Source organism: Pseudomonas sp. S2_C11 (assembly GCF_054668395.1).
The window spans coordinates 3,718,938-3,776,303 of record NZ_CP162765.1; the positions used below are offsets into that span (position 1 = coordinate 3,718,938).

A 57,366-nucleotide genomic window follows, 5' to 3' on the forward strand; every position below is an offset into this window, starting at 1 on the left:
GACGCAGCACGGTCATCTGGGAAAGGTTTTCCAGAAAGGACAGGCCGAACAGCGGCGGTTTGCCGTCGATCGGGGTGGCCTTGGCCGGAACGTTATCAGCGACTGCTTCTGCCATGACTTATTTCGCCCTTAAACCGGCATCTGCATGATGTCTTGGTAAGCCTGGACCAGCTTGTTGCGCACCTGGGTCAGAGCCTGGAACGACACGCTGGCTTTTTGCGACGCAATCATGACGTCAGTCAGGTCGACACCGCTCTTGCCGATCTCGAACGCGTTGGCCAGTTGAGTCGACGCCTGCTGGGTATCGCTGACTTTATTGATCGCCTGACCGAGCATGTCGGAAAAGCTGCTGCCCGCGATTTCAGGGACAGCGGCAGTCGATTTACGCGCAGACATGGCATCCACTTTCATGGCCTGCATGTCCATCATCAACCGATTAAATTCAATACCTTGGCTCATGGTCTACTCTCTTGGGCGGCCCGCAATTTTTTGACACTCACTCGGCGGGTACACAGGTATTAGCAACAAGGGTGCCAGCTAGTGGGCACCCTTCTGAGAAAAGCATCTGGAATGTTTTGCAGCATCGATCAGGTGGCGAACAGATAACCTTCGACATCCATCCCGGCATCGCGCATTTGCGCCAGTTTGTAGCGCAGGGTGCGCGGGCTGATGCCGAGCTTTTCGGCAGCTTCCTTACGGCGGCCACGCTCGGCGCGCAGGGTGTCGATGATCATCTGAAACTCCCGGCGGCGCAGGTCATCGCCCAGCGCGCCGGAAGAATCCGCCTCGATTTCCACCTCGCGGATCACTGGTGCCGCGACCGGCAACAGCGCAAATGTCACCGCACCGCTCAGGCAAAAATCCTGCGGCTGAATCAAACCGCCCTGCTGCAGAATCAACGCGCGCTGAATGGCGTTGTCCAACTCCCGCACGTTGCCCGGCCACGGGTACGCGGTCAGACAAGCTTGAGCTTCGGGGGACAGCTTCGCTGCTGCGTGCTTCATTTTATTGACGTGTTTGGCCAACAATTTTTCCGCCAGCGGCAGGATATCGGCAGTGCGCTCGCGAAGTGGACGCCAGGCCAAGGGAAAAACCGACAAGCGGTAAAACAGGTCTTCGCGAAAACGCCCCGCCGCCACTTCGCCGGCCAGATCACGGTTGGTCGTGGCGACCACGCGGATATCCAGACTGATCGGCTTGCGCGCGCCCACTCGCTCCACTTCACGCTCTTGCAGGACGCGCAGCAACTTGGCTTGCAGGGCCAGGGGCATTTCGGAAATTTCGTCGAGCAGAATGGTGCCGCCGTCCGCTTGCTCGAACTTGCCGGCCTGCGAGGCGATGGCGCCGGTGAACGAGCCCTTCTCATGGCCGAACAGTGTTGCTTCGAGCATGTTGTCGGGGATCGCCGCGCAGTTGATCGCAATAAACGGCTGGCTCGCCCGTCGCGATTGCTGGTGGATATAGCGCGCCAGCACTTCTTTACCGGTGCCGGACTCGCCGGAGATGAGGACAGTCGAATCACTGCGCGCAACCCGCGCCGCCAACTCAAGCAACTGCGCACTGGCCGGTTCAACGGCGACGGGGCCTTCCGCTTCGCCAGCATCAATGCAGCCCAGCGCATGTCGCGCCACCAGATCGAGCAATGCCTTGGGCTCAAACGGCTTGACCAGATAATCCGCCGCGCCTTGGCGCATCGCATCGACCGCACGCTCGACGGCGCCGTGGGCGGTCATCAATAGCACCGGCAATTGCGGCTGGCGTGCGCGCAGCAACGCAAGCAATTGATGACCGTCCATGCCCGGCATGTTGACGTCGCTGACCACCAGGCTGAAAGCTTGCTGCGCGACGGCCGTCAGCGCTTCTTCGGCGCTGCCGACGGCGTGATAGTCGTGGCCGGCGAGCAGCAGCGTATCGGCCAGCGCCTCGCGCAACGAACGGTCATCCTCGACCAGCAACACCTTGATGCCCATGACGTTTATTCAACTCCTTGTGCAGCGGAAAACAGCGGCAGACTGACCTGCGCGCAAGTGCCGCGCCCGACTCGCGAACGCAGGGTCAATTCTCCCTGATGCGCACGGGCCACCGCTTTGACCACGGTCAGGCCGAGGCCGGTGCCGGTGACCTTGGTAGTAAAAAAAGGCTCGCCGAGGCGCGCCAAAACTGTCGGCTCAATGCCGCTGCCACTGTCGCTGACACACAGACGCAGGGTGTTGCCTCTGGTGTAGCAATGCACTTTCAGGCGCGCTTCGCCAGCGCTGGCCTGAATGGCGTTTTCAATCAGATTCAGTAATGCGCCGACCAGTGTGTCGCGGTTGCACAGCAACTCACCGGCATGGCTGTCGCACTGCCAGCGGATCGGCAGGTCCTGCACATGGGTCAGCGCCGCAGCCTGCAGCGACTGCATCAAGGCACCGGGCGTGAGGCGGTCGGTCAGCGGCAATTCACCGCGAGCGAACACCAGCATGTCGCGCACTTGATGTTCGAGTTCGTGCAGACGCTCTTTCAAGCGGCCGGCAAAGCGTTGCTGGGTTTCCACTGGCAGTTGCTGTTCAGTCAAATGACCGGCGTAGAGCAAAGCGGCGGACAGCGGTGTTCGAATCTGGTGGGCCAGCGAGGCAACCATGCGCCCCAGCGATGACAAACGTTCGTGGCGCGCCAACTGGTCTTGCAGATGACGTGTTTCCGTCAAGTCGTTGAGCAGCACCAACTGCCCCGGCTCGGCATCCAGCGAGCGGGTGGAAATCGACAGGCGTCGACCGTTTTTCAAGGAGATTTCATGACCGTCGTCTTCACGGGGAGCGAAGCAGCGTGCAATCACATGGCGCCAGAGTTCGCCCTCGAGTGGCGAGCCGAGCAGATCGATCGCGGCCGGATTGGCTTCGCGCACCAGACCGTGGCCGTCGATGACGATCACACCGCCGGGCAACAGGTCGAGGAGGTTTTGCAGGCGATTGGCCAGGCGTTCTTTTTCCGCCAGTTCCTGCATGCGCTGGGCGCTGACCACGGCCAGCTCACCCTTGAGCTCGGTGACCCGCGCTTCGAGCAGGCTGTAGGAGTCGGTCAGCTGGCTCGACATCTGGTTGAACAGCTGAAAGGCCTGCTCAAGTCCCTGACGACTTGCCTGCTCTACGGACGAGGGTTGCCCCACGATATTGGAGGCAGAAGAGATCTGGGCGGCTTGGGGCATTGGGCTCTCTCGCTTGGCTGACCGTCAGTGAAACGGAACGTTGCGAGGGCTATAGCAATACCCGTGCCTAAAAAAAACCGCTTATAAATGAAGCGCTTGAAAAACAGGCGTCAATCATCCGCCTGTTCATCTCCTCCAGCACGGCTCATGCCGTACTTGCGCATCTTCTCGACCAGGGTGGTGCGACGAATACGCAGACGCTCAGCGGCACGGGCGACAATGCCATTGGCATCGTCCAGCGCTTGCTGAATCAGGCCCTGCTCCAGGCCCCCGAGGTAGTCCTTGAGGTCGAGACCTTCCGGCGGCAGCAGTGCATTGGCGCTGAAGTCCGGCGTATGGCCGTTGATGGCCACGCGTTCTTCCAGATCGCTGCGCAGGCTGTCGACCATCTGCTCGTCTTCGTCGTCGACGTAGCGGAATTTCTTCGGCAACTCGACCACGCCGATCACCCCGTACGGATGCATGATCGCCATGCGCTCGACCAGGTTGGCGAGTTCGCGGACGTTGCCCGGCCAGCCGTGACGGCACAGCGACATGATCGCCGCCGAGTTGAAACGGATCGAACCGCGCTTCTCGTGCTCCATGCGCGAGATCAGTTCGTTCATCAGCAGCGGGATGTCTTCGACGCGCTCACGCAGTGGCGCCATTTCGATCGGGAACACGTTCAGGCGATAGTAGAGGTCTTCGCGGAACGAGCCGATCTCGATCATGCTTTCGAGATTCTTGTGCGTTGCGGCAATGATGCGCACGTCGACGCTCTGGGTCTTGTTGCTGCCCACGCGTTCGAAGGTGCGCTCTTGCAATACGCGCAGCAGCTTGACCTGCATTGGCAGCGGCATGTCGCCGATTTCGTCGAGAAACAGCGTGCCGCCATTGGCCAGCTCAAAGCGCCCGGCACGGCTGGTGATCGCGCCAGTGAAGGCGCCCTTCTCGTGGCCGAACAGTTCGCTTTCCAGCAGTTCCGCCGGAATAGCGCCGCAGTTGACTGGTACGAATGGCGCGTCGCGGCGTTTGGAGTGATAGTGCAGGTTGCGCGCGACCACTTCCTTGCCGGTGCCGGACTCGCCGAGGATCAGCACGCTGGCGTCGGTGTCGGCCACTTGCTGCATCATCTGCCGGACGTGCTGAATCGCACGGCTGGTGCCGACAAGACTGCGGAAAAGATTGGGTTCGCGATGACGGCCGCGTTCGCGGGCCTGGTCGTACATTTCGCGATAGACCTGGGCGCGATGCAGCGAATCGAGCAATTTGCTGTAGCTGGGCGGCATTTCCAGGGTCGACAGCACGCGGCGACGCTGGTCTTCAGGCAGGTCAACGGAAGAATTATCGCCCATTAACAAAACCGGAAGGAACTCATCCCAGGTTGCGAGTGTCTTTAGCAAGCCCAAAAGCGCGCCAGGAGCATTAACGGTCCCGATCAGTACGCAAATGACTTCACGACTAGACGACAAAGAGCCGACTGCCTGCTGCCAGTCATGGCTGCCGCAGGGTAAATTTTCTTCGCCAAGAAAATTTAGAATCACCGCCAGGTCGCGGCGGCGGACGCTATCGTCATCGATCAGCAGAATTTTGGTTTCACGCCACATGCAATAGCAACTTCCCTAGTCAACTCAATGCCCGAAAAATGGGGCAAGCGAGACGCTTGCAGGACACCTTGTGCCTGTAGACGCCCTAAACCTGATAATAGCCACTAGTTAAGTCAAAAAACCGTGCACAGTCAAATTTATGGCGCACATCTCTGGTTCAACTGACGGTTAATCAACCAAACAGATGGTAAACCTTTGCAGCCTTTTGCGCTTGGGTGATCTGCGACATCTCGTTGGCTATCGCCTGCCGCTCGCCCATTGCCACCTCGAGAAGCTCTTTGTAGACGAATAGCAGCTCTTCAAGGTTATCGCGTAACGCAACTTCGTCCAGCGAAGCTTCCGCCATGACGTCTTCCATGCAGGAACGGCAAGCCAGATCCAGCTCGCCAATGGCTTCCCAGTTTCGCTCGGCCAATGCTCCGACCAACGCTTCACGGGTATCGGCAATTCGCTGCAATACAAGACTCATGGTGATCTCCTTCAGAACTGCGGAGCCGGCACGGGCGCGATGGCGTCCCAACCTTCTTTGACCGTGGTCAGCAGGCCGGCGACTTCGTCGAGTACACGGGGATCGCTGCTGATGTTCGCCTCGGCGAGGCGCTTCATCATGTAGATGTACAGGCCATCCAGATCGGCCAGTGCCTCTGCATTGTTTTCAAGGTCGAGACCTTCACGCAGGCCACTGACAATGCCGATGGCCTTGCTGATCGCCGTGCACTTGCCGGGAATATCCTTGCGCTCAATGGCGCCCTTGGCCTGCGCAATCCGGGCCAGGCCACCTTCCATCAACATTTGCACCAGGCGGTGCGGGCTCGCTTCGGACGTCTGCGCATGGGCGCCGACTTTCTGGTACTGCCGAAGGGCTAACATCGGGTTCATGTTCTACCTCATTGCCACGTTGACTCGTATAACCAGTGTATCGCCAACCGGCCCGAAAACTTTAGATCAAAAGACAAAAACCCGGCGCACGCCGATAAAGCGTAGCCGGGTTTTTGTCGTTACTGACTGTTACTTCGCGGACTGCTGAGCGTTCAGCGAGCTGAAGAACGACGTGATGTTGCTCGCCGTTGCCTTCATCTGCCCTACCAGCAAGTCCATGGCGTTGTACTTGGCCGTCAATGTCGACGTCAGGTTGGCAACCCGCAGATCCAGCGCCGCCTGCTGCTTCTGCAAGCCGCTCGTCAGACTCGCCAGGTTGGAGCTGCGCTGATCCAGCAGCCCACCGGTCTTGACGTACGGATCAACCGCCGCAGTCATACGCGCCAACAGACCATTCTTGGCATCGGTGCCGCTGAAGAGCTGCTGAACCTGGCCAGCCATGCCTGGGATTTCCATACGCTTGTTGAACACTGCAGTATCGAGCGTCAGCAAACCGGTTTTACTGTCAGTCAACACACCCATCTGTGAAAGCACGGACAATTGGCCTGCTCCGCCCGCCCCTGGATCTGTCAACTGAGCGCGCACGTCCGCCATCAACGAACGCGGCAGAGCGTCACCAGTGAACGCCGCCGAAACGGTCAGATTGCCATCGGCATCCGGCGTTGCCTTGGACAAGGTGTCGATGGTTTTCTTCAGGGTGTTATAGGAATCGATGAACGATTGCAGCGATGTCTGGATGCCGGCGGTATTGGTCGCAACCGATACAGTAGCCGGCGTTGGCACGCCGCCCACGACGGGACTCGCAGTGACCAGATTCAGCGTCATGCCGCTGATCGCACCGGTAACGGTGTTGGTCTTGCTGGTAACGGCCAGTCCGTCGATGGTCAGGCTCGCGTCCTTGGCCACATCACCGACCGCACCGGATGCCCCTGCCGCAGGACTGTCACCCATCTTCTGGGTGCCATCGATCTCGAGACCGGCGATACCGCTGACCTGCAGGTCCATGCCGGCGCCCGTCTTGTTGGAGCTCAGTACCAGACGCGAGGCGCCGGTACTGTCAGTCACGATGTTCGCGGAAATGCCATTGCTGGACTGCGCGGTGTTGATCGCATCGCGCGTGGACTGCAAGGTAGCATTAGCCGGAATCGCGACATTGTAATCAATGCCATTCTGACTGATTTTCAGAGTACCACTCGGAATGGCACTGGCGGCCCCGCCGGCAAAGGCGGCACTGGCAACTTTCGAGCCGGTGGCCAGGTTTTTCACGACTACGCTGTAAGTACCCGGCACGGCGGTTTTATCCGAAGTGGCACCGACGACAGTTGGCGCATCCGAGGTTGCAGTAAAACCGGCAAACGCCGGGCTTGTTGCCTTGTTCAGATCACCCATCGCTTTCTGATAGGCCGCCAATGCACTTTTCAGCGAACCAACGCCGGAAATCTTCAGGCTGTTGCTTTTGGTCGCGGTATCGATCTGCGTCTGCTTGGCAGACTTGTCGGCGTTGACCAGCGCGGTCACGATCGCGCCGATGTCCAGGCCGGAACCCAGTCCGGAACCCGGTAGAATTGGACTTGCCATGTGCATCTCCCTTCAGATTGCTGCCATTCTTTTGACCGTTACACGCGTCCTGAGAACGAACAAACACTATTCATGCCATTTATCAGACCTTGGCGTCGAACAATACATGACTTGCATTGGCGAGGCTGTCGGCCAGTTTGAGGGCTTCGGCGGAAGGAATCTGTCGAACGACTTCACCCGTCTCGCTCGCGATCACCTTGACGATGACCTTGCCGGAATGCTCGTCAATCGAGAACTCCAGATTACGCTTGATCGACTGGACGAACTTTTCGATCTCTTGCACCGCCAGCTTCAACTTGGCGCCGTCCGAATCCTGATCCTTGGCAGCGACCGGTGCTTCAGTCTTTTGGACTTTAGGCAGCTCTGACGGTTTGTCAGCAACCGGTGTCACTGGCTTGGGAGCCGGATAAGACACGTTAAGCTTTACGCTCATGTCCATGCCCATCACCTCTTAACGTAAAAAAGCGAGAGAGCACGACAAGCGCACTCCCCCGCCTAAACTTGTTCCGGATTACTGAAGCAGCTTCAGTACAGCGGAAGGCAGTTGGTTGGCTTGAGCCAGTACGGAGGTCGAAGCTTGCTGCAGAGTCTGCTGCTTGGTCAGGTTAGCAGTTTCTGCGGCGAAGTCGGTGTCCTGTACACGACCCTGAGCAGCGGTGGTGTTTTCAGTGATGTTCTGCAGGTTGGAGATGGTGCTGGTCAGACGGTTTTGCGAAGCACCCAGGCTGGCACGGGTTGCACCGATTGCAGCGATAGCGGCGTCGATTGCAGTGATCGCGTTGTCGATGTTCTGCGAAGCAGAACCAGCACCAGTACCCGAAGTACCGGTCAGAACTACAGTACCGCTACCTACCGACAGGCTGACGGCGTCGAACTTGGAGCTCAGTACCAGGTCGATGTGGTTAGCCGAACCGGTGTTTGCGCCAACTTGCAGGGTCACAGTACCAGCCGAACCGTCCAGCAGGTTTTTGCCGTTCAGGTTGGTAGCAGCCGAGATACGGGTGATTTCGTCAGACATCTGAGCGAATTCAGCGTTGGTAGCGGTCTGGTCAGCGGTGCCGTTGGTACCGTTACGAGCTTTAACAGCCAGTTCACGCATACGCTGCAGGATGTCGGTCGAAGCTTGCAGAGCGCCTTCAGCGGTCTGGGCAACGGAGATACCGTCGTTGGCGTTCTGGATGGCCTGGGTGTTACCGCGGATCTGCGAGGACATACGGTTGGAGATCTGCAGGCCAGCGGCGTCGTCTTTGGCGCTGTTGATTTTCAGGCCGGAAGACAGGCGCTGCATCGAGGTGGACAGAGCGTCGGAAGCGCGGTTCAGGTTTTTCTGAACGTTCAACGATGTGGTGTTGGTGTTTACTGTTAAAGCCATGACGAATTCCTCGTTGGTTGGGTACTGCGGCTTCCGGCCCTGGCAACCGCCGGGTATGGCCTAGAGAACCTTCGTAATAGTTATCGTCGGGTTTGCAGGTTGCTTGAGGGCTTTTTGAAAAAATTTTGCCATCACCACGCCACCCCCGAGAAAACAAAGACTTAGCAGCACATCCAGCGCGAAAAAATGACGTCATAAAACCGCCTGTAACGCAAAGCCGCGGGCCAGCGCTGCGCAGCGGTTCAGCGCCTGGCACTTTCCAGCAATTCAACCAGTTCGTATTCCATATAGTCGGCCAGTCCCAACCAGTCCTGGCGCTCCTGGCAATCGAGCATTTGCATGAGCACCTGTGCCCACGCCTGCTGGATATCCACTGAGGCAGACGACAGAGATTGATGGGCCTGTTCGAACACATCGACCATGGTCAACGCCGCCTCGACATCACGCCCCAAGCGAAACAAAGCCGCGCACTGGCGGCACTGATGCTGACTCTGGTTCAGCGCACTCATTGCACGAACTCCGGATTGAAAGCGGTCCCGGCAATCGATGCACCGGCGCGGCTGCTGTTGAGAAACTCGACCTGCGGATGCGCAGCGATATAACGCTCAAGCACACATAGATAGCCGCGAAAATTCAGCTGAGTGCTGACGCGCTGACCATGACCATCGCGCACCCAGTGCCGCGCCTGGGCCAGCGGCGGGCCTAAATCGCCGTCGTCCCAACCGGCGTGGGTCTTGTTCATCGGGAAGGCGAAGTCGGCGCCAAACAGAGTGATTCGGCTCGCGCCCATTTTTACCGCGAGATCCACCGCCGGATGGATCACGCTACCGCCCACGTGCAGCTCACCACGTGGATACTGTTCTCGCAGGTCGCTGTAGATCGGGCTGGCCGAATAGCCGCCATAACGCTTGCCCTTCCATGCCTTCAATACATGCGGATCGCTCATCGGCAAGTACACCAGCGCAATGTTCTCGGACGCCTCGCACGGCAGATGCCGAAAGCCGATGCGCTGATCGATGCTCACCACCAGATCAGGCTCGATGCCGTGCTCACGCAATGGCCGATAGGCCGTATCAACGCAGATGAACAACGGCCGCTCAGCAAGCTGACGGATCGCCGCCAGACGTTCGAAATGCTGCTCCAGTGTCGGCCCGGTGGCGATCACGTAGACTTCGCGCCCGGCGCAGCTACCGAACAACTGCGCCACATCAACATCGCCAAGCAACACCGGCAGACATTCCTGCAAGCGCTGCTGGATTTCCGGTGACCGCGGATCGAAATCGCGGTTGTTGAATGTCAGGTGTACTTCATTGATCAGCCGGTCGCGGATCTTCGCGTTGAAGTCATCGGCCAATAACATCTCGGCCGGCAGGGCAAAGAACGGGGTGAAAAAGTCCGGGTGATCACCCGCGTAAAACAGTTCGACCCGGGGATCCTGCAGCCACTGGCGCTGATCGAGCAGTTGCAGTACCAGCGCGAACAGCGCGCCGTTGAGAATGTGCACGTACAGACGCTCCAGCCCTGCGCGCTCAAGCAGCACACCGGGCAAATCGCCGAGGCCAGTGCCATAGACGTGAACATGCGGTTTTTCCGGCAGGCTCGCCGCCTGGATCTGCGCCTCATGCAGTCGATCATGGCGACTGGTGAGCTGAATGCCATCGACGCTCAGCGTCGAGCCCAGTCCTTGCACGAGTTCGGCCTGCACGGACGCGCTGTCTTCAGCCATCAATCGCTCAAACAGCGCCGGCCAGCGCCGTTGCAACACCTCGGCATTGGCTTGGAAAAACTCGCTCATGGCGCCTCGCGCTCCTTCTCGGGCAAAAAAATAGCGTTCAAGGTTAACCTTGAACGCTATTTTTGTATCAGAGGTTTTTGCTGCGGCTTACGGACGATAGATGATCGCCGAGCCCCACGACAGACCGACACCAAAACCGCTCAGCGCAACGCGCTGCCAGTCGGAATCGAGCACGTGTTTTTCCAGCAGTAGCGGAATGCTCGACGACACGGTGTTGCCGGTTTCGACCATGTCCTTGATGAACTTCTCCGGTTCGCCTTCAAAGCGTCGCGCCACGGCGTCGACAATCGCCGCGCTGCCCTGGTGAATGCAGAATGCGTCGATGTCATCGGCCTTGAGATTGGAATCGTCGAGCAACTCGTGCAAGTGCGCCGGCACTTTCAGCAGAGCGAAGTTGAACACCTGACGACCATTCATGAAGAACACGCCGTTGCTGACTTTCAGGTGCGGTGCGCCGGAACCGTCGGTGCCGAACTTGGCCTTGCCCAGCGCCCAGGTCGGGTTTTCGCCCATCCAGGTGGCGGTGGCGGCATCGCCAAACAACATGGTGGTGTTGCGGTCTTCCGGGTCAACGATTTTCGAGTACGGGTCAGCGGTGATCAGCAGGCCATTCTTCAGGCCGGCGGCTTCCATGAAGCCCTTGATCGCGTAGATGCCGTATACATAACCGGAGCAGCCCAACGAGATATCGAACGCTGCGACATTGGTCGGCAGGCCGAGCTTGTCCTGGACGATTGCCGCTGTGTGCGGCAGGCCTTCTTCATCACCGTTCTGGGTGACGACAATCAACGCGTCGATCGATTCACGCTTGAGTTCAGGATTGCTGGCAAACAGCGCATTGGCCGCTTCCACGCACAGGTCAGAAGTTTCCTGCTCAGCGTCTTTGCGCGGCAGGAACGCCGAACCGATCTTGCCCAGGATGAATTCTTCATCCTTCTCGAATTTTGCACCTTGTGCGTAATTGTCCACGCCGGCTACAGGAACGTAGCTCGCAATGCTTTTTATGCCAATCATTACGGCTTCCCAATAAAAAACAGCCCAAAACCACCGCTCGCAAGCATTCGAGGGGCGCCGACAAACAGAAAACGGCCGCCACAATGGGCAGCCACGGGAAGCGCAAAGGGCTATCACTGGAACCGCAAAACGGGCCAGGCGCCATCTCCCCGGTCAATACAATACAGTGAAGATGCGCGTTATGACTCGCAGGTCACGCTATTTTGCCGAATCGATGGCAGATTGGCCTATTCGACCAGCGACCAGTCCAGCGGCGTACCGCGCTTGATCGCGGTGCGCGCACGGCGTCCGAGGACGGCATCGGTGTGCTTGGGCGGCAGGCCGAGGCCGGGACGAATGGCACGCAGATTGTCGCCGGTAAAGGCTTCACCGGCGGCCATGTCAGCGGTGACATACAGCGAGCGGCGATAGACCAGCGACTTGCGCTCGGCCTCGGTCGGACCATACTGAACACGCCCCATGGCCTGCCAGGCACGTTCGGTTTCGACGACCAGACTGGCCAGCTCCGCAGGCTCAAGGGAAAAACTCGCGTCCACGCCACCGGCCGAACGATCAAGGGTGAAGTGTTTCTCCACCACCGTCGCGCCCAGCGCCACCGCCGCCACCGACACGCCAACGCCCATCGAATGATCTGACAGCCCCACCTCGCAACCAAACAGCTCGCGCAGATGCGGGATCGTGCGCACGTTGCTGTTGAGTGGCGTGGCCGGATAGGTGCTGGTGCACTTGAGCAACACCAGATCCTTGCAGCCGGCCTCGCGGGCGGCACGCACGGTTTCATCCAGTTCGGCGATGCTGGCCATGCCGGTGGAGATGATCAGTGGTTTGCCGGTCGCTGCCACTCGACGGATCAACGGCAGATCGGTGTTTTCAAAACTGGCAATCTTGTACGCCGGCACTTCAAGGCTTTCGAGAAAATCCACCGCGCTGTCATCGAACGGCGTCGAGAACGCGAGCATTCCCAACTCTTTGGCCCGAGCAAAAATCGGCGCGTGCCACTCCCACGGTGTGTGGGCTTTTTCGTAGAGATCGTAGAGCGACGTGCCGGCCCACAGACTGCCCGGATCCTTGATGAAGAATTCGCCTTCAGCCAAATCCAGGGTCATGGTTTCGGCGGTGTAGGTTTGCAGCTTCAAGGCATGCGCCCCGGCCTTGGCTGCCGCCTCGACGATTTGCAAAGCGACGTCGAGAGACTGGTTATGGTTGCCGCTCATCTCGGCAATGATGAACGGCGGCGCATCGGCACCGATGGTGTGGTGGCCAATCTTGAAACTAGACATGCGGGTGATCCTTCAAAACACGGCTGAACGCACAGGTTTCCTGGATGAATCCGGCGTCGCGGAAGACTTTCAATGAGGACTGATTGGCCGGCATGACCCGCGCAGTAATGCGCGTCAATTGCGGCCAGTGCGCAGCGACAAACGCTTCGCCACGGCTGAGCACTGCCCTGCCCCAACCGAGGCCGAAACGCCCCTCCAGCAGATAAATCGAGACTTCGGCTTCAAACCCGCGCAAGTCGTAACGCAGCACCCCGACCGGGCCGTCGTCCGCCTCGGCAATCAGTAGCAGTCGCTGCGGATTGCGCAGACTCGCCGTCAGCCAGTGCAGATGCTGCGCCCAATCGATAACGCCGGTTTCCAGCGACCAGCGCCGCACTGCTTCGGCATTGCGTCCATCGAACAGCAACTGCGCATCGTCCTGGGTCGCCGGGCGCAGTTTCAGCACCGCACCGGCCAGCGCCGCCGCCACACGCTCGGCACCGCGCCCGTCGACCAGTTGCCGCGAACGCTCGGCGAGGCTGCGGCGCAAAAAATGATTGTTCACGACGAAGCCGACCGCATCACGCAACTGCTCGACGCTGACCTGTTCCCGAGCACCCATGAACACATGCGCACCGGCAGCGGCCATGACTTCGCCGTTGGCCTGCTGATTGTTCGCCACGGCGATGCAGATCGTCGGCAAACCCAACGCCGCGCGCTCCCAACTGGTGCCACCGCCGGCGCCGATAAACAGATCGGCCTCAGTCATGCGCTGATGGAAATCGCTGACGAAACTGTGCAGGCGCCAGTTCGGTCGCGTCTCGGCCAACGCTTGCATCTGCGTCCACGCCGGGTTGTCGGCGCCAGCGACGAAGTCCACCTGCAACTCAGTGAAATCAGCCAGCGCCAGCATCGCATGATGAGTCTGCCTCGCCGCGTCGAAACCGCCGAAATTCACCAGCACGCGCCGGGCCTTCGGTTTGATCTCGATGGCATCGCAGTTGAATTCTTCGCGCAGCATGGCGTAGCGCGGGCCGAGCAAGGTGCGACAGCCTGGCGGCAGCAGCGCCGCGTAGTTTTCACTCAAGCCCGAGAGGTTCTGATTGAGCAGCAGATCGACGCTGTAACGCCGCGTGGCCAGATCATCCACGGCGGCGATTCGATGCGCCCAGCGCCGGGCAGCGGTTTGCCAGTGATGATCGAGGCCGTAATGGTCGACGATGATCCAGTCGAACGGTGCCTGTCCATCCAGCAGCAGGCCCAGTGCATCAATATCGAACTGCCACGGCAACATCGATTCGATGGCCTGCAGCGGGTCTTCGTCTCGATAGCGCTCGGGCAGTGCAAAGGTCTCGAAGCCTTCGGCATTCAAGGCTTCGAGTCGATGCCCCGGCAAACGCCGACAGGCAAACGCAACATGACTGCCCTGCCCGCGCAGCATCCGCGCCAGGGTCAGGCAGCGGGCAATGTGGCCGCTGCCGATGGTTGGCGAGGCGTCGGCGCGGATCAGCACTCTCATTGCAGTTCTCCGCCGGCTCTGAGTGCGGCGTACAGATATTCGGCGCGTTGCCAGTCTTCGGGCGTGTCGATGTCCTGGACCAAATGACGCGGCAGGATCACCGGCAGGCTCGCTGGCGAGAACAGCGTCTCGCCACGCAGCCACGCTTCGCTGCGCCCCCAGTAAAATTGCCCGGCATCCTGAAACGCTTCGGGCAGATCCTGCGAACGGGTGGTACGAAATTCGGGGTACATGGACATCAAAGCGCCCTCCTCGTCGAGGGTCAGTGCGCGCTGCACCGGGAAACCGAAACCGCACACCGAAAAGGCAAATGACTTGTGCGGATGCTGCTTGAGCAAATCCAGACCCTGACGCAGATAACGCGCCTGCAACAACGGCGCGGTCGCGTACACGCAGCAGGCGTAATCGAACGTCGGCAATTGCTGCAAGGCATGCACGATCACCGCAGCGGTACCGGTGAAATCATCGGCCAGATCGGCCGGTCGCATGAACGGCACTTCAGCGTCATGTGCTCGTGCGACGTCGGCGATTTCGTCATCGTCGGTGCTGACCACAACGCTCTCGAACAGCCCTGACTCCAGCGCCGTGCGAATCGAGCGGACGATCATCGGTACGCCGTCGAACGGTTTGAGATTCTTGCGCGGAATGCGCTTGCTGCCACCACGGGCGGGGATGATCGCGACGCAGCTCACGGTGCCTTACTCCTCAAGCAGCAGCCGACGCAGTTGCTCGACCACCTGATCCTGTTGTGCCTCACTGAGCAAAGGGAACAGCGGCAAGCTGAGCGCCTCGGCGTAATAGCGCTCGGCCTCGGGAAAATCGCCCTCGGCAAAGCCCAGCTCTCGATAGTAAGGCTGCAAGTGCACGGGAATGTAGTGCAGATTGACGCCGATGCCAGCGTTGCGCAAACCTTCGAACACTTGGCGATGACTGAGGTTGCAGCGCTCGGTCTGCAAGCGCACCACATACAGGTGCCACGCCGAATCGGCTTCTGGCTGCGCGCTCGGCAAGGTCAGCGGCAGGTAGGCGAGCAACTGATCGTAACGCGCGGCCAGTTCCCGGCGACGTGCGACAAACTCATCAAGTTTGCGTAGTTGCGACAGTCCCAGCGCCGCTTGCAGATCGGTGATCCGGTAATTGAAGCCCAGCTCGACTTGCTGGTAATACCACGCCCCGTGGCTCGGCTCGGTCATGTGCTCGGGATCGCGGGTCATGCCGTGGCTGCGCAGGCGTCGCAGACGTTCGGCCAGCACCGGGCGATTGGTCAGGACCATGCCGCCTTCGGCGCTGGTAATGATTTTCACCGGGTGAAAACTGAACACCGTCATCGCCGCGAAGTCGCCACAACCGACTGGACGCCCGGCGTAGCTGGCGCCCACGGCGTGCGAGGCGTCTTCGATCACGGTGAAGTTGTAGCGCACCGCCAGGTCGGCAATCTTGCGCATATCGCAGCTCTGCCCGGAGAACGCGACGGCGACGAGGACTTTGGGCAGCGTGCCGTCGCGTTCGGCCTGTTCGAGCTTTGCTTCAAGGGCAAAGGCATCGAGGTTCCAGGTCAGCGGATCGATGTCGACGAAATCAACCTCGGCGCCGCAATAGCGCCCGCAATTGGCCGAAGCCAGAAACGTATTCGGCGAGGTCCACAAGCGATCGCCCGGCCCCAGGTCAGCGGCCAGACAGGCGATGTGCAGCGCCGCCGTGGCATTGCACACCGCTACGGCGAAATCCGCCTGACAGCGCTCGGCCATCGCCTGCTCGAAACGTTCTATGGTCGGCCCCTGGGTCAGCCAGTCCGATTGCAGGACTTCGACCACCGCGTCGATGTCCGCCTGATCAAGGCTCTGCCGACAGTAAGGGATCATACCGACAGCTTCGCGTGCAGATCGGCGATCTGCCCCACTGAAAGGAAATGCGGGTTGGTGTCCGAGCGATACTCGAAATCCTCGCCCACCGCACGGCCACGTTCACCGAGTTTATCGACGGCGAAATCGACGTCGACGCTGGTAAAACGAATCGACGGCTGAATCGTGTAGTGATCCTCGAACTCCAGGGTCATGCGCGCATCGTCCAGCGGCACCATCAGTTCATGCAGCTTTTCGCCCGGACGAATGCCGACGTTTTTGTGCGGCAGATGTTCAGCCATGCCGCGCGCCAGATCGACGATGCGGATCGACGGGATCTTCGGCACGAACACTTCGCCGCCGTGCATCCGCGCAAAGCTGTCGAGGACGAACTGCACGCCGTGGTCGAGGGTGATCCAGAACCGCGTCATGCGCTCGTCGGTGATCGGCAATTCTTGCGCGCCGTCAGCGATCAGCTTGCTGAAAAACGGCACCACCGAGCCGCGCGAGCCAGCGACGTTGCCGTAGCGCACCACGGCGAAACGGGTCTGCTGCTCGCCGGCAATGTTGTTGGCGGCGACGAACAATTTGTCCGAAAGCAACTTGGTCGCGCCGTACAGATTGATCGGGCTGGCCGCCTTGTCGGTGGACAGCGCGACGACTTTCTTTACGCCGTTATCGATCGCAGCGGCGATGATGTTTTCCGCGCCGTTGACGTTGGTACGGATGCATTCGGTCGGGTTGTATTCCGCCGCCGGCACCTGCTTTAGCGCGGCGGCATGCACCACGTAATCGATACCGCGCATGGCCTGACGCAAGCGGTCGGCGTCACGCACGTCACCGATGAAATAACGCATGCACGGCGCATTGAAGGTCTGCTGCATCTCGTACTGTTTCAGCTCGTCGCGGGAGAACACCACCACACGCTTGGGCTGGTATTGCTCCAGCAAGCGACGGATGAAGTTGCGCCCGAACGAGCCGGTGCCGCCGGAGATGAAGATCGATTTACCGTTGAACATTTTTTCAATTCCGTCCCTGTCGCCAGGCTTAAGCGAGCAACTGTGCCCAGTCCAGTGAAGCATTGTCATCGAGCACGAAGCCTTTGCCCTTCAGGCTCAGGTTCGCGTTGTAGGCCTGATCCTGAACGAATGCCGCCGGCCATTTTTCGCGCAGGGCCAGCAGCGCTTGCGGGGCGTCAGGCATACCGCCCTGATGGATGACTTGCACCGCCGGAGTCCATACCGTCAGATAACCGGCCTGCCCGGCGCTCAGGCACAGATCGACATCGCTGAAGCCTTCGGCAAATGTGCTTTCGTCCAGACCGCCGAGCGCCTCGTACAACTCTTTGCGGACCATCAGGCACACGCTCGATACCGCCGAGTAGTTCTGTTCCACCGCCAAGCGGTGCAGGTAACCGTCGGCATCGTGATCTTCACCGACGAAGGGCGAATCGACCCCGCCATTCATGCCCAGGATCAATCCCGCCTGGCTGATCTTGCGATCACGGTCGATCAGTTTTGGCCCGACCACGCCGACCTCCGGACGCAGAGCATGGTTGAGCAAAGAGTCGAGCCAGTTCGGATTGACCACTTCCGCATCGGCGGCGAGCAGCACCAGGTACTCGCCACGCGCCTGACGACTGCCCGCGTTGAATAATCCTGCTGCGCTCAACGTCCGATCAGTACGCAGCACCTGCACTCTGGAGTGCTTGTAAGTCCCGAGCCAGTCATTGATCTCAGCCGTCTGATCCGCAGTGGCGGCGATCAGCACTTCATAGTGATGGTAACGGGTACGCAGCAACACACCTTCAAGGCAACGTTGCAGCACCGCCAGATCGCTGCCCGCCGGAATAATGATCGACACCAGCGGACGATCACTGTGGTGGTAGTCGATCTGGTAAACCCCCGGAACCGCTGACGTCACTTTGCCCTTGTAACCGCGATTGCCCAAATGGCGCAGCAGCGCCAGGCGCTCATCAGCATTCTCGACCAGCTCTGGTGCCTGGCTGATCAATAGCGGCTCGTCGAGGTGAGCCAGGCTGTTGAGGCCGTGTTCTTCGATAAGACGCAGCAGCACATCGAGCTCCAGTGCCTGACTGAAATCAGCGCGATAGCCGCCGATTTCGACCAGCGCATCGCGCCGTACCAGCCAGTGCCGCGCCATCAGCGTTGGCAGGCTCAGCAGCAGATCAAGGTTGAAGCCCGGCCGGAACACGTCGGTCAGGGCACCGTTTTCCTGACGCTGGATTTCGTCGGTGGATACCGCGCGGCAATCGCCGGCGTTCATCAACTCCAGGCTGGCGCGCAACAATCCGCTGGCAGTGAACTCATCACCGGCTTCAGCCAACAGCAGCCAGTCACACGGCGATTGACGAGCGCTTTGATTGAGCTTGTCGATCAGATTGCCCGCGGTCACTCGGACAAAATGCAGGGTGTTCTGTGCCGTGGTCGCGGCGGGCGCTTCGCCGGTGGTGAACACGACAATGCGGAAGGCCTTGCACTGCCCTTCCAGCAAGCTGTCGAGAGACACCTGAAGCTTGTCGATGTCGTCGTCCAGATCCAGCAGAAAAATGCCGAACTGCGGCCCGCCGCCATTCACCGCCAGATGTTGGCCGATTGCCTCGAGGTGAGCGCCGGGCGCACGTGCGGCCAGCCAGTTGAGCAGGCGACCGGACTGCATCTTGTCCATGACCGCATGATGGTCATCGACGGTCAACGCTTCGAGACGCTCGATCCAGGCCTGCATCGCTTGCGCCTCTTCGGCTTGGCCCATCGCAGTCAGCTGAGCCGCCAGCCGCTTGATCACGGTGCGATTGAACGCATTGAGATCGTGAGCCTGCCACAAACGGTCGAGAACGCTTTCCGGCGTGTCGTTGTTGCGTGCTTGCAGCAAGTGCGCCTGACGGGTCCAGACGCCCTCCAGGCCTTCAAGCTGGATGCGCCCCGCCGGCATGGCGTGCAGCATGAATTCGAACTGCGCCAGGCGGTCGAAAAATGCCTCGTTGTAGAACGGCATTTCCACGTACTGCAAAGGCCCGAAACGACGATCCGGGTACTTGAGCTCCTGATTCCAGGTGGACTGGATGATCAGCTCCGCAGTCAGCGCTCGATTCGATTGCAGGCTGTCGACCATTGCCTCGAAGCTTTGCAGGGCAAGCGCTTTGCCCTGCTCGGCGTTCAGCCCTTTGATCTGGGTTGGCAGCGCGGCAAGGAACTCGGCAAAGGCTTCACGCTCGGCGACCGATTTGGCATCGACGTAGGTCAGCGAGTGATACACCTCGGTGCTGTGCTCGGAGGCACCGTAGTTGATCTCCCGAACCACATAAGGGATCGGCAGAATCCGTGCTTTGGCACTGGCCAGCAGGAAATAGACATGGCCGATTTCCTGCCACTGGAAGCTGGTGCCGGGTGGCAATGCCGAGTGCCAGGTCTTCATCAGATCAGTACGGGTCACCGCATAGAACGGCGGGATGTACTGGCTCATGTAATCGATGACCCGCTCCTGAGCCTGTTCAGAGCAGTAGTCTTCCTGGACCTTTTTGTCGCGGCGGTAGTAGCTGACGCCACCGGCCAGCGTCAGGTACATCAGGCAGTAGCCGTGGCACATGCCGTAATCCGGATTGGCCTGCAGGAAACCCACGGATTCGGCCAATGAATCATGCAGGATGAAGTCGTCATCGGCCGCCAGCACCATGTACGGCGTGGTCAGTTGCTCGACACCATAGGCCAGTTTGGCCTGCATCCCCCAGTACGCGAATTGCGGCACATGATGGTAATCGACGGCGGAAAAATCGCCTTCCGGACGTTCCGGCGAGGAGTCGAGCACCATGATCTTGCAGGGCAAGTCGCTGTAATACTTCACAGCCCGACGCAGGAACGCCGGTCGGTTGTGGGTAATGAGCACCACCGTCAACAGCTCATCAAGCGGTAGCGTCAGTTCAGAACTGTACTTGCCTTGCATAACTTCTCTCCACAACCGGCGACTCGCCGAAACAACTCTGGGTAAATGTTGCGAATTAACGAACGCGACGCAGGTAGCCGTCCGGCGCCACGGTGATCAGCAGTTTGTTCTGCAATTGCTGGTCGATTTCGAAGTCCTGGTTCTCTTCCAGGTACTTCCACACGGCGGTTTTCGGGTTGTCGCCCGGGCCCCATGGACGATCCGGGAAGAAATCGGCCGGCATGTCTTCAACCACGGTGTCCATGACCACGCAATAGCTGTCGACCGACACCAGCGGCGCGTAGAGGCGCAGCTCTTCGAGCACGTGATCGTGGGTGTGATTGGAGTCGAGGACCAGAATGACTTTCTTGCCTTTGGCGGCGGCCTGCACCTGAGCGGCAATGGCCGGGTCGATGCTTGAGCCTTCGATCATCTTGATGCGCTTGGCCATCGGGTGGCTTTCGATGGCTTCACGGTTGTGCGGACGAATGTCGAGGTCGATGCCGAGCACTTCGCCGTGGCCTTGCAGCTCGAGCAGCGAGGCGTAGTAGATGATCGAACCGCCGTGGGCAATGCCGCACTCGATAACCAGGTCCGGCTTGACCTGCCAGATGATCTCCTGCATGGCCATCATGTCTTGCGGCAGCTGGATGATCGGGCGGCCCATCCACGAGAAGTGGTAGCTGTATTTGTGCTTGGCCGATTCGTTGAAGAAATCGCGGGCCAGGCCGGTCAGTTTGGGGTCGTCACCTTGCTGGGCGATCTGCTCGCGGCACTCGGCTTCGAAGGCTTGGTTGATGCTGTTGTCGGTCATGTTGGTCATCTCAAGGGTCACTGGAACGAAGCGCTGTCGACGGCGTGATAGACGTAGCGTCCACCGGTCATCCGCTTGATCTCTTCGAGGTAATTGGAATTCATCACAAACAGGTGCGCGCCTTCCGGCAGCGCATCCATGGCCTCTTGCGGCGAGGACACGCGCGCGCCGCTCAGCGGCAGATAACGCCCCTGCTTGGCCGGGTTGATATCGACTACGCGATCGACCGCAACGCCGGCGCGTTGCAGGTACAGCGAATAGATCACGCCTTTGGACGAGGCACCCCAGATCGCCGAACCCTGCGCAGGCGCCGAGCGGATGATCTGCACAGCACGGTCGAGGCTGGCGCTGAAATCTTCAGGCAGTGTCAGGCGCGGCACCGGTTGTTCGGGTATCAGGCGCAACGTCGACAGATCAGCGACGATGTACAGATATTGGCCGCCGAACAGATGCCCGGCCTCGTGCACCGTGCCGAACATCCGGCGCAGGTCATCGAGGCGGAAATAATTGACGTGTTCGTAGAACAGGTCGAACCAGGCCTTGTGCTCGAGGATCCAGTCCAGGCACGGCACTTCGATATAGATCTGCCCGCCCTGATTGGCCTCGGCGATCACGGCCAGAAAGCTCACCGGGTCTTCGATGTGCTCCAGCACATGACGCAGCACAATGGCATCTGCCGCCAGGCCGAGGCCGCGCGTGAACGGCGCCTTGATCACCTCGGGGTTTTCGCCTTCATAAGCCGGGTCGATGCCGGTGATCGAATAGCCGAGGCCTTTGAGCAGCTCGAGAAAATAGCCCTTGCCGCAGCCGACTTCGATCAGTTCCTGGCCCTTGAAGTGCTTGCCGATGATGCCTTCGACGTCACTTAAATGCTTCTGGAACTGACCGGAGTGCGCCTGCTCGTTCTGATAGTCGGCGTCATAACTGAGCTTGTCGGCATCGAACGCGGCGTTGAAGACCAGACCGCTGCGCTCGTCCTGAACCAGGACCATGTCGGCGCTGGCCGAGGCCCGCGCCGATTCGGCATCGGCGAAAGTGCGGTTCTGCAATACCGGCAGGCCGGTGGCCCGGTACAACTCGTGCCTCATGGCGACTCTCCCAATAACTGTTGCAAGCGCTCGGTGACGGCCCAGAACGCCAGCGGTTCGTGGGTCGGATACGGGTAATGGCCGAGGTTCAGAGCCAGGGTTGCGCCACGCTCACGCAAGCGCTGTTCGACCAGCGCACGCACCGACACCGGATGGCCGCTGGCGCAGTTGATCACGCCGTCGAACTCGCGCTGATGGAGGATCGCGGCGAGATGACTCGCGGCGGTTTCAATCGCGAGGAAATCTCGCAACTGCTCACCGGCCGACATGTTGAACGACGCCTCGCCAGCATCGATTGCCCGATCCAGCGCGGCCAAAAGGCTGTTGGGGTTCTGCCCTTGACCATGCAGATAGAACAACCGCGCCCACTGCAATGTGAACGGTTGCTCCTGCTGCAGATTCTGCAGAAACAGGTGCAGCGTATGTTTGGCCAGACCGTAGGGATTGCTCGGCCGTGGCTCGGTTGACTCGCTGAGCGGACCGCTCTGCATGCCGTATTCGAAGCAGGTGCCGGTCACCAGCACCTGCGACACGCCCGCCTCTATCGCGCTTTTGATAAAGCGGTAATCGGCCATCAGGTTGTGCTCGAAATGAAACAGCGCCCGATAGTTCGGCAACCCCGGCCAGGCCAGATGCGCGAGTGCGTCGATGTTTGCGGTCAGCGCGACAACATTCAGGTCGGCAGCGTGAATGTCTGCTGCCACGAATTCGACGTGGTTGATCCATGGCATGCCCTGCGCCTTTTCTGCGTTGCGCGCCACCGCGCGGACTTCGCAGCCGCGCTCAAGCAATGCAGCAACCAGATGCCGACCGACAAAGCCCGTGGCGCCAGTGACCAGAACTTTCACAGCACTTTCAACTCAGGCACGGCGATGACGAAGCGCCCGTCCCACTGACGCACCTGCGCCAGTTGCTGACTGACTTCGTGCAGCAGGTTCCAGGGCAGCACCAGCACGTAGTCCGGTTGCTCAATGTCGATCTGCGCTGGCGCAACAATCGGGATGCGACTGCCCGGCAAGAACTTGCCCTGTTTGTGCGGGTTGGCATCGGCCACCCAGGACAGCAGATCAGCTTTGACTCCGGCGTAGTTGAGCAAGGTATTGCCCTTGGCCGCCGCGCCGTAACCGACCACACGTTTGCCGTCGGCTTTGGCCTGCAACAAGAAGCGCAGCAGGTCATGTTTGATGCGTTCGGCAGCAGGCGCGAGGGTCGCGTAGAACTCGGCAGTTGTCACCCCGGCAGCGAGTTCGGCCTGCAGTTGTTGCTGAACTGCCGGGAGAACAGCGCGGCGCTGGCCGTCCTTGCGCTGCACGAATACGCGCAGCGAGCCGCCGTGAGTGCTCAACTGGCTGACGTCGAACACTTCCAGGCCATTGCGCTCGCACAGGGTCTGCACGGCGGTCAGCGACAGGTAGGAATAATGTTCGTGATACAGCGTGTCGAACTGCGCGCCAGCCATCAGCGTCAGCAGTTGCGGAAACTCGAAAGTGGCGACGCCGGTCGGCTTGAGCAGCGTCGCGAAGCCGGCGAGGAAATCGTTGATGTCCGGCACATGGGCGAGCACGTTGTTGGCCGCCATCAGGTCGGCGCTCCAGCCTTCGTTGCGCAATTGCGTGGCGGTGTCGCGGCCGAAGAACAGCTCGCGAATTTCCAGGCCTTTCTCGCGTGCAGCCTGTGCGGTGCTGCGAGTCGGCTCGACGCCCAGGCACGGGATCCCGCGCGCGGCGACGTATTGCAGCAGGTAACCATCGTTGGCGGCGACTTCAACCACGCGGCTGTCAGCGTTCAAACCGAAACGCTCGCTCATCTCGGCGACATAGCGCTCGGCGTGATTGAGCCAAGTGCTGGAGAACGAACTGAAGTAGGCGTACTCGGCATCGAACAGGCTGTCGGCACTGGTGTAATCCTCGGTCTGCACCAGCCAGCATTGCTGGCACACCGCGACTTTGAGCGGGACCCATTGCTCGGCCTGCTCCAGGCGATCGGCGTGCACGTAGGCGTTGGACGGCGGCGAAGTACCGAGGTCGATCAGCGGCAGATTCAGCGGTGCGGCGCACCCACGGCAATTCATAGACGCACTCCAGCAAAGTGTTGATCGAGCGCAGGATGGCTGGAATCGCGCGCTGACAAATTATTGACAGGCAACGGCCAGGCAATCGCCAGCCGAGGATCGTTCACCGACAAGCCGCCCTCGTGCTCCGGCGCGTAATCGGCGCTGTGCAGATAGAGCAATTCGGCGTCTGCGGTAAGCGTCTGAAAGCCATGAGCGAAACCGGCCGGAATCAACAGGCTGCGGCCATCGCCCGCCTTCAAGTGCTCGGCGTGCCAGTGCAAAAACGTCTCCGAGTCCGGCCGCAGATCCACCGCCACATCCCAGACCTCACCGCGCAGGCACGTGATCAGTTTGGCTTCCGGGGCGTTGGCATTCTGATAATGCAGGCCACGCACACTCCCCTTCTCGCGGGTGCAGGAGTGGTTGATCTGGCGGATATGAAATTCATTGCCGAACGCAATCAGGCTGCCCTCGCAGAACAACCGGGCGAAGTGCCCGCGCTGATCTTCGAAACGTTTGTGCTGAATGCTGAACAGACCGGCCAATGGCAACGCTTTCAGGGAAAACTCGCTCACAGCGCGCCTCGGTACAGATTCAACTGGCCCAGAGTTACGGCGCGCATGTCATCGCCGTTCTGCCACGCCAAGTGCCAGTCGAGGGTCTGGGCCAGGCATTGCTGCAAGGTCCAGCGCGCTTGCCAACCCAGCAATTGCCGCGCACGGCTGCTGTCCAGGCGCAGCAGGCCGGCTTCATGCAGTTCGCTTTTTTCGATACGCAAACCAGGTGCCTGCGGCCAGCGGCTGGCGAGCAATTCGACGACTTCGCCGACGCTGCACATGTCCGCCTCACCGGGGCCGAAGTTCCACGCGCCGGCATACTCCGGACCTCGCTCATAAAGGCCTGCGGCCAATTGCAGGTAACCCGCCAGCGGTTCAAGGGCGTGCTGCCATGGGCGCACGGCTTGCGGGTAACGCAGGGTCACCGGCTCGTCGGCACTCCAGGCTTTGAGCACGTCGGGAATCAGTCGCTCCGGGGCAAAGTCACCGCCGCCCAGCACATTGCCGGCGCGTGCGGTCGCCAGGGCCAAACCATGCTCGGCATGTTTGTGCGCCGGGAAGAACGACGCGGCGTAGGACTGCGCGAGCAACTCGCAGCAGGCCTTGCTGCTGCTGTAAGGATCGTGGCCACCGAGGGCTTCGTCTTCGCGGTACGGCCACAGCCATTCCTTGTTGGCGTAGACCTTGTCGGTAGTGACAAGCACGCAGGCGCGCACGCCGCCGACCTGACGAATCGCTTCGAGCAGGTTCAGCGTGCCCATGACATTGCTTGAATAGGTGCCGAGCGGATCGCGATAGCCCTCGCGCACCAAGGGCTGGGCGGCCAGATGCAGGACGATCTCCGGTTCGGTCTCGGCGATGATTTCCAGCAAGGCGCCGAGGTCACGCAAATCGCCGCGCTGGTCGTTGATGCCTTCGTGTACGCGCGCCAGTTCAAACAGGCTTGGCTCAGTCGACGGATCCAGGGAAAAACCGCTGACCTGCGCGCCGAGGCTTTGCAGCCAAAGGGTCAGCCAACTGCCTTTGAAACCGGTGTGTCCGGTGACGAGAACGCGCTTGCCACGCCAGAACTCCGCACTCAGGCCCATTGCTTCCATGGGGCCTCCCCGCTCTGCCACAGCGCTTCGAGATGGTTCTTGTCGCGCAGGGTGTCCATCGGATGCCAGAAGCCTTCATGCTCGAAGGCCTTCAGTTGTTCGTCCTGAGCCAGACGGGCCAACGGCTCGGCTTCCCAGGTGGTGCTGTCATCGCTGATGTACGGCAGCACTTTTGGCGACAGCACGAAGAAACCGCCATTGATCCAGCCACCGTCCCCACGGGGTTTTTCAGTGAAACCCAGCACCTGGTCACCTTGGCGTTCAAGCGCGCCGTAACGACCTGGCGGCTGCACCGCAGTGACGGTCGCCAAGCGGCCGTGAGCCTTGTGATAGTCGACCAGCTCAGCAATATTGATGTCGGAAACGCCATCGCCATAGGTGAAGCAGAACGCCTCTTCATCCTTGAGATAACGCGCGGCACGCAACAGGCGGCCACCGGTCATGGTTTCCTCGCCGGTGTCGATGAGGGTCACACTCCACGGCTCGCTGTAATTCTGATGGACGTCCATGCGGTTGTTGCGCATGTCGAAAGTGACGTCGGATGTATGCAGGAAGTAGTTGGCGAAGAAGTCCTTGATCGCGTAGCCCTTGTAACCCAGGCAGATGACGAAGTCGTGGATCCCGTGGGCGGAATACTGCTTCATGATGTGCCAGAGAATTGGCTTGCCGCCAATCTCGATCATCGGCTTGGGCTTGAGGTGCGACTCTTCACTGATGCGCGTGCCGAGGCCACCCGCCAAAATTACTGCCTTCATCGTCTCCCCTCTCGTACGTCACCGGGCTGCGCACTGCTTTTTTGAGCGTCGCAGGCCTTCTGGCCAAACCTTCTGCCGCTACGGGCGCAGGAGGAAACACCGCGAGCGCTCGTTTTATGGCGATTTGCGGGGCACTTGCAGGAAACGCGCCAGCTCGTAGCCGGGTTTTGGGAGATAGCTGATAGAGGCTTCGGTGGAAGTGGCAACAGGCTGATGGGCAGGCTGAGGGCGTGAAGGGGCAAGAGATCGAAAGCCAGAGCAAAGATCGTCCGATCGCGGCCCGAGCCTTCGGCAGCTCCAGTTGGATCGCGTGCATCCAGCAAGAAATGGGTCGGCTGTCAGGCCGCCTTCGCGAGCAGGCTCGCTCCCACAGAACAGCAAGAGCAAGAGCAAGAGCAAGAGCAAGAGCAAGAGCAAAAGATCGCAGCCTTCGGCAGCTCCTACAGTTGGATCGTGGGCATTTGGGAGAAACGGGTTGCTCGGCTGGCCGCCTTCGCGAGCAGGCTCGCTCCCACAAAAGCAAAGCAAAGCAAAGCAAAGCAAATCAAAGCAGCGCAGCTGCCCGCGGCAAAGCCGCCCCACTCAACAATGAGCGCAAGCTCGAGTACCGCTTTTGATCTTGATCCACTGGCGACGTCGGAAGGCTGAGTGGAGGGATTGATCCGGGCGTGGGAGCGCAGCGACCGTTCGACGAAGTCGAACACAGCGGAAGGAGGTGCAGCGAAGCAAACCGGAGCCGCTGCGCCCGGATCAGTCCCGCAGCGAAGGAACCCGAGCCTGCGAGGGCCGAACGCAGGAGCAAGCCTTTTGGGTTACCTTTTTGGCGTTTGAAAAAGGTGACCCGCCGTAAGGGCGGAACCGTAATCAGCAACACCCGCAGAAACGGATCTACACCCAAAACCCCAACAGCCTGGTCGGCCCAAAGGCCGCCAAGGCCCCAAAAAAAGGCAACCCCAAAAAGCCGCCTGTATAAACGATCAATCCGCCAGCCAGCCATTCTCCCAATACCGCAGATTGTCACCACGCAACACATAATCGCGCATGACCACCTCGTGCAGCTCGTCACCCATGCGATAACTGGCGTCAGGGTCGGCCAGATGCATGCGAATCGCCTGCAGCCACTCATCAGTGCTGTTGGTCTTCACCCGCGTGCACGGCAGATAGCCCTGATAGGCTTCGGTATCAGTGCAGATGACCGGGTAACCGCAGGCGCCGTATTCCAGCAAACGCAGATTGCTCTTGCAGTCATTGAAAATGTGAAACTCCAGCGGTGCCAGGGCCAGGTCGAGGTTCAGACTGGCCAGCTTGGCCGGATAGACGTCCAGAGGAATCACACCGTGGAACTCGTGCATGTACGGACGCAGGTCATCCGGGCACATGCCAAAGAATACCCAGTCGACTTCGTTGGCCAGCTCACGCACGACATCGGCAATCACCGCCAGATCGCCATGGTGGCTGGTGCCTCCGCCCCAACCCACGCGAGGTTTTTTCGAGGTGCGGCGCTGACCCCGCAAACCGGTCCAGAGGTTTTGCGCAAGCATGTTGGGGACTACGCGAATGTCGTGGTGCATGTCCGACAACGCGTTGGCCAGTGGTTGAGTCGACACCACCACGCGGTCGCACAGGCTGATCGCCTGGCGCACCATCCGTTCCATTTCCTGCTTGCTGGGCATGTTGCGGATATGCGCATTGCGATGCGGAACATCAATCACATAGTCATCCAGCTCGAAGATGCGCCGGGCATGGCAGAACTTTTTCAGCGGCGGGATTTCATCGATCGCGCCCTGGGAATAGCGCCCTTGCAGGACGATGACATCCGGCGACTGACGCTCGATTTCAATGATCGACGGCAAACCGTAACGAATACACCCTTCGGCCCGGTTCGCCGCTTCCAGCTCTATCAGCGGCTGACTCATGCGGTAATGGCCAATGGCTGAGGCATTGATCGGCACGGCGAGTACGTTGGGCAATTGCGGCCTGGAAAAAGCAGTCCACCCCGTACGCAGGCCCGGCTCAAGGCTGAAACTCGTCGCGCCGACGCCCTGCAAGGACAGGTTGACATTGAAGGCCGGATCGCGGGCAATGCGCGGCAGCCAGCGCTTGTAGAAGATCTCCTGCTCGTGCAAATGTTGCTGGCCTTGCTCAGCTGTCGACTCGACAGTCGGGCGCACGCCCTGAGCCAGCAATGCATAAGGCGTCCACACTACCAGGTAGCCTTCCTGGCCGATGCGCAGGCACAGATCCACCACGTTCAGCGCCTGCTTCAAATCCTCTTCATCAAGCCCTGCCACCGCCTCGAAAACCGCCTTGCGCACCATCAGGCAATCACCGCCGACCGCACTCAGATCGTGGGCGGCCTGCAGCCGGAACATATAACCGTCCGACTGCAGCGACTGTCCATAAAATGGCAACCCGACCGCGCCCTGCATCCCCAGAATCATGCCGGCATGCAGCACATAACCATCCGGGTTGAACAACTTGGCGCCGACCACGCCGACTTCCGGGCGCTGCGCATGATTGAGCAGTTCGTCCAGCCAGTCGGCGTGGGTAATCACCGCAAAGGTATTGAGCAGCAGCACATATTCGCCACGAGCCTTGGTCACGGCAAAATTGTGCAGGGCAGCCATGTTGTCCGGCTGCGGGTACGTCAGCACGCGGATTCGGTCACCACCCAATTGCGCGATGCCGTCCAGCCATGCTCTGGCCTCAGCGGTTTCGCTGCCGTTGTCGACCAGCAGCAGTTCGTATTCGGCGTAGGCGGTTTTTTCCAGCACGGTCTCGACACACCGCTGCAAGGCAGCGGTCTGATCCCGGGTCACGATGATGATCGACACAAGCGGACGGCGCGCGTGCCGATAGTCGACACGATTGAGCAATTGGCAACTGCCACGGCGGATTTCATGGGCAACGCCAATGCGTTGCAGATGCGCTTCGAGCACACGAGGATTCTGTTCGATGACGCCTGGCTCGGCCAACCACCGCGACAGATCGAATGGCGACTCCAGCAGAACTTCGGCGACATGCCCGATCACCTGGGTGCCGTCGCTTTCGACCATGCGCCACAGCATGTCGTGAGGAGCCAGTTCGGTGAACGTCGTGTCAAAACCACCCAGCGCCAGAAAGCGTTCGCGCTTGAACGCCAAGGCGCGCCCGACATACGGGTAGCTGCGCATCAGATCAAGGTTGAAATCGGGTTTGAAGGCGGGTTCCACGGACTCACCATCGCGCAGACCGCCTTCATCGCTGTACACGCAACCGAGCGACGGCGAGTGCGCAATCCGGTCAGCCATGACCAGCAAGGCCGGCACCATCAGCCGGTCACCGGCCTGCAACAGGTAAAACCAGTCGGCGCCCTCCAGTTGGAGCAGCAACGCGTTGATCTGACCCAGCCCGTCACCTTCCAGTGGCATGTGGAACACGCGGCCATCCAGCGTCGCCTCGTTACAGGAAGCGGACAGCACCAGAATCAGTTCAGGGGCATAGTCCTGCCGAGCAAGCGCCTCAAGCGTGCGCTCGACTCCATCGCGACTGCCCTGGGCATCAATGACGATCGGCACTATTCGCGGCTGTTGTGGCCAGGCGGCCAGAGTTTCCGGCAGTAACTTGCGCTGCCCTTCAGTGAGACTGCGGCATTGCAGCCAGTGCGCGTAGAGTTCGGCGAAGCTCCAGCTATCGATGCCGACGCACCACTCCTGGCGACTCTGCTTGGTACCCAGCGTACGACTCAGGGGCAGCTCTTCCCAGACACGCGGCATTGCGTCAGCCTTGGTCAGCGGGACATAGCGCACCCAACCCGGCGCTGGCGCCGACTCGCCGCTGCGCGCCTTGAGCATTTGCAGAATCCACTCGCGCTCGACCTCGACCGCGTCTTTCATCGGCTGCTGAGCACTCAAGCGCTCCGGATACAGCCGCTCGGCACTGAGCACGGTGTTCGACATCGCCAGATTGCCGCGCCGCAGCAAGCATACGTACAAGGCGAAATCCAGGGTGGCGACAAAGCAGTGGCCGTCCTGAGTCAGCGCCGGCAACAAGTCGACGAGGTCCGAACGACGAAACAAGGCGCTGGAGAAACCGCCCAGCACATTGACCGGAAATTTTTCGAAGATGCCCAGCAGGTCGTCACCCTTGAACAGACCGCTGGCCGGTGACAACGAAGTGTTTTCCAGGCGCGCCGGCAGAATGATGTCGTCGGCGTCCCAGAACAGCCGCTGAGCCAGCACCAGGCTGACTTCCTCACGCAACATCTCGTGCGCCTGCTGCTCGATGCAGGCGGCATAGAGATGGTCGTCGTCACACATGAACTTGACGAATTCACCCTGCGCCTGATCAAGGCACGCCTTGAGATTGCCGACCATGCCCAATGTGCGCGGGTTGCGCACATAGCGCACGGCAACACCCGAGCGCTCGGCCACAGCGCTGACAATCCCTTCGATCTCATGACCACGACTGTCGTCGCAGACAATGATCTCAAGAGGCGCGTATGTCTGGCTGACGGCGCTGTTCAATGCCCGCTCGAAAAAGCGCGGATTGAACGCAGGGATGGCAATGCTGACGAGGGGGAGTGAATTCACGGCGGGCTCACAGGCGGTACGAGCCCGCTCGCAAAAACGAGCCCTTGATACCGCAAAAAATCATTAACAGAGGGACAACGTTGGCGGGCGCGCACGCGCCCGCCAATCATCAGATCTTGTTGAACAGCCCCAACTGACTGATCTTGCTGAACGCCAGTTGCGCGGCTTGCAGCATGGTCTGTTGCAGCGTCAGACGGGTCATGACTTCAGCCGGATCGGAATCACGGATCGAACCCTGGGTCGTGCTGTTCGCCGTGGTCAGACTGTCGTTGGTGATGGTCTGCATGTCCAGCGCCTGGCCGCGGGCACCAATGGTGGTCACCGCCGTGCCGATCTGGTTGGAAGCGGCATCGATATTGCCGAGGCCCGCCTCCATCGCGCCCTGCAATTTCTGCTTGGCAACCGGGTCACCGTCGACTGGCGTATTCAGCGCGGTGATCATCTGGCCCAGGGTGTCGAGCACGTTCTGGGTCTGATGATTGTTCGGCTGGATCGAGAACTGATCACCAGCGGCCGGCGCGCTGCCCAGGGCGAAAGTCACACCGGCAGCGGTGGCGTTACCGCCGGCAACCGTGCCCGAGGAAACCGGCTTGCTGTCGGCCGTCACCGGCGCGGCATACAGATCGAAATCGGTGGCGCTGGTGAACTTGAGCACCGCGCCGCCCTGCGGGAACGCTGCGGTGTAGGCTGCCTGATCGGTGATGGTCGAACCGGTGATCACGCTGGTCGACGGGTTACCCGGATTACGCGTGGTGGTGAACGAGTCCGGCGAGGCCGACAGCTGAAAACTGTGCCCTGCGATAACGGCGTCCGGATTGGTATCGCCTGCCTTCAGGTTGACGTTCAGCTTGAGGTCGACGCCACGGAAGCTGACGGTCTGGTTGGCGCCGCTGCTGTTGCTGATCAAGCCATTCTGGCTGGCCTCGGCGGTCACATCGTTGCCTAAGGCATCGGTGATTTTCAGCTGGGTGCTGCTGACGAAATCGATGGTATACGGCTGCCCGGCGGTGAACTTGGCGTCGTAAGTGGCGGCGGTGCCGACGGTGCCATTGGACAGCACGACACGGCCGTCATCGACGGCTGGCGCAGTCATTTTGGTGTTGGTGCGGCCGGTGTTGATGGTCTGCTGGAACGCGTCCCAACCGGTGGTGTTGGTACCCACGGTCATGCCGTCGCCGATGCCCAGATCGATGGTGGTCTGGTCGCCGTTGTAGCTGAACGTGCCGTCAGAATTCTTCGAATACGGCGCGGTATCGGTTTTCGAACCGGAGAACAGGTAATTGCCGTTGGCATCCTTGGCGTTCATCAGGCCCAGCACTTGCTGCTGGATCTCACCCAGTTCCGAGGCGTATGCCTGGCGGTCCTTGTCGGTGATGGTGCCGTTGTTCGCGGCCAAGGCCAGCTCTTTGGCTCGCGCCAACGCCGTGGTGATCGAATCCAGAGTGGACTCCTGCACGGTCAAGGCGCTTTTAGTGGTGTTGACGTTGGTCTTGTACTGATCGAGCATCGCCGCCTGCTGGCCCAATTGCAGCAAGCGCCCGGCACCGATCGGATCATCGGCGGCGGTGTTGATGCGCTGCAGGCTGCTCGCCTCGCTCGCGGTGGCAACGGCCTTGTTGAAGTTACGCTGATAATCCGAAGCTTGCGTTCCGTAATACTGGGCGGTGGAAATGCGCATGAATTACGACTCCTTAAAGGCTGTTGATCAGCGTGGCGAAAGTTTCCTGCGCAGCTTTGATGATCTGCGAAGACGCTGTGTAGTACTGCTGGTACTTGACCAGGTTGCCGGTTTCTTCGTCCAGGTTGACCCCGGACAACGAATCGCGGGCACCCTTGGCGTTCTCCAGAATCGCCGTGGTTGCGGCGCTGTCGGACTTGCCTTGGGCGGTCTTGGTACCGACGTTGGTCACCAGGGTGTTGTAGGCGTCGGTCAGGCTGATGCCCTTGCTCGCCGAACCGGTGTCCACGGTCTGTTTGGTTTGCAATGCGACCAGTGCCTGGGCGTTGCGGTTGTCCGAAGACGCCGCGCCGGTCAGGTTCATGGTGAAGGTCTCGCCGGATTTCGGCGTGCCGCCCACGGTGGTTTGTACGGTGAAGGTCTTCTGCACGTTCGGCGTGACGGTAGTGTCCATCACCGGGTTGCCGCTGGCATCGACGATGCCGACTTTCAAATTCAGCGTGTTCGATTGGCCAGGCACGATGGTGCCGGTGCCGATGGTCGCGCCCTTGGCGTCGACCAGGTTGTACGACTGGCTGCCACCGCTGGCTGCGCCGAACACCAATTTGACCGGTGTCGAATTCTTCAACGCCGCCTGCATGTCAGCCTGGGCGGTCGGGTTGTAGATGTCGATCTTGTCGCTGAGCGTCGGCTGGGTGTACGTGCCCAGACCGTTGGCGCTGGCGACGCCGGTCAGCGGACCTGCCGCAGCGATTTTCTTCGGATCGGTCAGGACCGTCTGAATGCTCGCCGCCGCGTTGCGGGTCGGCGTGATCTTGAACGAGTCACCCGCGCTCAGCGCGCCGCCGTTCAAGGCCAGGGTGAAGCCGTCGATCACTGGCGGCGGATTGGTCGTGGTGCTGAACGCGCCCAGATCGGTGCCGTCGGAACGCTTGACGGTGTAATCGGTAGCGCTGGTGAAAGTCACCTGATAATCGCTGGTGGTCAGCTTGCCGGTGTCCTTGATGGTCACATCGAGGTTGCCCGAACCGGCGCTGTTGCCATCCTTCGCAATGCTGCGCTGACTGATCAGGGCGGCACTGTTGATGTTGTTGAAAATCGCCGCGCCGAAGTCGCCGTTCTTGTCGATGCCCTGGGCTTGCTGGCTGTTGATCTGATCGGCAATCACCAGGGCCACGCGACCGAGCTCGTTGAGCGATGGGTCGAGGACTTCCTTGCGATAGGTCAGCAGACCGCCGATTTCGCCGCCGCTGATCACCGAAGTGATGTCGATGGTGCTCGAACCGCGATCCATCTGGATCGACATGCGCGACGGGTCGGTCTTGCTCGCGACCATGCTCAGGCTGTTGGTGGTGTTGCCGATGACCAGCGGCTGGCCGCTGCCGACATAAATGTCGAAGCTGGTGCCGCGCTCGACGACCTGGGCACCGGTCAGCTCGGAGAGCTGACGCACGGCTTCGTTACGGCTGTCGAGCAGGTCGTTCGGCGCCCCGCCACTGGTGGAGATTTCGCCGATCTTCTGATTGAGATTGGCGATCGCCGTGGCGAGCTTGTTCACCTGGGCAGTCATGTCGCCGAGGCTGCCGTTGATCGTGGTGTTCTGATCGTTGAGCTGCTTGGCCAGGGTATTGAAACGGCTGGTCAGCGCCTGTGCACCGGTCAGCACCGACTGACGCGAAGTGTCATCGGTGGCCGACGTCGATACGCCCTGCATCGAGGTGAAGAATTTCTGCAGTACACCGGTCAGGCCAGTGTTGGTGTCCGACAGCATCGCGTCCAGCGGCGTCGCCTGCTTGAGGAAAGCTGCCGATTCGCTGTCCAGCGAAGTCGCGGTGTGCAGCTGCGATTCCAGGTACGAGTTGTACACCCGGCGCACGTCGGCCAGGGTTGTGCCCGTGCCGATGAAAACGCTGCCGTACTGCTGCGAGGACTTGGTGCCCTGCACGGTTTGCTGACGTGAATAACCGGCGGTGTCGACGTTGGCAATGTTGTTGCCTGTCGTAGCCAGAGAGGACTGGCTGGCCGACAGTCCCGACATCCCGATATTGAGCAAACTCATGGTTCAGACCTTATTACCTGGTGCCTTATAAAGGCGTGGTGGAGACACCCGCCGCAGCGTAGTTTTCAAAACTGTTCATCTGCTTGGCAATTTGCGAAATCTTCGTCGCGTAGTTCGGGTCGGTGGCGTAACCGGCCTTCTGCAACTCGCGTACAAACTGTTCTGGGTTATCGGCCGACTTCAGCACTTCTTGATAGCGATTGTTGCTCTGCAGCAACGTCACCAGATCGTGGAAGCTGTCCTTGTACGAGGCGTAGGAACGGAACTCGGCCGTCTCCTTGACCATCGCGCCATTGCGGAACTCGCTGGTGATCGCGCGGGCCGAATCGCCCTTCCAGTTGCTGCTCGCCTTGATGCCGAACAGGTTGTGGCTGCTGCTGCCATCCTGAGCGCGCATGACCGATTTGCCCCAGCCGGTTTCCAGTGCCGCTTGCGCCACCAGATAACGCGGATCGACGCCGATGCGGTCGGCGGCTTCCTTGGCCATCGGCAGCATGGTATTGACGAATTCGTCGGCAGAACTGAAGGCTTTCTTCGCCGGTGCCAGCGGAATCTGCGCCATGGCGCGGCCGTAGACCTGCATCTGCCCGCCAGCGGCTTTCTGCTCTTCAGCACGGGCCAGCCAGTCACCGTTGTACAAGGCGCCTGAGCCTGTGACGGCGGTGGTCGCAGCCCGTTGTGGCAAGGCGTTGGTCGCTGCTGCTGCAGTGGCCACGCTCGGCGCCGACGGCACCAGACCGGCGAGCAAGCGATCGGCCAGTTTCGGCGGCAATGCCAGACGCCGCTGGTTGATCAGCGCCATGTCGTTGCGATGGGAAATATCGGTGTTGTTCGGAGCATGCACCGAGCGCGATGCCCACAACGGACGCTCGCCGTTGACGCGGGACAGCGGACCGGTGGCGACGGTGCCAGCGGCAATCGGCGTCGGCACGGCGGCGGCCTTGGCCAGCGCTTCCTGCTGCTTGGCGGCGGACGCGGCGGCAGCCTCGCCCAGCGCCATCGGCTTGTTCTTGGACATCTGGCGGATCAGCACGTCGGCCAGGCCGATACCACCGCCCTCGCGGGACATCGAAACCGCCAGCTGCTGGTCGTACATTTCCTGATACTGCTTGGCCGCCGGCGTGTTCAGCGGGTTGTCCTGACCAAGCGCTTCGGTGGCCGAGCGCATCGACTTGAGCATTTCGCCGAGGAACAGCGACTCGAATTCCTGCGCAACCTTGCGCATGTTTTCGTCGCTGTTCTTGTCGCCGACCTTGAGCTGGTTCAGACGATTGAGGTCGGAGTAGGACCCCGAATCGCTGCTGCTGACCAGACCGCTTTTGCGCATATCCATGGTGGCTGGCCTCAGATCACGATCAGGTCGGCTTGCAATGCGCCGGCCTGCTTCAGAGCTTCGAGAATCGCCATCAGGTCACCCGGTGCTGCGCCGACCTGGTTCACCGCACGGACGATCTCGTCGAGGGTGGTGCCCGGGCCGAACTTGAACATCGGTTTGGCTTCCTGTTCGGCATTCACTCGCGAGCGCGGTACGACGGCGGTCTGGCCGTTGGACAGCGGGCCAGGCTGGCTGACGATCGGGTCTTCGGTGATGGTCACGGTCAGGCTGCCGTGGGTCACGGCGGCTGGCGACACTTTCACGTTCTGGCCGATGACGATGGTGCCGGTACGCGAGTTGATGATGACTTTTGCCACCGCCTGCCCAGGATCGATTTCGAGGTTTTCCAGGATCGACAGGTAGTCGACGCGCTGGCTCGGATCCAGTGGCGCAGTGACCCGCACCGATCCGCCGTCGATGGCTTGGGCGACGCCAGGGCCGAGCATGTCGTTGACCTTGTCGACGATGCGCTTGGCGGTGGTGAAGTCGGAGCGGTTGAGGTTCAGCGTCAGGCTGTTGCCCTGGTTGAAACCGCTCGGCACCGCACGTTCCACCGACGCACCGCCAGGGATGCGACCAGCCGACGGAACGTTGACGGTGATCTTCGAACCATCGCGGCCTTCAGCGTCGAAACCGCCAACCACGAGATTGCCCTGAGCGATCGCATAGACGTTGCCGTCGATACCCTTGAGCGGCGTCAACAGCAAGGTGCCGCCGCGCAGGCTCTTGGAGTTACCGATCGAAGACACGGTGATGTCGACCTGCTGACCTGGCTTGGCAAACGCTGGCAGATCGGCGCTCACCGATACCGCCGCGACGTTCTTCAACTGCACGTTGCCCGATCCCGGCGGTACCTTGATGCCGAACTGCGAGAGCATGTTGTTGAAGGTCTGCAGGGTGAACGGAGTCTGAGTCGTCTGGTCACCGGTGCCGTTAAGCCCGACCACCAGGCCGTAACCGATCAATTGGTTGGAGCGCACGCCGGAAATGCTGGCGATGTCTTTCAGCCGCTCGGCGTGTGCGGTGAACGCCGCAGACATCAACAACGCGGCCACCATAAGGCTCTTGAAATTCAAAGTCGCCACCTAGAAAGGGAACAGCGGGCTGAGGAAGAAACGGTCGAACCAGCCTGGCTGACTCGTATCGGCAAACGCGCCGGTACCCGAGTAGGTGATGCGCGCATCGGCGACACGGGTCGACGACACGGTGTTGTCGGTCGCGATGTCATCGGCGCGGACCATACCGGCGATGCGCACCAGTTCGTCACCGGTGTTGAGCGTCAGCCACTTCTCGCCACGCACGGCGATGATGCCGTTGGGCAGCACGTCGGCCACGGTCACGGTGATCGAACCGGTCAGGCTGTTGCTCTGCCCGGACTTGGCGTCGCCCTTGGTCGAACGGTCGGCGCTGTAGCCAGCGTTCAGGCTCAGGTCACCGCCACCAATTGGGTTGTTGGTGGTCAGGCTGGAGCCGAACAACGAGGTCAGACCGATCGAGTTATCGCTGTTCTTGTCCATCTGCGAGTTGGCGTTCTTGCTCGCCTGGGTGCGCTCGTTCAGGGTGATGGTGATGATGTCACCGACCCGGAACGCCTTGCGGTCGCTGTACAGGTTCTGCTCGAAGCCGGCCTGATAGATCGAGCCGTTATTGGCAGCCGCCGGCAACGGTGTGCGCGGCAACACCGGGGCGTAGTAAGGGTCATTGGGCTTGGGCGTCGGGGCGACGCAGCCCGCGAGCGAGACGACCCCACTCAATGCCAGAACAGATACAAAGCGCTTCATGACCCTACCTCACGGTGTTGCTGGCGACCTCAGGCCACCCCAAAGACTGGATTACAGATTCTGCGTTACGAACGAGAGCATCTGGTCGGCGGTGGAGATCACCTTGGAGTTCATCTCGTAGGCGCGTTGAGTGGTGATCATGTTGACCATCTCTTCAACGGTGCTGACGTTCGAGGTTTCCAAAGTGTTCTGCAGCGTGGTACCGAAACCGTTCAGGCCCGGGGTGCCGATCTGTGGCGCGCCGGAAGCAGCGGTTTCCAGGAACAGGTTGTTGCCCACTGCTTGCAGACCGGCCGGGTTGATGAAGTCGGCGGTCTGCAGGTTGCCGATCACTTGCGAGGCCGGGTTGCCGGCGATGGTGATCGACACGGTGCCGTCACGGCCAACAGTGAAGGTCTGCGCATCGTTCGGGATGATGATCGCCGGTTCCAGGGCGAAACCGCTGGCGTTGACGATCTGGCCATTGGAGTCGAGGTGGAAAGTACCGTCACGGGTGTAGGACGTGGTGCCGTCCGGCTGCAGGATCTGGAAGAAACCGCGACCGTCGATGGCCATGTCCAGCGGCTGCTCGGTGGTTTGCAGGCTGCCGGCGGTGAAGTTTTTCTGGGTGCCGACAATGCGCACACCGGTACCCACTTGCAGACCCGACGGCAGTTCGCTGTCCTGGGTCGACTGGGCGCCTGGCTGACGCTTGATCTGATAGAGCAAGTCCTGGAACTCGGCACGGTCACGTTTGAAACCCGTGGTCGAAACGTTCGCCAGGTTGTTGGAAATGGTGGTCAGGTTGGTGTCCTGGGCGGACAGACCGGTTTTGGCAACCCATAGAGCCGGAAGCATTCGATTCTCCTCGTGCGCCTGTTTTACGGCGCGACGTTCTGATAATTAGCTGATCTGCAAGACCCGAGCCATGGCCTGGTCGTCGTCTTTGGCGGTGTTCATCATCTTGACGTGCAACTCGAACTGCTTGGCCAGGGCCAGCACCGAAGTCATTTCTTCCACGGCATTGACGTTGCTCGACTCAAGGAAACCCGAGACCAGTTTGACGTTGGCGTCGGCTTGCGCCGGCTGGCCGTCCTTGGTGTAAATCGAACCGTCGAGACCTTTGTTCATGTTCTTGATGTCCGGGTTGACCAGCTTGATCCGGTCGACTTCGGCCATGACGCGCGGACCTTCGCCCATTGCGCGAATGCTGATGGTGCCGTCTTCGCCGACTTCCACCTGCTGCTCGGGCGGCACGGCGATCGGGCCGCCGTTACCGATCACCGGCATGCCGTTGCCGGCGCGCAGTACGCCGAGGGCGTCGATGTTGAGGCTGCCGGTACGCACGTAGCTTTCGCCGCCGCTGGGGTTTTGCACGGCGATGAAACCGTTGCCGGATACCGCGACGTCGAGTTCACGTCCGGTCTGCACCAGTGAGCCCGGCGTGAAGTCGGTGGCGGGACGTTCGCTCATGGCAAACGCGCGCGCCGGAAAGCTGTCGCCGAATACCGGCATCGAACGCGCCTGCTCGAGGTCGCGCTGAAAGCCGTTGGTGGAAATGTTCGCCAGGTTGTTGGCATGCGCCCGCTGCGCCAGTGCGTTCTGGCTGGCGCCGGTCATTGCCACATAAAGGTACTTGTCCACAGTGTTTCCTCTGCATGCCGGACGTTTGCCGCCCACCGCTGTACTGCTCAGCCATAAGCAATTTGCAGACCAACTTTTTATTGGCGGGCGAAGGCCCGGTAAACAGGGGACTTGGGGGGATCGGAGGGGGAATCTGAAATGGGTCGAAGACGAAAAACCGGCGGTGTCATGCCGGTTAGTGGCAATCCTGAGTTCGGCGGGGGATGGAGATCCTGTGGCGAGGGGATTTATCCCCGTTCGGCTGCGCAGCAGTCGCCAAGCCTGCAAATGAGGTCGCCGGGAAGAAAAAGCGGGGCGGCTTCGCCGCCCATCGGGGATAAATCCCCTCGCCACAAAGGCTCTATTTAGCTTTCGGAGGTTTTGCCAACCTCATACTCACGCAGCTTGTTGGCAATGGTGGTGTGCGAAACACCGAGCCGCTTGCCCAACTGCCGACTGCTTGGATGCTCGGAATACAAGCGTTCCAGCACCGCTTTTTCGAAACGCCCGACGATCTCGTCCAGACTGCCGTCGAGGGAAAAATCGCCAAGCGGCTGACGCACGCCGTAATCCGGCAGGCGAATATGTTCGGCCTTGACCGTGCCGCCGTCGCACAGGGAAACCGCCTGGAACAGCACGTTCTCCAGTTGCCGCACATTGCCCGGCCAGTGGTAATGGCTGAGGCGATCCATCGCCGCCGGGGCCAGTTTCGGCAGCGGACAACCGATCTGCCGACTGGCCTGGTCGAGAAAGTGTTCAACCAGCGGCGTCAGACCGTCGAGGCACTCGCGCAGCGGCGGGATGTGCAGCGACAGCACGTTCAAGCGGTGATAGAGATCCTGACGAAACTCACCGCGCGCGCACAATTCGGACAAGTCCACCTGCGTCGCGCAGATCACCCGCACGTCCAGATACACCTCTTCATCACTGCCGACGCGACGGAAGCAACCGTCCTGAAGAAAGCGCAGCAATTTGACCTGCAAACGCGGGCTCATCTCGCCGACGCCATCGAGAAACAGCGTGCCGCCAGCGGTCAATTCGAGCAGGCCAAGCTTGCCCTCAGCGCGAGCGCCTTCGAAGGCGCCGGGGCCGTAGCCGAACAACTCGGTCTCGGCCATCGACTCCGGCAGTCCGGCGCAGTTGAGCGCCATCAACGGTGACTGTCCGCGCGGGCTGGCGAGGTGGCAGGCGCGCGCCAGCAATTCCTTGCCAGTGCCAGTTTCGCCTTCTATTAATAGCGGCGCATCCAGCGGCGCCATGCGCCGCGCTTCGCGGACCACAGCGGCCATGACTTTCGAGCTTTGAAAGATGCTGTCGAACCCGCGCAGTTCCTGCTTGCGCACATTGTAGATTCGCTCGCCGACACGGTCGGCGCGATGCAGAGTCAATACGGCGCCGGCCATGGCCTCGCTGTCGTCGTGTTCCGATTGCAGCGGCGCGATGTCAGCGAGAAAGATGTCGCCCTTGACCTTGACCCGCATGCCGTTGATTCGCGATTTGTTGGCGCGCACCAATTCCGGCAAATCGAAATCCTCGGCGTAGCGCGACAGCGGAATCCCCGGCACCTCATCGACGCGCACCCCGAGCAACTGCGCCGCCGCGCGGTTGGCCGCAACGATCGAACCGCCCATGTCGATCGACAGCACCGGAAATTCCAGCGCGCCGAGCAGTGCGTTCAATTCCATGTGCCGGCGTTCGCTGGGCATCAGCCCGACGCGCTTGACCCCGAACACCCCGCCGATTGCCTCGAACTTGGGGCGCAACGCCTGGAACTGGATGTTGATCAGGTTCGGGCAGTGCAGGTAGATCGCATTGCCATGCTCACCACCCACCTCGCCGCGAGCGACGTTGATCCCGTACGCCACCAGCAGATTGAGGATGTCACGCAGGATGCCGATGCGGTTCTGGCAGTGGACTTTGATGCGCATAGAAAAAGGCCCGACAGGTTTGAAAGGTAAACACATGTCCTTGTGGGAGCGAGCCTGCTCGCGAAGGCGCCAGCACATCCAGTATCGATGTGTCAGACAGACCGCTTTCGCGAGCAGGCTCGCTCCCACAGGGTTCTGTGGCGCGCCCGGGGCAGATGTTTCTGTCGAGGCACGCAGATAGTTGTCAAGATTATGTGACAGCCCCGACCCTTTTCAAACCCGCCAATCACCGTAAATGCGCATTACCCGACAAAGCGTAACGATAACTTTACGAAATACGCAGAATTTTCCTACGCACACACCGGTCAACATGCTGCACGCCCTGTCACTCTCGGGTATTCCTTTAGCCATCGCTGGACATAACAAAAACGAATTTCCTAGCAGGAGAGCAGCATGAAGCAGACGCAATACGTGGCTCGCGAGCCCGATGCGCAAGGTTTTATCGACTACCCCGCCGAAGAACATGCGGTGTGGAACACGCTGATCACTCGCCAGTTGAAGGTGATTGAAGGTCGTGCGTGCCAGGAATATCTGGACGGTATCGAAAAACTCGGTCTGCCCCACGACCGCATCCCGCAACTGGCCGAGATCAACAAAGTCCTCGGCGAGACCACCGGCTGGCAGGTTGCCCGGGTGCCGGCGCTGATTCCTTTCCAGACGTTTTTCGAGTTGCTTGCCAGCAAGCAATTCCCCGTCGCCACCTTCATACGTACCCGCGAAGAACTCGACTATCTGCAAGAGCCGGACATCTTTCACGAGATCTTCGGCCACTGCCCGCTACTGACCAACCCCTACTTCGCTGAATTCACCCACACCTATGGCAAGCTCGGCCTGCAGGCGACCAAGGAAGAGCGCGTGTATCTGGCCCGGTTGTACTGGATGACCATCGAATTCGGCCTGGTCGACACCCCGCACGGCAAGCGCATCTACGGCGGCGGGATTCTGTCTTCGCCGAAAGAAACCGTTTACTGCCTGTCGGACGAGCCCGAACATCAGCTCTTCGATCCGCTGGAAGCCATGCGCACGCCGTATCGCATCGACATCCTGCAACCACTGTACTTCGTCCTGCCCAATCTCAAGCGCCTGTTCGATGTGGCCCATGAAGACATCATGGCCATGGTCCGTCAGGGCATGCGGCTGGGCTTGCACGCGCCGAAATTTCCGCCGAAACCCAAAGCCGCCTGAACCGCGACTTTTGCTGACAATTGCGTCTGTCCGTCGCCGCCACTTTGCTTTAGCGTGACGGCATTGACGGCACACGCGCTTTAATAAAAAACACACTCGTTTTCAGGAATCCACCATGTCGACTTTGAACCAAGCCCACTGCGAAGCCTGCCGCGCCGATGCGCCACAAGTCAGCGACGAAGAACTGCCGATACTGATCAAGCAGATCCCTGACTGGAACATCGAAGTACGCGACGGCATCATGCAGCTGGAAAAAGTTTTCCTGTTCAAGAACTTCAAGCACGCGCTGGCGTTCACCAACGCCGTCGGCGAGATCTCCGAGGCCGAAGGTCACCACCCGGGCCTGCTGACCGAGTGGGGCAAAGTCACCGTGACCTGGTGGAGCCACTCGATCAAAGGCCTGCACCGCAACGACTTCATCATGGCTGCGCGCACTGACGAAGTAGCGAAGACCGCAGAAGGACGCAAGTAATGCACTTCGACGCCATCGGCCGGGTCCCCGGCGACCCGATTCTCGGTTTGATGGAGGCCTATGCGCAGGATGCCAATCCGCGCAAGTTCGACCTTGGCGTTGGCGTCTACAAGGATGCCCAGGGCCTGACGCCGATTCCCGAAGCGGTGAAAATCGCCGAAGCGCGACTGGTCGAAAGTCAGGACACCAAGACTTACATCGGTGGTCACGGCAACCCGCTGTTCGGCAAGGTCATCAATGAACTGGTGCTCGGCGCCGACTCACAACTGATCACCGAACAACGCGCCGGCGCCACCCAGACCCCGGGCGGCACCGGCGCCCTGCGTCTGGCTGCCGACTTCATCGCGCAATGCCTGCCGGGCAAAGGCGTGTGGTTGAGCAACCCGACCTGGCCGATCCACGAAACCATTTTCGCCGCCGCCAAGGTCAAGGTCAGCCACTACCCCTATGTGGGCAATGACAATCGCCTCGACGTCGAAGCAATGCTCGCCGTGCTCAAGGAAGTGCCGAAGGGCGACGTGGTGCTGCTGCATGCGTGCTGCCACAACCCGACCGGTTTCGATCTGAGCCATGACGACTGGAAGCGCGTGCTTGAAGTGGTGCGCAGCCGCGATCTGCTGCCGCTGATCGACTTTGCTTATCAGGGTTTTGGTGATGGCCTGGAGCAGGACGCGTGGTCGACCCGGTTGTTCGCGGCGCAAGTGCCGGAGCTGCTGATCACCAGTTCCTGCTCGAAGAACTTCGGACTGTATCGCGACCGCACCGGGGCACTGATCGTCTGCGCGACCAGCGCCGACAAGCTCATCGACATCCGCAGCCAACTGGCCAACATCGCCCGCAATCTGTGGTCGACGCCGCCGGATCACGGCGCGGCGGTGGTCGCGACCATCCTCGCCGATCCAGAGCTGAAAGCGCGCTGGGCCGATGAAGTGGAAGCGATGCGTCTGCGGATCGCCCAGCTGCGCAGCGGTCTGGTCGAAGCGCTGGAACCCCACGGTTTGCGCGAGCGCTTCGCGCACATCGGTGTGCAACGCGGGATGTTCTCCTACACCGGCCTGTCGCCGGAACAGGTGAAAACCCTGCGCGAGCGGCACAGCGTGTACATGGTCAGCTCCGGCCGCGCGAACGTCGCCGGCATCGACGCCACCCGCCTCGCATTACTCGCGGACGCCATCGCCGACGCCTGTAAATAATCCCCCCCGCCCGACTGATCGTTCCCACGCTCTGCGTGGGAATGCCTCTTCGGACGCTCTGCGTCCGCTTTGGGACGCAGAGCGTCCCCGGCTGCATTCCCACGCGGAGCGTGGGAACGATCAAATGCAGGGTCTGGGGCCGCTTCGCAGCCCATCGGGGATAAATCCCCTCGCCACGAAAGCCCACTCCCACATTTGGTTTTTGTGGTCGCCTCCCCTCCCTGCGGCCATCTGTCGCATTAATTTGAATTAAAAGTCTGATTGTCATTTTTCCTGCTGTATCCTGCGCAGGCTTTGTAAAGCGCGGAGCACCTGATCTATCAACAGACTTAGCGAGGAGCGCACCCATGCACGAGATTCCCAATCTCCCCTTCCCAAGCCTGCACGTACCTGAGCAGACGACCCCGCAACACGCCGGCGCCGAAAAGCCCGAGCCGCAAGAAGCCGCTGACAGCCGCAAGGCCGACAGCGAAGAGTAAGACCCGCCGTACAGACCGTGTGGAAAGCGCTAACATGCGCTTTCCACACTGCCTGAAACCCGAGCCCGCCATGACCGACGAATTCTCCGAAAGCCAAGCTGCCGTGCTGATCGGCGCCACCGAGAAGATGATCGAGATCTGGAATCGCCTCTCGCCCGAGAAGCAAGCTGCCCTGCTCGAACGTTTCGGCAGCGAAGAAAACGCCCTCGCCGCCCTCGTCACCACGCAACTGGTCGCCCCGGCGAAATCGTGAAAGCGCCGCCCGGCAAATAGTTTTACTTTTCCCCGCCCCTGAACGGTTCACGCCGGTATCATGAGCAGCCTATCTAATCTGCTGCTCCCGTGGATCGTTACCCATGTCGTCTATATCCGAGCCCCAGCGTCCGCTGGCGGTTACGCTGCAAGTAGTCTCCATCGTCCTCTTCACCTTCATCGGTTACCTGAACATCGGCATCCCGCTCGCCGTGTTGCCGGGCTATGTCCACAGTGACCTTGGTTTCGGCGCCGTGATCGCCGGGCTGGTGATCAGCGTGCAATACCTTGCCACCCTGCTCAGCCGCCCGTATGCCGGCAAGATCATCGACAACCAGGGCAGTAAACGCGCAGTGATGATTGGCCTCGCTGGTTGCGGCTTGAGCGGTGTGTTCATGCTGATTTCCGCGTGGACACCGAACCTGCCGCTGCTCAGTCTGATCAGCCTCTTAATTGGCCGTCTGGTGCTGGGCAGTGCGGAAAGCCTGGTCGGTTCCGGTTCGATTGGCTGGGGTATCGGACGGGTCGGCGCGGCGAATACGGCGAAAGTGATTTCCTGGAACGGCATCGCCAGTTACGGCGCCCTGGCGATCGGCGCGCCGTTCGGTGTATGGCTGGTAAGCAGGTTGGGGCTGTGGAGCATGGGCGTGAGCATCATCCTTCTCGCCCTGCTCGGTCTGGCGCTGGCATGGCCGAAGACCGCCGCACCGATCGTCGCCGGTGAACGCCTGCCGTTCATGCATGTGCTGGGCAAAGTCTTCCCCCACGGCTGCGGGCTCGCGCTGGGTTCGATCGGCTTCGGCACCATCGCCACTTTCATCACCCTGTACTACGCGACCCAGCACTGGGACAACGCGGTGCTGTGCCTGAGCCTGTTCGGCGCCAGCTTCATCGGCGCGCGGCTGCTGTTCGGCAACCTGATCAACCGCCTCGGCGGATTCCGCGTGGCGATTGCCTGCCTGTCGGTGGAAACGTTGGGTTTGTTGTTGCTGTGGATCGCGCCGGATGCGCATTGGGCACTGGCGGGCGCGGCGCTGAGCGGTTTCGGCTTCTCGCTGGTGTTCCCGGCGCTGGGCGTGGAGGCGGTGAATCTGGTGCCGGCCTCGAGCCGTGGCGCGGCGGTCGGTGCCTATTCACTGTTCATTGATTTGTCGCTGGGGATCACCGGGCCGCTGGCCGGGGCGATCGCAGCAGGATTCGGTTTTGCTTCGATCTTCCTGTTCGCCGCATTTGCAGCGTTGAGCGGCCTTGGCTTGAGTGTCTATCTGTACAAGCACACGGCGAAGTATCGCGAGGTTTAGAAGTCCACCTTGCCGCGCCCGGCCTTGATACTGCCGCGCTTGGTTTTCGACTCCAGCCGACGCTTCTTCGAGCCAAGGGTCGGCTTGGTCGGGCGGCGTTTCTTTTCCACTTTGGTGGCGCTGAGAATCAGCTCGACCAGCCGCTCCAGCGCATCGGCTCGATTGGCTTCCTGGGTTCGGTATTGCTGCGCCTTGATGATCAGCACGCCATCGCTGGTGATACGGCTGTCACGCAGTGCCAGCAGGCGTTCCTTGTAGAACTCCGGCAACGACGAGTTGGGAATGTCGAAGCGCAAGTGCATGGCGCTGGAGACCTTGTTGACATTCTGCCCACCGGCGCCTTGCGCGCGGATGGCGGTCAATTCGATCTCGGCATCCGGCAGATGCACGTTGTTGGAAATCACCAGCATGGAAAAGCGTCCGTAATCAGAGCGTGCAGGATAACCCGATTCACTCAACCTCTGTGGGAGCGAGCCTGCTCGCGAAGGCGGTGTGTCAGTCGATGCAGATGTTTCTGATGGACCGCTTTCGCGAGCAGGCTCGCTCCCACAGGGTTCGGTGTGATGCCAGATTTTTCCATTTCAAAAAAACAAACCCGGCACTTGGCCGGGCTTGCTGTTTCTGCTTGAGCGGTTACTTGGCGATCACTGGCAGCGCCTGCTGGGCACTGCGCTTGTTCTTGATCAGGTAGCAGACCCACATGAACACCACCCACACCGGAATCGCGTATACCGATATCTGAATCCCCGGGATCAGCAGCATCACGCCGAGGATGAACACCACGAACGCCAGGCAGACGAAGTTGCCGTACGGGTACCACAGCGCCTTGAACAGCGGCGTCTGCTTGGTCTGGTTCATGTGCTGGCGGAACTTGAAGTGCGAGTAGCTGATCATCGCCCAGTTGATCACCAGCGTCGCAACCACCAGCGACATCAGCAGTTCCAGCGCGTGCTGCGGGATCAGGTAGTTGAGCAACACGGCAACCAGCGTCACTGCCGCCGAAGCCAGAATCGAACGCACCGGCACACCGCGCTTGTCGATCTTCGCCAGACCTTTCGGCGCATCACCCTGCTCGGCCATGCCCAGCAGCATACGGCTGTTGCAGTAGGTGCCGCTGTTGTATACCGACAGCGCGGCGGTCAGCACGACGAAGTTGAGGATGTGCGCGGCGGTGTTGCTGCCGAGCATCGAGAACACTTGCACGAACGGGCTGCCGCTGTACGAATCGCCGGACGCGTTGAGGGTTTCCAGCAGACTGTCCCATGGGGTCAGCGACAGCAGGATTACCAGCGCGCCGATGTAGAAAATCAGGATGCGGTAGATCACCTGGTTGATCGCTTTCGGAATCACGGTTTTGGGTTTATCGGCTTCAGCAGCAGTGAAGCCGAGCATTTCCAGACCGCCGAAGGAGAACATGATAATCGCCATGGCCATCACCAGACCGCTCACCCCATTGGGGAAGAAACCGCCGTGGGACCACAGGTTGGAGACCGAGGCTTGCGGGCCGCCGTGGCCGCTGACCAGCAGGTAGCTGCCCAGGGCGATCATGCCAACGATGGCCACAACCTTGATGATCGCAAACCAGAATTCGGCTTCACCGAAGACTTTGACGTTGGCCAGGTTGATCGCGTTGATCAGCACGAAGAATGCAGCAGCGGAGACCCAGGTCGGGATGTCCGGCGCCCAGTAATGGATGTACTTGCCGACCGCTGTCAGCTCGGACATGCCCACCAGAATGTACAGAATCCAGCAGTTCCAGCCCGAGAGGAAACCGGCGAAACCGCCCCAGTATTTGTGGGCGAAGTGGCTGAAGGAACCGGCCACCGGCTCTTCGACGATCATTTCGCCGAGCTGGCGCATGATCATGAAGGCGATGAAGCCGCAAATGGCGTAGCCGAGGATCATCGACGGGCCGGCGGATTTCAGTACCCCGGCAGAACCGAGGAACAATCCGGTACCGATCGCGCCACCGAGGGCGATCAGTTGAATATGGCGATTTTTCAGGCCGCGCTTTAGCTCGCCTGATTGCGAGGGTTGTCCACTCATGAAAAAGGTCTCACGCAAGGTTTGATGATGTTCAGTAGACGTTGCTGCAAGGTTGCGATTTCAGGCAGCCCCGATCAAACCCCAGCGCAGGCACCAGGAGTTCAGCTCATTTACAACGGTCATGCGTCACCTGTTTGTTTTTATCTGTGACGAAATCGAACCCGGCACGCTTGTGGCGCGGCGGAGTGAACAAGGCGGATAGCCTCGAGATTTTTGCGATTACGCAGAGGGTCACAGTTAAAACGCGGCGCATTGTACACCGCTAACCCCCTGCTGCCAGACCCGCCTGATCAGCGTGTCGGTTGCCGGGATTGCATGTGTCCGCCTCGACAGTCTCGAGCGGCTGCAAAATGTGAGTCAGGCCTTTGCAGGCCATCTACGGGGACGAGGAGAAAACCGTCCCACGGGGAGAAGTGGAAATCAGTCGCGGCGTACATTGCGCCTCCTTCTTGTTATTCGCCTGCACGACAGGCATGGGGCGCATCACACCCTGCCTGAAGGCTGGAAACAAGCGCGCCAGAGCCCTGCGCGGCAGCTGTTCTCCCGGCTTACGGAAGCTTTTCCTTACAACCGATGCGGAGGCGGGAAATCACCGCTCCGGCGGGGTCTTTTCGTCACGTTTTGTTTACAACGCGTAACGAATATTTTCCGAATCAGAAATTTCCGAAGGACGTCTGCATATTGACGGTAGCTAGCTTGCTATCAATTTCGCCTGCCTAGTTTTTTGTTTTCAAATAAGAAAACCGATCCTGAAAAACAGAACAAAAAGTCTATTTAAAAATTAAATGGATAAAATTTTGCATTACGAAAAAGCCTCAACTAGGTTTTTCACGTCTCACCGGCCACCTCGACCGGTCAGTCATAAACCGTGAAATTCTCTAGGAGATCGACCATGCAAGCACTGGAAAAAGACTTGGATACCGAACTGCAACTGGACGAATGGTTTGAAGCGCCAACCCATGAGGCCGCTGTGGAAATGATGCAAGCCGACGCGGTGGTTCCGTTCGGCACGGCGATGTGGCCTCTGTAAGACATCCCGGGCAGGCACGGTCCGGCCGGTCGTGCCTGCCGCTTCATTCCCCGGTCAGTCAGGGAGGATTCATGGACAAGCCCCGCGCCATCTCGCATTTCCTTTACTACCTCGAACATCACCCTGCCCTCGCCGGCCTCGACTCGGCGAAGGTCATGCTGGGCCACACCGCCGATTACGAAGCCCTGACCGGCGCCATTGCCGAACAGGCCGGCGAGCATCCGCGCTTCCAGTTCAGCGCTCGGCGTCTGGACCTGGAAAGTACCGCAGCGCTGTCCGAGGCAATTGCCGACAGCGATCTGTACATTTTCTTCTACGACTCTTCCACCCTGCCCAACCCACGCCCCGACGGCCCGGAATTCGTCCGCGCACTGCAAGCGGTGATGGCAGAAAACTGGAAGAAGTCGCTGCTGTTCAAGGATTACGGCGACTATTTCTACGACACCTTCAGCATCACCCCGCAACGCATCGCCGGACTCAACAGTCACTTGATCCAGCGCATGTCCCAAGCGACCACGCTGAGTTTCAAGGATGACCACGGTTCATGGTTCGAAACGCCGATGAGCAGCATCAAGAAGTGGACCGACATCAACGGCGTCGGCAACTTTGACCTCGCCCCCGGCGAAATCGCCACCCACAGCGAAGCTATCAACGGCCATGTGAAGTTCAAGGGCACCTTCCTCAGCACCATCCCCTTCGCGCGCAAGTACGGCGTGCTGGAATCGCCGCTGGAGCTGTGGATCGAGAACTCGACCATCAGCCGCATCGCCACCGACGTGCCGGGGCTGGAGCAGGATTTCAACAAGTACCTGGATGCCAACCCGTCGAACCGGCGGATTGAGGAGTTGGGGATTGGCACCAACGAAGGCGTGAAGGATCTGTATGCGCGCAATGCCGGGTTTGAGGAGCGGCATTGTGGGCTGCATCTCGGATTGGGCGGTGGCGCCAAGGGCAGTCATCACCTGGATCTGATCTTTTCGGGCGGGGTGTTGGCGCTGGATGACAAGCCGGTTTTCGATGGCCGATTTGTGTTTTAGGCGACTGACGCCTTCGCGAGCAGGCTCGCTCCCACAGGGATTTATGTTCGACGCAACTCCAATGTGGGAGCGAGCCTGCTCGCGAAGAGGCCCAATCAGACGCTACATGAGTTTCGCCAGACGAAAAAAAACGCCAACCCTAAGGTTGGCGTTTTTGCTTCAACTTGCAGCTTGCAGCTAGAAACTCACAGCTGCCTCACTCAGGCTTCTTGCGTCCGAACCCCGGGCGCTGACCGGAACCAGCCGGTGCGCCGCGACGCTTGCCCGACGGTTTGTCGCCATCGACCAGTTTGATCCCCGGACGCTTCGGCGCCGGTTTGGCCGGGCGCTTGTTGGTGGTGTCGGCTGGACGATCCGCCACTGGCGTACCGCGACCGGCCGGTGCACGACCTTCGCCACGCTCAGTACGGCCATTGGCCGGACGCGGTGCGCGCTCGCCGTCACGGGCGACTGGCTTGCGACCTGGACGCTCGCCTTCGATCTGCGGCTCACGGCTCGGGCGCGGCGCGGTCGGTGCGCCGGCGGCTGGACGCAGGGTGCGTACGCGCTCGGTCTTGGCCATCGGCCGCGACGATTTGCGCTGCATGCGTTCGAGCTTGTCCTTGCTCTTGGCGTTCAGCTGCGGCATTGCCACCGGCGTCAGGCCGACTTCGGCGCTGAGGACGTCGACTTCGTACTGGCTCATTTCGCGCCAGCGACCCATCGGCAGGTCGGAGTTGAGGAACACCGGACCGAAACGCACGCGCTTCAGACGGCTGACCACCAGACCTTGGGATTCCCACAGACGACGCACTTCACGGTTGCGCCCTTCCATGACCACGCAGTGGTACCAGTGGTTGAAACCCTCACCGCCCGGCGCCTGTTGAATGTCGGTGAAACGCGCCGGGCCGTCTTCCAGCACCACGCCGGCCTTCAGGCGTTCGATCATCTCGTCGTCGACTTCACCGCGTACACGCACGGCGTACTCGCGGTCCATCTCGTAGGACGGGTGCATCAGACGGTTGGCCAGCTCACCGTCAGTAGTGAACATCAGCAGACCGGTGGTGTTGATGTCGAGACGGCCGATGTTGATCCAGCGGCCTTCTTTCGGACGCGGCAGCTTGTCGAACACGGTCGGACGGCCTTCCGGGTCGTCACGGGTGCAGATTTCGCCGTCGGGCTTGTTGTACATGATCACGCGGCGCACCGACTCGGCGGCCTCTTCGCGTTTGATCACTTTGCCATCGATGGTGATGGCGTCGTGCATGTCGACGCGCAGGCCGAGGGTGGCGTCTTTGCCATTGACCTTGATCCGGCCCTGGCTGATCCAGGATTCCACGTCACGGCGCGAGCCGACGCCGATACGGGCGAGGACCTTCTGCAGCTTTTCGCCTGCTGGGCCGATTTCCTGGTCGTCTTTCTGATTGATGTCACTCATCTGGGCACCTCCCGGTGTGGTCTGTTCAGGCGGCGCCTGAAGTATTGAAAACTGGGTCCAGGCCGAAGGGATCGGCGAAGGGTCGCGAATCATACGCGGATGTGCGCCGTCGCGCATCAGAGACTAGCTGATCGATTGCCGGTTATTTCTTTTTCCGCCGACCGGCACCACCGAGTTTGATCAGGCGCAGCGCGGCTTCGGCCAGCACGGTGCGCTTGTCGTCCTTGTCGAGTTTCTTCCAGGCCTTGATCTCGCGCTTGCTGCGGCCACAGCCCAGGCAGATGTCGTCGAAGAATTTGCAGAGGCTGATGCAGGGGTCTTTGGTTGAGCTCATCGCAATCTCCAGAACGACATTTCACCCTGTGGGAGCGAGCCTGCTCGCGAAGGCCCGTTGTCATTCAGCATTAATGTATCTGACACACCGCCTTCGCGAGCAGGCTCGCTCCCACAGCGTCTTCACTGGTTTCTCGATAGGCGTCAGTCTTCGAACTCGCGCCGTTCGGCTTCGATCGCCTCGGCCAGTGCGCGGGCTTCGGCTTCTTCTTCGCTGAGTTCCGGTTCAGGCTGTTCGAGGGCGGCAACGGCGGCCAGGAGTTTCTCGCGGGCCTCGGCGACACCGAGAATGTCTTCTTCCGGTTCGGCGTCAGGCGCCGCTTCAAGTTCAACTTCAGCTTCAACAACCGGCGCGATGATCTCAGGCTCAGACACCGGCGCTTCGCCATCCACCGCATCACGCAGCAAGTCGTCAAAGTCGGTTTTGATGCCTTCTTCCATGCTGTCCAGCTCCAGCAGCAGGGAATGGAAACTGGTTTCTTCCTTCTCCTCCTCCGGCTCGGCGCTGGCGTCGGCCAGTTCCTGCAGACTCTGCGGCACCGGCGCGTCGTCGAAGTCGAGCACCGGTTCGGCTTCCATCTCGCGCAGTTCGGCCAGCGGCGGCAGGTCTTCGAGGTTTTTCAGGTTGAAGTGGTCGAGAAACGCCTTGGTCGTGGCGAACATAGCCGGTTTGCCCGGCACGTCCCGATAGCCGACGACGCGGATCCACTCACGCTCGAGCAAGGTCTTGACGATGTTGCTGTTGACCGCCACGCCACGCACGTCTTCGATCTCGCCACGGGTGATCGGCTGGCGATAGGCGATCAGCGCGATGGTCTCCAGCAACGCACGGGAATAGCGCTGCGGGCGTTCTTCCCACAGACGGCCGACCCACGGTGAAAACTTCTCGCGGATCTGCAAGCGATAGCCCGACGAGACTTCCTTGAGTTCAAAGGCGCGGCCCTCGCAGGACTTGCCGAGCAGGGTCAGGGCTTTCTTGAAGACCGCCGGCTCCGGCCGCTCGCCTTCTTCAAACAGTTCATACAGGCGCTCAAGGGATTGCGGCTTTCCCGAGGCCAACAGAAAGGCTTCAAGCAGGGACGCCAGCTCGCGGGGTTCAGTCAGGTTCATACAGGGACTCGTTATTCGGCTCGGGCTCGCACGTGGATCGCGGCGAACGGCTCATTCTGCACCAGCTCGACCAAGGATTCCTTGACCAGTTCAAGGATCGCCATGAAGGTCACCACCACACCCAGGCGGCCTTCTTCAGCGGTGAACAGCTCGACAAACGGCACGAAGCCGCCGCCCTTGAGCCGTTCCAGCACATCGCTCATGCGTTCGCGGGTGGACAGCGCTTCGCGACTGACCTGGTGGCTTTCGAACATGTCGCCACGGCGCAGCACCTCGGCCATGCACATCAGAATCTCTTCCAGCGCGACGTCGGGCAACAGCTTGCGCGCCCGCGCTTCCGGGGCGTCGAGCTTGGGCACGATCACATCGCGGCCGACCCGGCTCAACCCATCGATACCTTCGGCAGCAGCCTTGAAACGCTCGTATTCCTGCAAGCGGCGGATCAATTCGGCGCGTGGATCGTCTTCTTCATCTTCGACGGTTTCAGCGCGCGGCAGAAGCATGCGCGACTTGATCTCGGCGAGCATCGCCGCCATCACCAGATATTCGGCAGCCAGTTCCAAGCGCACCGATTGCATCAACTCGACATAGCCCATGTACTGGCGGGTGATTTCCGCCACTGGGATGTCGAGGATATTGATGTTCTGTTTGCGGATCAGGTACAGCAGCAGGTCGAGCGGGCCTTCGAAGGCTTCAAGAAAGACTTCCAGCGCATCGGGCGGGATGTACAGGTCCAGCGGCATTTCCATGACCGCCTGACCATAGACCATCGCGAACGGCAGTTCCTGCTGGGCGCCGGCCTGGGGATCGACCACGGTTTCCACTGCGGACATTCAGGCCTCGACCATGAACGGCGTCGGATCGCCGCAACCGACGCGGACCACTTCCGGGTCGTCGCCAGTCAGGTCAATCACCGTCGAGGCCTTGATGCCGCCAAAGCCGCCGTCGATGATCAGATCGACCTGGTGCTCGAGCAACTGGCGCATTTCGTAGGGATCGGTAAGTGGGTCTTCATCGCCGGGCATGATCAGCGTCACGCTCATCAGCGGCTCGCCGAGTTCGGCCAGCAGCGCCAGCGCGATCGGATGGCTTGGCACGCGCAGGCCGATGGTGCGTTTTTTCGGATGCAGCAACAGGCGCGGCACTTCGCGGGTGGCGTTGAGAATAAAGGTGTAAGGCCCCGGCAGGTGCGCCTTGAGAATGCGGAAGGTGCCGGTGTCGATCTTGGCGTAATTGCCCAGTTGCGACAGGTCGCTGCAGATCAGCGCGAAGTTGTGCTTTTCATCGAGCTGACGCAGACGTCGCACACGCTCGATGGCGGTCTTGTCGCCGATCTGGCAACCAATGGCGTAGGACGAGTCCGTGGGATAAATCACCACCCCGCCTTTGCGGATGATCTCGACCGCCTGTTTGATCAGGCGCGCTTGCGGGTTTTCCGGATGTATCTGGAAAAATTGACTCACATTCTCTACCTGTTCAGACGGCGGCAATATCTGTGTCATGTTTGAACCGACACCACAGGGGTGGAAGGTCCTCGGGAACCGGCCGGTACTGGCCGATCTCGGACCAGCCGCCAGGGCCATGGAAGTCACTGCCGGCGCTGACCAGCAGACCGAACTCACGGGCAAGGATCGCCAGGCTGCCCACCTGTTCTGCGGGCTGATGGCCATTGACCACCTCGATAGCATGCCCGCCTGCTTGAATATAGTCGGCAATCAGCTTTCGGCGCTTGCTACGCGTGAAATCGTAGTGCCATGGATGCGCCAGGCTGACCCAGGCACCGGCGGCGCGCAGGGTGCCGACAGTGTCTTCCAGCGTCGGCCAGTGCAGTTTGACGTCGCCGAGTTTGCCGGCGCCGAGCCATTTGCGGAACGCCTCGGCGCGATCCTTTACATAACCTTCTCGCACCATCCAGTCGGCGAAATGCGGCCGGGCCGGCGCGTTGCCGCTGTCGCCCAGTTCCTGCTGGATCTGCCGGGCGCCGTCGAGGGCACCGGGCATCCCCTTGAGTGCGAGCTTGCGGCTTATTTCTTCCGACCGCAGCCAGCGGCCATCGTGCAATTTGGCGATCGCTTCCACTAACGGCGCAGCGTTGACGTCGAAGCCGTAACCCAGCACGTGAATAGTCGCCCCGCCCCAGGTGCAGGACAATTCGACGCCGTTGACCAGTTGCATGCCCAACTCGGTGGCGGCAGCACGCGCCTCGGCGAGCCCCTCAAGAGTGTCGTGGTCGGTCAACGCCAGGACTCGCACGCCGTTTTCGAACGCACGCGCAACCAGAACCGCAGGCGCCAGGGCGCCATCGGAGGCCGTGCTGTGGCAGTGCAAATCAACATTCACGGGGAGTTGTAACCTCAAATCAGCTGGCGCTATCGCGCGCCCATATGTTTGTTATTATGCCGCCACATCCAGCTTCTGGCTCTCACTGTGAAACAATTCATCGATTTCATCCCGCTTCTGCTGTTCTTCATCGTTTACAAACTTGATCCACGGGTCGTCGACATTGCCGGCCAGCAAGTGACCGTAGGCGGTATCTACAGCGCCACGGCGATGCTGATCATCAGTTCCCTGGTGGTGTACGGCGCGCTGTTCATCAAGCAGCGCAAGCTGGAAAAGAGCCAGTGGCTGACGCTGATCGCCTGTCTGGTATTCGGCAGCCTGACGCTGGCCTTCCACAGCGAAACCTTCCTGAAATGGAAAGCGCCGGTGGTCAACTGGCTGTTCGCTGCGGCGTTCATCGGTAGCCACTTCATCGGCGATCGCTTGCTGATCAAACGCATCATGGGTCACGCGCTGACCCTGCCGGACCCGGTCTGGACCCGCCTGAACATCGCCTGGATCGCGTTCTTCCTGTTCTGCGGCGCCGCCAACCTGTTCGTCGCTTTCACCTTTCAGAGCATCTGGGTCGACTTCAAGGTGTTCGGCAGCCTGGGCATGACCGTGCTGTTCCTGGTCGCACAGGGCGTTTACCTGTCGCGCCATCTGCATGACACCGATACCACAACGCCAAAAACCGAGGACTGACATGCTCTACGCCATCATTGCCACCGACGTTGCCAACTCGCTCGAAGCTCGCCTGTCCGCGCGCCCGGCGCATCTGGAACGCCTGCAAGCGCTCAAGGGCGAAGGCCGCATCGTGCTGGCCGGCCCGCACCCGGCGGTCGACAGCAATGATCCGGGCGCAGCGGGGTTCACCGGCAGCCTGATCGTCGCCGAGTTCGACTCCCTCAGCGCCGCTCAGGCCTGGGCCGATGCCGACCCGTACATCGCCGCTGGCGTTTACGCCAATGTGATCGTCAAGCCGTTCAAGCAAGTCCTGCCTTAAGTCCTGCCACGCGATGAACCTTCTCGGTTCATCGCGCTCTCAATCGCTCATTATTCTCGTTTGCCTGCCGACAACCTGCCCAATATCCATTTGGAAACAGGTGTCGCGATGCGCAAGGGTCCGTTGTGTCTGATGTTGCTCACGTTGTCGATCATGGCCCCCGCCCATGGTGAGGAAACCACCGAAGGCGGCAGCTCCACGCCATTGTCATTGAGCGCCGGCAGCCAGATCACCGATCTGCAGCAGCGGCTGAAGGCCAGTGAACAGCAGCGCGAAGAACTGAACAAACAACTGCAAAATGCCGACAACACTCGCGAAAGCGCCCAGCTCGCCCGGCTGCGCCAGGAGAACCAGCGTCTGAAGCTGCAACTCAAGGAAGCCCAGGCCAGCCCGCTGCCGCGTTTGCTGACCGATCAACAGCAGTGGTTCGTCACTGGCGCCGGGGTAGCGCTATTGGCGCTGCTCTGCGGTATCTTTGCCAGCGGTGCAAGCCGAAAACGTCGGCAATGGCTAAATTGAGTGAGTCATGAGCGAGCTGTTATTGATTGATGATGACCAGGAGTTGTGCGAACTCCTGAGTAGCTGGTTGAGCCAGGAAGGCTTCCAGGTGCGCGCCTGCCACGACGGCCAGAGCGCCCGCAAGGCGTTGGCCGAAACCGCCCCGGCGGCGGTAGTGCTGGACGTGATGCTGCCCGACGGCAGCGGTCTGGAACTGCTCAAGCAATTGCGCAACGACCACGCCGACCTCCCGGTGCTGATGCTATCAGCGCGTGGCGAACCGCTGGACCGCATCCTCGGCCTCGAACTGGGCGCCGACGATTACCTAGCCAAACCCTGCGACCCCCGCGAACTGACCGCG

Annotated in this window: 55 protein-coding genes (2 of these 55 running past the window's edge); 12 read left to right on the forward strand and 43 right to left on the reverse strand. The window is 60.5% G+C overall.

The window, feature by feature from the left end:
- From fliF to AB4N48_RS16985, 35 genes are all read right to left on the reverse strand, one after another.
- Positions 1-115, reverse strand: partial view of a flagellar basal-body MS-ring/collar protein FliF gene (gene fliF, locus AB4N48_RS16815; RefSeq protein ID WP_041479017.1) — the 5' end (the start) only. The gene continues 1,673 nt to the left of window position 1, outside the view; the window shows 115 of its 1,788 coding nt (coding positions 1-115); its start codon is at positions 113-115; its stop codon lies beyond the left edge, outside the window.
- A 14-nt stretch (positions 116-129) separates the two neighbouring features.
- Positions 130-459 carry a flagellar hook-basal body complex protein FliE gene (gene fliE, locus AB4N48_RS16820; protein ID WP_016771081.1) on the reverse strand — a complete coding sequence of 110 codons (330 nt, stop codon included), beginning with the start codon at positions 457-459 and terminating at the stop codon, positions 130-132.
- Positions 460-587: 128 nt separating this feature from the next.
- Complete coding sequence (locus tag AB4N48_RS16825) at positions 588-1,970, reverse strand: sigma-54-dependent transcriptional regulator (protein WP_460094001.1); 1,383 nt, start codon at positions 1,968-1,970, stop codon at positions 588-590.
- Positions 1,971-1,975: 5 nt separating this feature from the next.
- Entirely contained in the window at positions 1,976-3,187 is a 1,212-nt protein-coding gene (locus AB4N48_RS16830; protein WP_460143618.1) for a sensor histidine kinase, read from the reverse strand.
- A gap of 110 nt (positions 3,188-3,297) precedes the next feature.
- Positions 3,298-4,773: a sigma-54 dependent transcriptional regulator gene (locus AB4N48_RS16835; protein ID WP_041479014.1), complete on the reverse strand. Its 1,476-nt coding sequence runs from the start codon at positions 4,771-4,773 to the stop codon at positions 3,298-3,300.
- Between the two features lie 172 nt (positions 4,774-4,945).
- On the reverse strand, positions 4,946-5,242 hold the full coding sequence (locus AB4N48_RS16840; protein WP_016771085.1) for a hypothetical protein: 297 nt from the start codon (positions 5,240-5,242) through the stop codon (positions 4,946-4,948).
- Between the two features lie 11 nt (positions 5,243-5,253).
- On the reverse strand, positions 5,254-5,652 hold the full coding sequence (fliS, locus tag AB4N48_RS16845) for a flagellar export chaperone FliS (RefSeq protein WP_041479013.1): 399 nt from the start codon (positions 5,650-5,652) through the stop codon (positions 5,254-5,256).
- Between the two features lie 129 nt (positions 5,653-5,781).
- Positions 5,782-7,230 carry a flagellar filament capping protein FliD gene (gene fliD, locus AB4N48_RS16850; protein ID WP_041479012.1) on the reverse strand — a complete coding sequence of 483 codons (1,449 nt, stop codon included), beginning with the start codon at positions 7,228-7,230 and terminating at the stop codon, positions 5,782-5,784.
- A gap of 82 nt (positions 7,231-7,312) precedes the next feature.
- Complete coding sequence (locus AB4N48_RS16855; protein WP_041479011.1) at positions 7,313-7,669, reverse strand: flagellar protein FlaG; 357 nt, start codon at positions 7,667-7,669, stop codon at positions 7,313-7,315.
- A 72-nt stretch (positions 7,670-7,741) separates the two neighbouring features.
- Positions 7,742-8,602 (reverse strand): flagellin domain-containing protein, encoded by an 861-nt coding sequence (locus AB4N48_RS16860; protein ID WP_016771090.1) that lies wholly within the window; start codon positions 8,600-8,602, stop codon positions 7,742-7,744.
- Between the two features lie 242 nt (positions 8,603-8,844).
- A complete protein-coding gene (locus tag AB4N48_RS16865) occupies positions 8,845-9,111 on the reverse strand; it encodes a hypothetical protein (protein WP_056783793.1) in 267 nt (88 codons plus the stop codon).
- Positions 9,108-10,397: a motility associated factor glycosyltransferase family protein gene (locus AB4N48_RS16870; RefSeq protein ID WP_252885562.1), complete on the reverse strand. Its 1,290-nt coding sequence runs from the start codon at positions 10,395-10,397 to the stop codon at positions 9,108-9,110. Before AB4N48_RS16870 ends, AB4N48_RS16865 begins: the two co-directional genes overlap by 4 nt.
- 87 nt (positions 10,398-10,484) lie before the next feature.
- The gene (locus AB4N48_RS16875; RefSeq protein ID WP_016771093.1) at positions 10,485-11,411 is read right to left on the reverse strand and encodes a ketoacyl-ACP synthase III; all 927 of its coding nucleotides are present in this window, start codon (positions 11,409-11,411) and stop codon (positions 10,485-10,487) included.
- A 227-nt stretch (positions 11,412-11,638) separates the two neighbouring features.
- A complete protein-coding gene (gene pseI / locus AB4N48_RS16880; protein WP_460094004.1) occupies positions 11,639-12,691 on the reverse strand; it encodes a pseudaminic acid synthase in 1,053 nt (350 codons plus the stop codon).
- Complete coding sequence (pseG, locus tag AB4N48_RS16885; protein WP_252879646.1) at positions 12,684-14,189, reverse strand: UDP-2,4-diacetamido-2,4,6-trideoxy-beta-L-altropyranose hydrolase; 1,506 nt, start codon at positions 14,187-14,189, stop codon at positions 12,684-12,686. Before pseG ends, pseI begins: the two co-directional genes overlap by 8 nt.
- Positions 14,186-14,881 carry a pseudaminic acid cytidylyltransferase gene (gene pseF, locus AB4N48_RS16890; RefSeq protein ID WP_095180711.1) on the reverse strand — a complete coding sequence of 232 codons (696 nt, stop codon included), beginning with the start codon at positions 14,879-14,881 and terminating at the stop codon, positions 14,186-14,188. The genes pseG and pseF overlap by 4 nt, the downstream gene beginning before the upstream one ends.
- Before the next feature lie 6 nt (positions 14,882-14,887).
- Complete coding sequence (gene pseC / locus AB4N48_RS16895) at positions 14,888-16,051, reverse strand: UDP-4-amino-4,6-dideoxy-N-acetyl-beta-L-altrosamine transaminase (protein ID WP_460094007.1); 1,164 nt, start codon at positions 16,049-16,051, stop codon at positions 14,888-14,890.
- Positions 16,048-17,049: a UDP-N-acetylglucosamine 4,6-dehydratase (inverting) gene (gene pseB / locus AB4N48_RS16900; RefSeq protein ID WP_041479004.1), complete on the reverse strand. Its 1,002-nt coding sequence runs from the start codon at positions 17,047-17,049 to the stop codon at positions 16,048-16,050. Before pseB ends, pseC begins: the two co-directional genes overlap by 4 nt.
- Positions 17,050-17,077: 28 nt before the next feature.
- Entirely contained in the window at positions 17,078-19,990 is a 2,913-nt protein-coding gene (locus AB4N48_RS16905) for a glycosyltransferase family 2 protein (protein WP_095180709.1), read from the reverse strand.
- A 55-nt stretch (positions 19,991-20,045) separates the two neighbouring features.
- Positions 20,046-20,783 carry a cephalosporin hydroxylase family protein gene (locus AB4N48_RS16910; RefSeq protein ID WP_038860482.1) on the reverse strand — a complete coding sequence of 246 codons (738 nt, stop codon included), beginning with the start codon at positions 20,781-20,783 and terminating at the stop codon, positions 20,046-20,048.
- A 17-nt stretch (positions 20,784-20,800) separates the two neighbouring features.
- Positions 20,801-21,871, reverse strand: a complete 1,071-nt coding sequence (locus AB4N48_RS16915; protein ID WP_236167932.1) for a class I SAM-dependent methyltransferase — start codon at positions 21,869-21,871, stop codon at positions 20,801-20,803.
- Positions 21,868-22,719 (reverse strand): NAD-dependent epimerase/dehydratase family protein, encoded by an 852-nt coding sequence (locus AB4N48_RS16920; RefSeq protein ID WP_236167933.1) that lies wholly within the window; start codon positions 22,717-22,719, stop codon positions 21,868-21,870. The genes AB4N48_RS16915 and AB4N48_RS16920 overlap by 4 nt, the downstream gene beginning before the upstream one ends.
- Positions 22,716-23,942 (reverse strand): methyltransferase domain-containing protein, encoded by a 1,227-nt coding sequence (locus AB4N48_RS16925; protein WP_460094009.1) that lies wholly within the window; start codon positions 23,940-23,942, stop codon positions 22,716-22,718. Before AB4N48_RS16925 ends, AB4N48_RS16920 begins: the two co-directional genes overlap by 4 nt.
- Complete coding sequence (locus AB4N48_RS16930; RefSeq protein WP_056783766.1) at positions 23,939-24,499, reverse strand: dTDP-4-dehydrorhamnose 3,5-epimerase family protein; 561 nt, start codon at positions 24,497-24,499, stop codon at positions 23,939-23,941. Before AB4N48_RS16930 ends, AB4N48_RS16925 begins: the two co-directional genes overlap by 4 nt.
- Positions 24,496-25,578, reverse strand: a complete 1,083-nt coding sequence (rfbG, locus tag AB4N48_RS16935) for a CDP-glucose 4,6-dehydratase (protein WP_460094011.1) — start codon at positions 25,576-25,578, stop codon at positions 24,496-24,498. Before rfbG ends, AB4N48_RS16930 begins: the two co-directional genes overlap by 4 nt.
- Entirely contained in the window at positions 25,560-26,333 is a 774-nt protein-coding gene (gene rfbF / locus AB4N48_RS16940) for a glucose-1-phosphate cytidylyltransferase (protein ID WP_041478997.1), read from the reverse strand. Before rfbF ends, rfbG begins: the two co-directional genes overlap by 19 nt.
- A gap of 977 nt (positions 26,334-27,310) precedes the next feature.
- Entirely contained in the window at positions 27,311-30,904 is a 3,594-nt protein-coding gene (locus AB4N48_RS16945) for a glycosyltransferase (protein WP_236167935.1), read from the reverse strand.
- 109 nt (positions 30,905-31,013) lie between these two features.
- Entirely contained in the window at positions 31,014-32,582 is a 1,569-nt protein-coding gene (locus AB4N48_RS16950) for a flagellar hook-associated protein 3 (protein WP_056783756.1), read from the reverse strand.
- A gap of 13 nt (positions 32,583-32,595) precedes the next feature.
- Complete coding sequence (flgK, locus tag AB4N48_RS16955) at positions 32,596-34,641, reverse strand: flagellar hook-associated protein FlgK (protein ID WP_073472814.1); 2,046 nt, start codon at positions 34,639-34,641, stop codon at positions 32,596-32,598.
- A 25-nt stretch (positions 34,642-34,666) separates the two neighbouring features.
- Positions 34,667-35,974 carry a flagellar assembly peptidoglycan hydrolase FlgJ gene (gene flgJ / locus AB4N48_RS16960; RefSeq protein ID WP_460094014.1) on the reverse strand — a complete coding sequence of 436 codons (1,308 nt, stop codon included), beginning with the start codon at positions 35,972-35,974 and terminating at the stop codon, positions 34,667-34,669.
- Positions 35,975-35,985: 11 nt separating this feature from the next.
- Positions 35,986-37,074, reverse strand: coding sequence for a flagellar basal body P-ring protein FlgI (locus AB4N48_RS16965; RefSeq protein WP_024012083.1), 1,089 nt, complete (start codon positions 37,072-37,074; stop codon positions 35,986-35,988).
- A gap of 27 nt (positions 37,075-37,101) precedes the next feature.
- Positions 37,102-37,797 (reverse strand): flagellar basal body L-ring protein FlgH, encoded by a 696-nt coding sequence (gene flgH / locus AB4N48_RS16970; RefSeq protein WP_016771110.1) that lies wholly within the window; start codon positions 37,795-37,797, stop codon positions 37,102-37,104.
- Between the two features lie 51 nt (positions 37,798-37,848).
- Entirely contained in the window at positions 37,849-38,634 is a 786-nt protein-coding gene (gene flgG, locus AB4N48_RS16975) for a flagellar basal-body rod protein FlgG (protein ID WP_016771111.1), read from the reverse strand.
- Between the two features lie 45 nt (positions 38,635-38,679).
- Positions 38,680-39,420: a flagellar basal body rod protein FlgF gene (locus tag AB4N48_RS16980; protein WP_016771112.1), complete on the reverse strand. Its 741-nt coding sequence runs from the start codon at positions 39,418-39,420 to the stop codon at positions 38,680-38,682.
- A gap of 344 nt (positions 39,421-39,764) precedes the next feature.
- Positions 39,765-41,327, reverse strand: coding sequence for a sigma-54-dependent phenylalanine hydroxylase transcriptional regulator PhhR (locus AB4N48_RS16985; protein ID WP_016771113.1), 1,563 nt, complete (start codon positions 41,325-41,327; stop codon positions 39,765-39,767).
- A 393-nt stretch (positions 41,328-41,720) separates the two neighbouring features.
- On the opposite strand from AB4N48_RS16985, the gene phhA reads away from it, so the two are divergent.
- The 6 genes from phhA (at position 41,721) to AB4N48_RS17015 (ending at position 46,209) form a co-directional block, all read left to right on the forward strand.
- On the forward strand, positions 41,721-42,512 hold the full coding sequence (phhA, locus tag AB4N48_RS16990) for a phenylalanine 4-monooxygenase (protein WP_252883369.1): 792 nt from the start codon (positions 41,721-41,723) through the stop codon (positions 42,510-42,512).
- Between the two features lie 115 nt (positions 42,513-42,627).
- Positions 42,628-42,984, forward strand: a complete 357-nt coding sequence (locus tag AB4N48_RS16995) for a 4a-hydroxytetrahydrobiopterin dehydratase (protein ID WP_016771115.1) — start codon at positions 42,628-42,630, stop codon at positions 42,982-42,984.
- Complete coding sequence (locus AB4N48_RS17000; protein ID WP_252877682.1) at positions 42,984-44,177, forward strand: amino acid aminotransferase; 1,194 nt, start codon at positions 42,984-42,986, stop codon at positions 44,175-44,177. Before AB4N48_RS16995 ends, AB4N48_RS17000 begins: the two co-directional genes overlap by 1 nt.
- Positions 44,178-44,524: 347 nt before the next feature.
- Entirely contained in the window at positions 44,525-44,656 is a 132-nt protein-coding gene (locus tag AB4N48_RS17005; RefSeq protein ID WP_016771117.1) for a hypothetical protein, read from the forward strand.
- 70 nt (positions 44,657-44,726) lie between these two features.
- Entirely contained in the window at positions 44,727-44,909 is a 183-nt protein-coding gene (locus AB4N48_RS17010) for a hypothetical protein (RefSeq protein ID WP_039761215.1), read from the forward strand.
- A gap of 112 nt (positions 44,910-45,021) precedes the next feature.
- The gene (locus tag AB4N48_RS17015; RefSeq protein WP_041479047.1) at positions 45,022-46,209 is read left to right on the forward strand and encodes an MFS transporter; all 1,188 of its coding nucleotides are present in this window, start codon (positions 45,022-45,024) and stop codon (positions 46,207-46,209) included.
- On the opposite strand, the gene arfB is transcribed toward AB4N48_RS17015, so the two are convergent.
- The gene (gene arfB / locus AB4N48_RS17020) at positions 46,206-46,619 is read right to left on the reverse strand and encodes an alternative ribosome rescue aminoacyl-tRNA hydrolase ArfB (RefSeq protein ID WP_016771119.1); all 414 of its coding nucleotides are present in this window, start codon (positions 46,617-46,619) and stop codon (positions 46,206-46,208) included. The genes AB4N48_RS17015 and arfB overlap by 4 nt on opposite strands.
- A gap of 223 nt (positions 46,620-46,842) precedes the next feature.
- Complete coding sequence (locus AB4N48_RS17025) at positions 46,843-48,255, reverse strand: amino acid permease (RefSeq protein ID WP_056783743.1); 1,413 nt, start codon at positions 48,253-48,255, stop codon at positions 46,843-46,845.
- Between the two features lie 892 nt (positions 48,256-49,147).
- Between AB4N48_RS17025 and AB4N48_RS17030 the strand changes: the two genes are divergently transcribed.
- Both AB4N48_RS17030 and AB4N48_RS17035 read left to right on the forward strand, forming a co-directional pair.
- Complete coding sequence (locus AB4N48_RS17030) at positions 49,148-49,285, forward strand: hypothetical protein (RefSeq protein WP_003222780.1); 138 nt, start codon at positions 49,148-49,150, stop codon at positions 49,283-49,285.
- Between the two features lie 71 nt (positions 49,286-49,356).
- Positions 49,357-50,322, forward strand: coding sequence for a M29 family metallopeptidase (locus tag AB4N48_RS17035; RefSeq protein ID WP_150636622.1), 966 nt, complete (start codon positions 49,357-49,359; stop codon positions 50,320-50,322).
- Between the two features lie 196 nt (positions 50,323-50,518).
- Here the strand turns inward: AB4N48_RS17035 and rluB are convergent, their stop codons facing one another.
- The 6 genes from rluB to AB4N48_RS17065 form a co-directional block, all read right to left on the reverse strand.
- Entirely contained in the window at positions 50,519-51,739 is a 1,221-nt protein-coding gene (rluB, locus tag AB4N48_RS17040; RefSeq protein ID WP_024012076.1) for a 23S rRNA pseudouridine(2605) synthase RluB, read from the reverse strand.
- Between the two features lie 142 nt (positions 51,740-51,881).
- Complete coding sequence (locus AB4N48_RS17045; protein ID WP_460094020.1) at positions 51,882-52,073, reverse strand: DUF1289 domain-containing protein; 192 nt, start codon at positions 52,071-52,073, stop codon at positions 51,882-51,884.
- 143 nt (positions 52,074-52,216) lie between these two features.
- A complete protein-coding gene (gene scpB, locus AB4N48_RS17050) occupies positions 52,217-53,182 on the reverse strand; it encodes an SMC-Scp complex subunit ScpB (protein WP_056783735.1) in 966 nt (321 codons plus the stop codon).
- Positions 53,183-53,193: 11 nt separating this feature from the next.
- Positions 53,194-53,892, reverse strand: coding sequence for a segregation and condensation protein A (locus AB4N48_RS17055; protein ID WP_172828192.1), 699 nt, complete (start codon positions 53,890-53,892; stop codon positions 53,194-53,196).
- A gap of 123 nt (positions 53,893-54,015) precedes the next feature.
- Positions 54,016-54,645 carry an L-threonylcarbamoyladenylate synthase gene (locus AB4N48_RS17060; protein ID WP_041478985.1) on the reverse strand — a complete coding sequence of 210 codons (630 nt, stop codon included), beginning with the start codon at positions 54,643-54,645 and terminating at the stop codon, positions 54,016-54,018.
- 13 nt (positions 54,646-54,658) lie between these two features.
- On the reverse strand, positions 54,659-55,522 hold the full coding sequence (locus AB4N48_RS17065) for a PHP domain-containing protein (RefSeq protein ID WP_252868989.1): 864 nt from the start codon (positions 55,520-55,522) through the stop codon (positions 54,659-54,661).
- An 87-nt stretch (positions 55,523-55,609) separates the two neighbouring features.
- Between AB4N48_RS17065 and AB4N48_RS17070 the strand changes: the two genes are divergently transcribed.
- The 4 genes from AB4N48_RS17070 to AB4N48_RS17085 all read left to right on the forward strand — a co-directional run.
- The gene (locus AB4N48_RS17070; RefSeq protein ID WP_024012071.1) at positions 55,610-56,206 is read left to right on the forward strand and encodes a septation protein A; all 597 of its coding nucleotides are present in this window, start codon (positions 55,610-55,612) and stop codon (positions 56,204-56,206) included.
- 1 nt (position 56,207) lies between these two features.
- Positions 56,208-56,507 (forward strand): YciI family protein, encoded by a 300-nt coding sequence (locus AB4N48_RS17075; protein ID WP_016771127.1) that lies wholly within the window; start codon positions 56,208-56,210, stop codon positions 56,505-56,507.
- A gap of 108 nt (positions 56,508-56,615) precedes the next feature.
- Positions 56,616-57,026: a translation initiation factor 2 gene (locus AB4N48_RS17080; protein WP_460094023.1), complete on the forward strand. Its 411-nt coding sequence runs from the start codon at positions 56,616-56,618 to the stop codon at positions 57,024-57,026.
- Between the two features lie 7 nt (positions 57,027-57,033).
- Positions 57,034-57,366 carry the start of a response regulator transcription factor gene (locus tag AB4N48_RS17085; RefSeq protein ID WP_016771129.1) on the forward strand. 345 nt of this gene lie beyond the right edge of the window, so the window shows 333 of its 678 coding nt (coding positions 1-333); its start codon is at positions 57,034-57,036; the stop codon falls past the right edge of the window.

Excerpts from the sequence above, each read along its gene's own strand:
- fliE (WP_016771081.1), bottom strand. The coding sequence starts at position 459 with ATGAGCCAAGGTATTGAATTTAATCGGTTGATGATGGACATGCAGGCC.
- AB4N48_RS16825 (WP_460094001.1), bottom strand. The coding sequence starts at position 1,970 with ATGGGCATCAAGGTGTTGCTGGTCGAGGATGACCGTTCGTTGCGCGAG.
- AB4N48_RS16830 (WP_460143618.1), bottom strand. The coding sequence starts at position 3,187 with ATGCCCCAAGCCGCCCAGATCTCTTCTGCCTCCAATATCGTGGGGCAA.
- AB4N48_RS16835 (WP_041479014.1), bottom strand. The coding sequence starts at position 4,773 with ATGTGGCGTGAAACCAAAATTCTGCTGATCGATGACGATAGCGTCCGC.
- AB4N48_RS16840 (WP_016771085.1), bottom strand. The coding sequence starts at position 5,242 with ATGAGTCTTGTATTGCAGCGAATTGCCGATACCCGTGAAGCGTTGGTC.
- fliS (WP_041479013.1), bottom strand. The coding sequence starts at position 5,652 with ATGAACCCGATGTTAGCCCTTCGGCAGTACCAGAAAGTCGGCGCCCAT.
- fliD (WP_041479012.1), bottom strand. The coding sequence starts at position 7,230 with ATGGCAAGTCCAATTCTACCGGGTTCCGGACTGGGTTCCGGCCTGGAC.
- AB4N48_RS16855 (WP_041479011.1), bottom strand. The coding sequence starts at position 7,669 with ATGGACATGAGCGTAAAGCTTAACGTGTCTTATCCGGCTCCCAAGCCA.
- AB4N48_RS16860 (WP_016771090.1), bottom strand. The coding sequence starts at position 8,602 with ATGGCTTTAACAGTAAACACCAACACCACATCGTTGAACGTTCAGAAA.
- AB4N48_RS16865 (WP_056783793.1), bottom strand. The coding sequence starts at position 9,111 with ATGAGTGCGCTGAACCAGAGTCAGCATCAGTGCCGCCAGTGCGCGGCT.
- AB4N48_RS16870 (WP_252885562.1), bottom strand. The coding sequence starts at position 10,397 with ATGAGCGAGTTTTTCCAAGCCAATGCCGAGGTGTTGCAACGGCGCTGG.
- AB4N48_RS16875 (WP_016771093.1), bottom strand. The coding sequence starts at position 11,411 with ATGATTGGCATAAAAAGCATTGCGAGCTACGTTCCTGTAGCCGGCGTG.
- pseI (WP_460094004.1), bottom strand. The coding sequence starts at position 12,691 with ATGTCTAGTTTCAAGATTGGCCACCACACCATCGGTGCCGATGCGCCG.
- pseG (WP_252879646.1), bottom strand. The coding sequence starts at position 14,189 with ATGAGAGTGCTGATCCGCGCCGACGCCTCGCCAACCATCGGCAGCGGC.
- pseC (WP_460094007.1), bottom strand. The coding sequence starts at position 16,051 with ATGATCCCTTACTGTCGGCAGAGCCTTGATCAGGCGGACATCGACGCG.
- pseB (WP_041479004.1), bottom strand. The coding sequence starts at position 17,049 with ATGTTCAACGGTAAATCGATCTTCATCTCCGGCGGCACCGGCTCGTTC.
- AB4N48_RS16905 (WP_095180709.1), bottom strand. The coding sequence starts at position 19,990 with ATGCAAGGCAAGTACAGTTCTGAACTGACGCTACCGCTTGATGAGCTG.
- AB4N48_RS16910 (WP_038860482.1), bottom strand. The coding sequence starts at position 20,783 with ATGACCGACAACAGCATCAACCAAGCCTTCGAAGCCGAGTGCCGCGAG.
- AB4N48_RS16915 (WP_236167932.1), bottom strand. The coding sequence starts at position 21,871 with ATGAGGCACGAGTTGTACCGGGCCACCGGCCTGCCGGTATTGCAGAAC.
- AB4N48_RS16925 (WP_460094009.1), bottom strand. The coding sequence starts at position 23,942 with ATGAATTGCCGTGGGTGCGCCGCACCGCTGAATCTGCCGCTGATCGAC.
- rfbG (WP_460094011.1), bottom strand. The coding sequence starts at position 25,578 with ATGGAAGCAATGGGCCTGAGTGCGGAGTTCTGGCGTGGCAAGCGCGTT.
- rfbF (WP_041478997.1), bottom strand. The coding sequence starts at position 26,333 with ATGAAGGCAGTAATTTTGGCGGGTGGCCTCGGCACGCGCATCAGTGAA.
- AB4N48_RS16950 (WP_056783756.1), bottom strand. The coding sequence starts at position 32,582 with ATGCGCATTTCCACCGCCCAGTATTACGGAACGCAAGCTTCGGATTAT.
- flgK (WP_073472814.1), bottom strand. The coding sequence starts at position 34,641 with ATGAGTTTGCTCAATATCGGGATGTCGGGACTGTCGGCCAGCCAGTCC.
- flgJ (WP_460094014.1), bottom strand. The coding sequence starts at position 35,974 with ATGGATATGCGCAAAAGCGGTCTGGTCAGCAGCAGCGATTCGGGGTCC.
- AB4N48_RS16965 (WP_024012083.1), bottom strand. The coding sequence starts at position 37,074 with ATGGTGGCCGCGTTGTTGATGTCTGCGGCGTTCACCGCACACGCCGAG.
- flgH (WP_016771110.1), bottom strand. The coding sequence starts at position 37,797 with ATGAAGCGCTTTGTATCTGTTCTGGCATTGAGTGGGGTCGTCTCGCTC.
- flgG (WP_016771111.1), bottom strand. The coding sequence starts at position 38,634 with ATGCTTCCGGCTCTATGGGTTGCCAAAACCGGTCTGTCCGCCCAGGAC.
- AB4N48_RS16985 (WP_016771113.1), bottom strand. The coding sequence starts at position 41,327 with ATGCGCATCAAAGTCCACTGCCAGAACCGCATCGGCATCCTGCGTGAC.
- phhA (WP_252883369.1), top strand. The coding sequence starts at position 41,721 with ATGAAGCAGACGCAATACGTGGCTCGCGAGCCCGATGCGCAAGGTTTT.
- AB4N48_RS16995 (WP_016771115.1), top strand. The coding sequence starts at position 42,628 with ATGTCGACTTTGAACCAAGCCCACTGCGAAGCCTGCCGCGCCGATGCG.
- AB4N48_RS17000 (WP_252877682.1), top strand. The coding sequence starts at position 42,984 with ATGCACTTCGACGCCATCGGCCGGGTCCCCGGCGACCCGATTCTCGGT.
- AB4N48_RS17005 (WP_016771117.1), top strand. The coding sequence starts at position 44,525 with ATGCACGAGATTCCCAATCTCCCCTTCCCAAGCCTGCACGTACCTGAG.
- AB4N48_RS17010 (WP_039761215.1), top strand. The coding sequence starts at position 44,727 with ATGACCGACGAATTCTCCGAAAGCCAAGCTGCCGTGCTGATCGGCGCC.
- arfB (WP_016771119.1), bottom strand. The coding sequence starts at position 46,619 with ATGCTGGTGATTTCCAACAACGTGCATCTGCCGGATGCCGAGATCGAA.
- AB4N48_RS17025 (WP_056783743.1), bottom strand. The coding sequence starts at position 48,255 with ATGAGTGGACAACCCTCGCAATCAGGCGAGCTAAAGCGCGGCCTGAAA.
- AB4N48_RS17030 (WP_003222780.1), top strand. The coding sequence starts at position 49,148 with ATGCAAGCACTGGAAAAAGACTTGGATACCGAACTGCAACTGGACGAA.
- AB4N48_RS17035 (WP_150636622.1), top strand. The coding sequence starts at position 49,357 with ATGGACAAGCCCCGCGCCATCTCGCATTTCCTTTACTACCTCGAACAT.
- rluB (WP_024012076.1), bottom strand. The coding sequence starts at position 51,739 with ATGAGTGACATCAATCAGAAAGACGACCAGGAAATCGGCCCAGCAGGC.
- AB4N48_RS17045 (WP_460094020.1), bottom strand. The coding sequence starts at position 52,073 with ATGAGCTCAACCAAAGACCCCTGCATCAGCCTCTGCAAATTCTTCGAC.
- scpB (WP_056783735.1), bottom strand. The coding sequence starts at position 53,182 with ATGAACCTGACTGAACCCCGCGAGCTGGCGTCCCTGCTTGAAGCCTTT.
- AB4N48_RS17075 (WP_016771127.1), top strand. The coding sequence starts at position 56,208 with ATGCTCTACGCCATCATTGCCACCGACGTTGCCAACTCGCTCGAAGCT.
- AB4N48_RS17080 (WP_460094023.1), top strand. The coding sequence starts at position 56,616 with ATGCGCAAGGGTCCGTTGTGTCTGATGTTGCTCACGTTGTCGATCATG.